This is a genomic window from Actinosynnema sp. NPDC049800 (assembly GCF_040656635.1).
Taxonomy (GTDB): Bacteria; Actinomycetota; Actinomycetes; order Mycobacteriales; family Pseudonocardiaceae; genus Actinosynnema.
On sequence record NZ_JBFAMT010000021.1, the window covers coordinates 55324 to 111893 of the forward strand.

The 56570-nt window shown below is 72.5% G+C and carries 55 protein-coding genes (2 of these 55 only partly in view); 20 read left to right on the forward strand and 35 right to left on the reverse strand.

Going from position 1 to position 56570, the window contains the following annotated elements; genetic code table 11:
- From AB0I91_RS23785 to AB0I91_RS23795, 3 genes are all read right to left on the reverse strand, one after another.
- Window positions 1-112, reverse strand: the 5' portion of a protein-coding gene (locus AB0I91_RS23785; RefSeq protein ID WP_498785870.1) for a hypothetical protein. 377 nt of this gene lie to the left of the window's left edge; only the first 112 of its 489 coding nucleotides appear in the window; it begins with the start codon at window positions 110-112; its stop codon lies off the left edge, out of view.
- 67 nt (window positions 113-179) lie between these two features.
- Window positions 180-638, reverse strand: coding sequence for a hypothetical protein (locus AB0I91_RS23790; protein WP_498785868.1), 459 nt, complete (start codon window positions 636-638; stop codon window positions 180-182).
- Window positions 639-693: 55 nt separating this feature from the next.
- Window positions 694-1962, reverse strand: coding sequence for a PucR family transcriptional regulator (locus tag AB0I91_RS23795; protein WP_498785866.1), 1269 nt, complete (start codon window positions 1960-1962; stop codon window positions 694-696).
- An 81-nt stretch (window positions 1963-2043) separates the two neighbouring features.
- On the opposite strand from AB0I91_RS23795, the gene AB0I91_RS23800 reads away from it, so the two are divergent.
- From AB0I91_RS23800 to AB0I91_RS23815, 4 genes are all read left to right on the forward strand, one after another.
- Window positions 2044-2478, forward strand: coding sequence for a hypothetical protein (locus AB0I91_RS23800; RefSeq protein WP_499613903.1), 435 nt, complete (start codon window positions 2044-2046; stop codon window positions 2476-2478).
- The gene (locus tag AB0I91_RS23805; protein WP_499613900.1) at window positions 2475-3905 is read left to right on the forward strand and encodes an aldehyde dehydrogenase family protein; all 1431 of its coding nucleotides are present in this window, start codon (window positions 2475-2477) and stop codon (window positions 3903-3905) included. The genes AB0I91_RS23800 and AB0I91_RS23805 overlap by 4 nt, the downstream gene beginning before the upstream one ends.
- A gap of 148 nt (window positions 3906-4053) precedes the next feature.
- Window positions 4054-4689: a hypothetical protein gene (locus AB0I91_RS23810; RefSeq protein WP_499613897.1), complete on the forward strand. Its 636-nt coding sequence runs from the start codon at window positions 4054-4056 to the stop codon at window positions 4687-4689.
- Window positions 4686-5588: a DUF4231 domain-containing protein gene (locus AB0I91_RS23815; RefSeq protein ID WP_498785858.1), complete on the forward strand. Its 903-nt coding sequence runs from the start codon at window positions 4686-4688 to the stop codon at window positions 5586-5588. Before AB0I91_RS23810 ends, AB0I91_RS23815 begins: the two co-directional genes overlap by 4 nt.
- Before the next feature lie 98 nt (window positions 5589-5686).
- Here the strand turns inward: AB0I91_RS23815 and AB0I91_RS23820 are convergent, their stop codons facing one another.
- From AB0I91_RS23820 to AB0I91_RS23830, 3 genes are all read right to left on the reverse strand, one after another.
- Entirely contained in the window at window positions 5687-6418 is a 732-nt protein-coding gene (locus tag AB0I91_RS23820; RefSeq protein ID WP_499638866.1) for a dienelactone hydrolase family protein, read from the reverse strand.
- Between the two features lie 169 nt (window positions 6419-6587).
- On the reverse strand, window positions 6588-7742 hold the full coding sequence (locus AB0I91_RS23825) for a response regulator (protein ID WP_499638868.1): 1155 nt from the start codon (window positions 7740-7742) through the stop codon (window positions 6588-6590).
- Window positions 7743-7894: 152 nt separating this feature from the next.
- Entirely contained in the window at window positions 7895-8029 is a 135-nt protein-coding gene (locus AB0I91_RS23830; RefSeq protein ID WP_498785852.1) for a hypothetical protein, read from the reverse strand.
- Window positions 8030-8403: 374 nt separating this feature from the next.
- On the opposite strand from AB0I91_RS23830, the gene AB0I91_RS23835 reads away from it, so the two are divergent.
- Complete coding sequence (locus AB0I91_RS23835; RefSeq protein WP_498785850.1) at window positions 8404-8643, forward strand: hypothetical protein; 240 nt, start codon at window positions 8404-8406, stop codon at window positions 8641-8643.
- Between the two features lie 429 nt (window positions 8644-9072).
- Here AB0I91_RS23835 and AB0I91_RS23840 read toward each other — a convergent pair whose 3' ends face one another.
- On the reverse strand, window positions 9073-11967 hold the full coding sequence (locus tag AB0I91_RS23840; protein WP_499638870.1) for an AfsR/SARP family transcriptional regulator: 2895 nt from the start codon (window positions 11965-11967) through the stop codon (window positions 9073-9075).
- 161 nt (window positions 11968-12128) lie between these two features.
- Here AB0I91_RS23840 and AB0I91_RS23845 point away from each other — a divergent pair, with 161 nt between their 5' ends.
- Complete coding sequence (locus tag AB0I91_RS23845; protein ID WP_498785845.1) at window positions 12129-12593, forward strand: hypothetical protein; 465 nt, start codon at window positions 12129-12131, stop codon at window positions 12591-12593.
- Between the two features lie 196 nt (window positions 12594-12789).
- Here AB0I91_RS23845 and AB0I91_RS23850 read toward each other — a convergent pair whose 3' ends face one another.
- Together AB0I91_RS23850 and AB0I91_RS23855 are read right to left on the reverse strand one after the other, a co-directional pair.
- On the reverse strand, window positions 12790-13236 hold the full coding sequence (locus AB0I91_RS23850) for a peptidase inhibitor family I36 protein (RefSeq protein WP_498785843.1): 447 nt from the start codon (window positions 13234-13236) through the stop codon (window positions 12790-12792).
- A 162-nt stretch (window positions 13237-13398) separates the two neighbouring features.
- Window positions 13399-14349, reverse strand: a complete 951-nt coding sequence (locus AB0I91_RS23855; protein ID WP_499638872.1) for a helix-turn-helix transcriptional regulator — start codon at window positions 14347-14349, stop codon at window positions 13399-13401.
- A 101-nt stretch (window positions 14350-14450) separates the two neighbouring features.
- Here AB0I91_RS23855 and AB0I91_RS23860 point away from each other — a divergent pair, with 101 nt between their 5' ends.
- Window positions 14451-15185: an alpha/beta fold hydrolase gene (locus AB0I91_RS23860; RefSeq protein ID WP_499638874.1), complete on the forward strand. Its 735-nt coding sequence runs from the start codon at window positions 14451-14453 to the stop codon at window positions 15183-15185.
- A 199-nt stretch (window positions 15186-15384) separates the two neighbouring features.
- Window positions 15385-15900 carry a lytic polysaccharide monooxygenase auxiliary activity family 9 protein gene (locus tag AB0I91_RS23865; RefSeq protein ID WP_498785837.1) on the forward strand — a complete coding sequence of 172 codons (516 nt, stop codon included), beginning with the start codon at window positions 15385-15387 and terminating at the stop codon, window positions 15898-15900.
- A gap of 118 nt (window positions 15901-16018) precedes the next feature.
- On the opposite strand, the gene AB0I91_RS23870 is transcribed toward AB0I91_RS23865, so the two are convergent.
- The 3 genes from AB0I91_RS23870 to AB0I91_RS23880 all read right to left on the reverse strand — a co-directional run bounded on the left by AB0I91_RS23870 (window position 16019) and on the right by AB0I91_RS23880 (window position 17898).
- Entirely contained in the window at window positions 16019-16747 is a 729-nt protein-coding gene (locus AB0I91_RS23870; RefSeq protein ID WP_498785835.1) for an SDR family NAD(P)-dependent oxidoreductase, read from the reverse strand.
- 346 nt (window positions 16748-17093) lie between these two features.
- Complete coding sequence (locus AB0I91_RS23875; protein WP_499638876.1) at window positions 17094-17732, reverse strand: UdgX family uracil-DNA binding protein; 639 nt, start codon at window positions 17730-17732, stop codon at window positions 17094-17096.
- On the reverse strand, window positions 17716-17898 hold the full coding sequence (locus AB0I91_RS23880; protein ID WP_053719160.1) for a CsbD family protein: 183 nt from the start codon (window positions 17896-17898) through the stop codon (window positions 17716-17718). The genes AB0I91_RS23875 and AB0I91_RS23880 overlap by 17 nt, the downstream gene beginning before the upstream one ends.
- A 73-nt stretch (window positions 17899-17971) precedes the next feature.
- On the opposite strand from AB0I91_RS23880, the gene AB0I91_RS23885 reads away from it, so the two are divergent.
- Window positions 17972-18331: a VOC family protein gene (locus AB0I91_RS23885; protein WP_499613873.1), complete on the forward strand. Its 360-nt coding sequence runs from the start codon at window positions 17972-17974 to the stop codon at window positions 18329-18331.
- Window positions 18332-18565: 234 nt separating this feature from the next.
- Complete coding sequence (locus AB0I91_RS23890; protein WP_499613870.1) at window positions 18566-19081, forward strand: ANTAR domain-containing protein; 516 nt, start codon at window positions 18566-18568, stop codon at window positions 19079-19081.
- On the opposite strand, the gene treZ is transcribed toward AB0I91_RS23890, so the two are convergent.
- From treZ to AB0I91_RS23920, 6 genes are all read right to left on the reverse strand, one after another.
- Window positions 19041-20786: a malto-oligosyltrehalose trehalohydrolase gene (treZ, locus tag AB0I91_RS23895; protein WP_498784193.1), complete on the reverse strand. Its 1746-nt coding sequence runs from the start codon at window positions 20784-20786 to the stop codon at window positions 19041-19043. The two genes, AB0I91_RS23890 and treZ, sit on opposite strands and share 41 nt — an antisense overlap.
- A gap of 77 nt (window positions 20787-20863) precedes the next feature.
- A complete protein-coding gene (treY, locus tag AB0I91_RS23900; RefSeq protein ID WP_499638898.1) occupies window positions 20864-23062 on the reverse strand; it encodes a malto-oligosyltrehalose synthase in 2199 nt (732 codons plus the stop codon).
- A 98-nt stretch (window positions 23063-23160) separates the two neighbouring features.
- The gene (glgX, locus tag AB0I91_RS23905; protein ID WP_498784195.1) at window positions 23161-25284 is read right to left on the reverse strand and encodes a glycogen debranching protein GlgX; all 2124 of its coding nucleotides are present in this window, start codon (window positions 25282-25284) and stop codon (window positions 23161-23163) included.
- Between the two features lie 49 nt (window positions 25285-25333).
- Window positions 25334-25672: a hypothetical protein gene (locus tag AB0I91_RS23910; protein WP_498784197.1), complete on the reverse strand. Its 339-nt coding sequence runs from the start codon at window positions 25670-25672 to the stop codon at window positions 25334-25336.
- Window positions 25673-25760: 88 nt separating this feature from the next.
- On the reverse strand, window positions 25761-27668 hold the full coding sequence (malQ, locus tag AB0I91_RS23915) for a 4-alpha-glucanotransferase (RefSeq protein ID WP_499638878.1): 1908 nt from the start codon (window positions 27666-27668) through the stop codon (window positions 25761-25763).
- A 121-nt stretch (window positions 27669-27789) separates the two neighbouring features.
- Entirely contained in the window at window positions 27790-28713 is a 924-nt protein-coding gene (locus AB0I91_RS23920) for a LacI family DNA-binding transcriptional regulator (RefSeq protein ID WP_499638900.1), read from the reverse strand.
- 109 nt (window positions 28714-28822) lie between these two features.
- On the opposite strand from AB0I91_RS23920, the gene AB0I91_RS23925 reads away from it, so the two are divergent.
- Complete coding sequence (locus AB0I91_RS23925) at window positions 28823-29287, forward strand: peroxiredoxin (RefSeq protein WP_499638880.1); 465 nt, start codon at window positions 28823-28825, stop codon at window positions 29285-29287.
- Window positions 29288-29296: 9 nt separating this feature from the next.
- Here AB0I91_RS23925 and AB0I91_RS23930 read toward each other — a convergent pair whose 3' ends face one another.
- The 7 genes from AB0I91_RS23930 to AB0I91_RS23960 form a co-directional block, all read right to left on the reverse strand.
- Window positions 29297-29878, reverse strand: a complete 582-nt coding sequence (locus AB0I91_RS23930; RefSeq protein ID WP_498784204.1) for a TetR/AcrR family transcriptional regulator — start codon at window positions 29876-29878, stop codon at window positions 29297-29299.
- A gap of 2 nt (window positions 29879-29880) precedes the next feature.
- On the reverse strand, window positions 29881-30831 hold the full coding sequence (locus AB0I91_RS23935; protein ID WP_499638882.1) for an LLM class F420-dependent oxidoreductase: 951 nt from the start codon (window positions 30829-30831) through the stop codon (window positions 29881-29883).
- Between the two features lie 276 nt (window positions 30832-31107).
- Window positions 31108-32049 carry a M23 family metallopeptidase gene (locus tag AB0I91_RS23940; RefSeq protein ID WP_499638884.1) on the reverse strand — a complete coding sequence of 314 codons (942 nt, stop codon included), beginning with the start codon at window positions 32047-32049 and terminating at the stop codon, window positions 31108-31110.
- A gap of 291 nt (window positions 32050-32340) precedes the next feature.
- Entirely contained in the window at window positions 32341-34455 is a 2115-nt protein-coding gene (locus AB0I91_RS23945) for a transglycosylase domain-containing protein (protein ID WP_498784210.1), read from the reverse strand.
- Window positions 34456-34886: 431 nt separating this feature from the next.
- Entirely contained in the window at window positions 34887-35960 is a 1074-nt protein-coding gene (locus AB0I91_RS23950; protein WP_499613856.1) for a PfkB family carbohydrate kinase, read from the reverse strand.
- 22 nt (window positions 35961-35982) lie between these two features.
- Entirely contained in the window at window positions 35983-36681 is a 699-nt protein-coding gene (gene shbA, locus AB0I91_RS23955) for an RNA polymerase sigma factor ShbA (RefSeq protein ID WP_498784214.1), read from the reverse strand.
- 178 nt (window positions 36682-36859) lie between these two features.
- A complete protein-coding gene (locus AB0I91_RS23960) occupies window positions 36860-38107 on the reverse strand; it encodes a class I SAM-dependent methyltransferase (protein ID WP_499613853.1) in 1248 nt (415 codons plus the stop codon).
- 221 nt (window positions 38108-38328) lie between these two features.
- Between AB0I91_RS23960 and AB0I91_RS23965 the strand changes: the two genes are divergently transcribed.
- From AB0I91_RS23965 to AB0I91_RS23975, 3 genes are read left to right on the forward strand one after another with little or no spacing between them, the layout of a single operon-like run.
- The gene (locus tag AB0I91_RS23965; protein WP_499638886.1) at window positions 38329-39174 is read left to right on the forward strand and encodes an alpha/beta fold hydrolase; all 846 of its coding nucleotides are present in this window, start codon (window positions 38329-38331) and stop codon (window positions 39172-39174) included.
- A gap of 37 nt (window positions 39175-39211) precedes the next feature.
- Window positions 39212-39397, forward strand: a complete 186-nt coding sequence (locus tag AB0I91_RS23970; RefSeq protein ID WP_498784218.1) for a helix-turn-helix domain-containing protein — start codon at window positions 39212-39214, stop codon at window positions 39395-39397.
- Between the two features lie 4 nt (window positions 39398-39401).
- Window positions 39402-39992 carry a nucleotidyltransferase family protein gene (locus tag AB0I91_RS23975; RefSeq protein ID WP_499638888.1) on the forward strand — a complete coding sequence of 197 codons (591 nt, stop codon included), beginning with the start codon at window positions 39402-39404 and terminating at the stop codon, window positions 39990-39992.
- A 73-nt stretch (window positions 39993-40065) separates the two neighbouring features.
- Here AB0I91_RS23975 and AB0I91_RS23980 read toward each other — a convergent pair whose 3' ends face one another.
- Both AB0I91_RS23980 and AB0I91_RS23985 read right to left on the reverse strand, forming a co-directional pair.
- Window positions 40066-40689, reverse strand: a complete 624-nt coding sequence (locus AB0I91_RS23980) for a hypothetical protein (protein WP_498784222.1) — start codon at window positions 40687-40689, stop codon at window positions 40066-40068.
- A 22-nt stretch (window positions 40690-40711) separates the two neighbouring features.
- Window positions 40712-41530 (reverse strand): lysozyme, encoded by an 819-nt coding sequence (locus AB0I91_RS23985; protein ID WP_499613848.1) that lies wholly within the window; start codon window positions 41528-41530, stop codon window positions 40712-40714.
- Window positions 41531-41833: 303 nt separating this feature from the next.
- Here AB0I91_RS23985 and AB0I91_RS23990 point away from each other — a divergent pair, with 303 nt between their 5' ends.
- Window positions 41834-42223, forward strand: coding sequence for a hypothetical protein (locus tag AB0I91_RS23990; protein ID WP_499613846.1), 390 nt, complete (start codon window positions 41834-41836; stop codon window positions 42221-42223).
- A 134-nt stretch (window positions 42224-42357) separates the two neighbouring features.
- Window positions 42358-44490: a transglycosylase domain-containing protein gene (locus AB0I91_RS23995; RefSeq protein WP_498784228.1), complete on the forward strand. Its 2133-nt coding sequence runs from the start codon at window positions 42358-42360 to the stop codon at window positions 44488-44490.
- Window positions 44491-45029: 539 nt separating this feature from the next.
- Here AB0I91_RS23995 and AB0I91_RS24000 read toward each other — a convergent pair.
- Complete coding sequence (locus AB0I91_RS24000) at window positions 45030-45794, reverse strand: DeoR/GlpR family DNA-binding transcription regulator (protein WP_498784230.1); 765 nt, start codon at window positions 45792-45794, stop codon at window positions 45030-45032.
- A 103-nt stretch (window positions 45795-45897) separates the two neighbouring features.
- Here AB0I91_RS24000 and AB0I91_RS24005 point away from each other — a divergent pair, with 103 nt between their 5' ends.
- Together AB0I91_RS24005 and AB0I91_RS24010 are read left to right on the forward strand one after the other, a co-directional pair.
- Complete coding sequence (locus AB0I91_RS24005; protein ID WP_498784232.1) at window positions 45898-46638, forward strand: SIS domain-containing protein; 741 nt, start codon at window positions 45898-45900, stop codon at window positions 46636-46638.
- A gap of 86 nt (window positions 46639-46724) precedes the next feature.
- The gene (locus AB0I91_RS24010) at window positions 46725-48269 is read left to right on the forward strand and encodes a penicillin-binding transpeptidase domain-containing protein (protein ID WP_498784234.1); all 1545 of its coding nucleotides are present in this window, start codon (window positions 46725-46727) and stop codon (window positions 48267-48269) included.
- A 37-nt stretch (window positions 48270-48306) separates the two neighbouring features.
- Here AB0I91_RS24010 and AB0I91_RS24015 read toward each other — a convergent pair whose 3' ends face one another.
- The 4 genes from AB0I91_RS24015 to AB0I91_RS24030 form a co-directional block, all read right to left on the reverse strand.
- Window positions 48307-50187 carry an ABC transporter ATP-binding protein gene (locus AB0I91_RS24015; protein WP_499638890.1) on the reverse strand — a complete coding sequence of 627 codons (1881 nt, stop codon included), beginning with the start codon at window positions 50185-50187 and terminating at the stop codon, window positions 48307-48309.
- A gap of 358 nt (window positions 50188-50545) precedes the next feature.
- Window positions 50546-51361 (reverse strand): enoyl-CoA hydratase/isomerase family protein, encoded by an 816-nt coding sequence (locus AB0I91_RS24020; RefSeq protein WP_498784237.1) that lies wholly within the window; start codon window positions 51359-51361, stop codon window positions 50546-50548.
- A 66-nt stretch (window positions 51362-51427) separates the two neighbouring features.
- Window positions 51428-51637 (reverse strand): helix-turn-helix domain-containing protein, encoded by a 210-nt coding sequence (locus tag AB0I91_RS24025; protein WP_015103570.1) that lies wholly within the window; start codon window positions 51635-51637, stop codon window positions 51428-51430.
- Window positions 51638-51814: 177 nt separating this feature from the next.
- Window positions 51815-53443, reverse strand: a complete 1629-nt coding sequence (locus AB0I91_RS24030) for an ABC-F family ATP-binding cassette domain-containing protein (RefSeq protein ID WP_498784239.1) — start codon at window positions 53441-53443, stop codon at window positions 51815-51817.
- 143 nt (window positions 53444-53586) lie between these two features.
- Here AB0I91_RS24030 and AB0I91_RS24035 point away from each other — a divergent pair, with 143 nt between their 5' ends.
- A complete protein-coding gene (locus tag AB0I91_RS24035; protein WP_498784241.1) occupies window positions 53587-54360 on the forward strand; it encodes an SDR family oxidoreductase in 774 nt (257 codons plus the stop codon).
- A 128-nt stretch (window positions 54361-54488) separates the two neighbouring features.
- Window positions 54489-54836: a hypothetical protein gene (locus tag AB0I91_RS24040; RefSeq protein ID WP_498784243.1), complete on the forward strand. Its 348-nt coding sequence runs from the start codon at window positions 54489-54491 to the stop codon at window positions 54834-54836.
- 111 nt (window positions 54837-54947) lie between these two features.
- Here the strand turns inward: AB0I91_RS24040 and AB0I91_RS24045 are convergent, their stop codons facing one another.
- The 3 genes in view from AB0I91_RS24045 to AB0I91_RS24055 are tightly spaced (at most 50 nt apart) and all read right to left on the reverse strand, a layout consistent with a single transcriptional unit that may run on beyond the window.
- Entirely contained in the window at window positions 54948-55463 is a 516-nt protein-coding gene (locus tag AB0I91_RS24045; RefSeq protein ID WP_498784245.1) for a SigE family RNA polymerase sigma factor, read from the reverse strand.
- A 4-nt stretch (window positions 55464-55467) separates the two neighbouring features.
- On the reverse strand, window positions 55468-55878 hold the full coding sequence (locus AB0I91_RS24050) for a hypothetical protein (protein ID WP_498784246.1): 411 nt from the start codon (window positions 55876-55878) through the stop codon (window positions 55468-55470).
- A 50-nt stretch (window positions 55879-55928) separates the two neighbouring features.
- On the reverse strand, window positions 55929-56570 hold the 3' portion of the coding sequence (locus AB0I91_RS24055) for an acVLRF1 family peptidyl-tRNA hydrolase (RefSeq protein WP_498784248.1). The gene runs 69 nt beyond the window's last position; the window shows 642 of its 711 coding nt (coding positions 70-711); the start codon falls outside the window, past its right edge; the stop codon is at window positions 55929-55931.

Consider the following 56570-nt stretch of genomic DNA (forward strand, 5'->3'; position numbering starts at 1 on the left):
TGCTGGGCAGGCAGCTGCACGCGCTGGCCGGACCGGTGAACACCGAGGTGAGCAGAGCGGCGGTGACGGTGACGACGCCGGCCGCGTGGGCCAGGAATCTCAAGCGCGGCACGGTTTCCCCCTGGTGGTCGAAGGAGAGCGCCCCGCGGCGCGATCTCCGGCGGGTGGACGGCGGGTGGTCACGGCGTGGCCGTCGTGCAGGTCGTCGTGGGCGGCGAGGTGCCGGACCACGGCGAGGTGGTGGTCGGCGGCCCGGCCGCGGCCGACCTGGTGCCGCTGCAGTACTCGGTCTCCACCCGGCGGTCGGACACGTCGCCCTTCGCGAACACGACGTACGCCGCATCGACGGTGAGCCGGATGCCGCAGGAGTGGTTCCGCGGCGACAGCACGTAGACCCGGTGCGGGACCTCACCCTTGTACTCGGTGTCGACCTCGACCGTGTACCGGTAGAAGTGCTCCTCCGCCTTCTCGTGGACCACCGTTCCGGAGAACACGTAGACGGCTTGCTGGTAGCGCAGGGCCTCGTTGGCCGGCATGCAGACGCAAGCGCCGGCGGGGTTGACGAACACGGCGGTGAGCAAGGCCGCGGTGACGGTGACGACCGCCGCCGCGTGGGCGAGTAATCGGAAGCGCGCCAAGGGATCCCCCTCGTGGACAAGGAGTGGACGGTGGCGGTGTCCGCCCAGCGTACGGTCAGGCGTGCAGGGCCAGCCACAGTTCGGCGCGCACGCCCGCGGATTCCAGCGAACGGCCGAGCAGCGCCTCCACCCGCTTGAGCCGGTTGCGCACGGTGTGCCGGTGCACGCCCAGCCGGGCGGCGGCCGGGTCGGCTTGGCCGTGGCACGCGAGCCACACCCGCAGCGTCTCGCGCAGCACGTCGTCCAGTGGAGCGAGCAGGGCGGCGGCGAACTCCGCCGCGTCCGGCGCGAGCAGGCCGGACCCGGCGACCTCCTCGAACGCGTCCACGCCCGCCTCCAACGCGCGCAACGCCTCCCGGTAGCCGCGCGCGACGCCGTTCACGTCCACCGGGCTGGACGCGGCGGCGGGCACGTCCACCTCGCGGGCCAGCACCACGACCCGGCCGTCCACCTCCGCCCAGAACCCCGCCGGCTCCGCCCGCTCGCGCAGCACGAACACCCGGAACGGCCCGTCCGGCACCCCGTCCACCGGCACGCCCGCCAGCACCAGCCGGAACCGCGCCTCCCGCAGCTCCCGCCGCACCGCGTCGACCTCGTCCGACCGGGCCAGGGCCACCGTCAGCAGGGACGCGGCGGTGTTGACCACGCCCGCGTCCAGCGGCGCGCCGGCCGCCACGGCCAGGTAGCCGCGCCGCCCCAGCACCTGCATGGCGACGTGCCGCCCGTCCGACTGCCACGCCGCGCCGGCCGGCCCGCCCGCCGCCGCGAGCCGCCGCAGGTGCCCGGCGAGGTCGGGCAGCGAGCCGACGACGTGCACCGGCGTGCCGTGCGGGTCGAGCAACGCCGCCGCGCCGTCGATGAGCCGGGCCAACCTCCGTACCACGCCCGTCGGCCCGTCGGCGACCGCGGCACGGGCCAGCGCCCGCTGCGCCGCGCCGGTGCGCGCCGGCGCCGCGTACTCGTCCGCCGCGACGGCCCGCGACACCGCCTTGGTGATCGCGATGAACGGCGTGGCCATCGGCACCTCCAGCAGGGCCAGCCCGGCGTCCCGCGCGGCCCGGACCAGGTCCGGCGGCACGTGGTCGTGGCTCAGCCCGGTGCCGAACCCGAGCCCCACGACGCCGGCCGCCACCAGCCGCCGCACGTACCCGTCGGGCGGCCCGAGCGCGATGCCGGTGGTCAGCAGCAGCTCACCGCCCTCCAGGAACGGCGTCGGGTCGGCCAGCTCGGTGCTGTGCACCCACGCCACGACCCGGTCCAGCCCCGCGTCCACGTGCACCGTCAACCCGACCTCGCGGGCCAACTGCCCGACCGTCAACGACATGGACACTGTGTACAGGCCACCGCCACCCCATCGCCACTGTGGATACTGTCGCCCGCCCCCGCGCCGGTCGATGCTGTACCCATGGCCCGACCGCGCGCGGAGATCACCGGACCCCGGTCACGCGGGCCGGCCGAACGCCGCCGGTCGCACCGCGTGCCGCCGGTCGCCGACCAGGTCCCGACCGGCTCCTGCCGCCCGGCCGGCGTCGTCCCGGACCTGGTGGCGGAGGGCCCCGCGGGCGAGCCGGTCGCCTACACCTCCTCGGCCGCCACCGACACCACGCGCGCGCCGGACCTCGACGCCGCTCGACGCACCGAGTCCACCGCCCTTCCCCACGCCCTGGCCGACGTGCGTGACGCGGTGCCCGCCGTCGAGCCGACCTCCCCCGAGGTCGCCGCCGGAGTCGTCGTACCGACGTACCCGTACCCGTGGGAACGTGATCTGCCTGCTGCCACCGCCCGTCATCCCCGACGGGCGGCCGAAGGCCTGGACGTGCTTGAAGGAGCCCTGCAGTGACGACGACGCCGTACTGGGTCGCGGGCGAGCCCGCGACGAGCGAGGACCTGGTCGAGATCCGCACACCGCACGACGGCGCGCTCGCCGGCGTGACGTCCAACGCGACCGCCGAGGACGTGGAGCGGGCCGTCGCCTCCGCGCACGCCGTGGCCGGCGACTTCGCCGACCTGCCCGCGCACGCCAGGGCTGCGGCGCTGGACCACGTGTCACGCCGGCTCGCCGAGCGCGCGGACGAGGTGGCCGCGCTGATCACCGCCGAGTCGGGCAAGCCGGTGAAGTGGTCGCGGATCGAGGTCGCCCGCGCGGTGTCGACGTTCCGCTGGGCCGCCGAGGAGGCGCGCCGCTTCTCCGGCGAGCTCCAGCGGCTGGACACCGACCCGGCGGCGAACGGCAGGCTGGCGCTGGTGCGGCGGGCGCCGCGCGGTCCCGTGCTGGGCATCGCGCCGTTCAACTTCCCGCTGAACCTGGTGGCGCACAAGGTCGCGCCCGCGTTGGCGGTGGGCGCGCCGATCGTGGTCAAGCCCGCGCCGTCGACACCGCTGGTGGCGCTGCTGCTGGGCGAACTGCTGGCCGAGACCGACCTGCCCGCCGGTTCGTGGTCGGTGCTGCCGGTGCCCAACGAGGTGGCGGGCGCGCTGGCCGAGGACCCCCGGCTGCCGGTGGTGTCGTTCACCGGTTCCGGCCCGGTCGGCTACTCCATTTTGGACCGGGTGCCGCGCAAGCACGTCGTGCTGGAGCTGGGCGGCAACGCGGCGGCCGTCGTCTGTCCGGATTGGACGGACCTCGACCGGGCGGCGCAGAGGATCGCCACGTTCTCGATGTACCAGGGCGGGCAGTCGTGCATCTCGGTGCAACGCGTGTACGCGCACGAGGACGTGTACCCGGCGTTGGCCGAAGCCGTGGTGTCGCACGTGCGCAAGCTCGGCACCGGCGACCCGACCGACCCGGCCACCGACGTCGGCCCGCTGATCAACGAGGCCGCCGCGCGGCGGGTCGAGGCGTGGGTGGACGAGGCCGTCGCGGCGGGTGCGCGCGTGCTGGCCGGCGGGCGGCGGTCGGGCGCGACCTACGAGCCGACCGTGCTGGCCGACGTGCCGCCGGGGTGCAAGGTCGTGGACGAGGAGGTGTTCGGGCCGGTGGTGGTGCTGGACTCCGTGCCGTCCGTCGACGAGGCCTTCAACCGGGTGAACGCCTCCCGGTTCGGGTTGCAGGCGGGCCTGTTCACGCACGACGTCCGGGTGGCTTTCCGCGCCGCCAAGCGACTGGCCGTCGGCGGGGTGATCGTGGGCGACGTCCCGAGCTTCCGCGCCGATCAGATGCCGTACGGCGGTATCAAGGAGTCGGGAACGGGCCGCGAGGGGGTGCACGCGGCCATGGAGGACCTGACCGAACAACGGGTCCTCGTCCTCACCGACCTGGAGTTGTAACGCTTGACACCAACCCACGCCGTCATCGCCGGCTACGACGAACGGCCCCGGCGGCGGCCGGTGCGATCGGGTCGGGCCGCGGCCGGGTGGGAGAGGCGTGGGGGTGAAACGAGGTGCGGTGGCGCGTGCGCCGGTACGGTCGCCGATCGTGGACAGGGTGCGGGTCGGGTCGAAGGCGGAGTTGGGTGGTGCCGGGTTGCCCGTCGGCCGGCCGGTGCTGGTGCTGGTCGGTGGCGCCGCCGGGATGGAGCGGGACGGGCTGGAGGCGTTGGGGGTGGTGCTGCGCGGGTTGGTGCCGCTGCTCGACGCGTGCGGCGCGGTGGTGGTGGACGGCGGCACGGACGTCGGCGTCATGCGGGCGGTCGGTCGGGCGCGTGCGGCGGCGGGTGGGCGGTTCCCGCTGATCGGGGTGGCCGCGGAGGTGGCGGTGGACCTGGACGCGTTCGAGCCGAACCACACCCACCTGGTGCTGGTGCCCGGTGGCGCGTGGGGTGACGAGTCGCCGTGGCTGGCCGAGGTGGCGGACGTGGTCGCCGGACCGGAGCCGTCGCTGACCGTGCTGGTCAACGGCGGGCCGATCACGTTCGACGACGCCGAGCACAGCCTGGGCCGCAACCGGCCGCTGGTCGTGCTGCGCGGCAGCGGTCGGACCGCGGACGCCATCGCCGAGGGCGCGGACGAGCGGTCCACCGCGATCGCCACCTCGCCGTTGACCACCGTGCTCGGCCCCGACGAGCTGCGCGCGCACGTCGAACGGGTCTTCCGACCGGAGGGGGAGCGATGACGGCGAAGGGCTTGGGCCACGACGACCTGCCCGGCTTGTTCGAGGCGGCGGACAGCGCGTCGCTGGACGGCCAGCACCGCTACGTCCGCGGGGTCCGGCTGCGGCTGCTGCTCGCGGTGGCCGCCGCCGCGACCGGCGCGGTGCCGTTCGTCCTCGGTCGGGTCGACGTGGCCGCGATCGGCACCGCGATCGCGTTGGCCGCGGTGTCGGTCACCGAGCTGAACCTGAAGGCCGCGCGCCCCGAGGACCGCTGGTACGACGGCCGGGCGCTGGCCGAGTCGGCGAAGAGCCTGGCGTGGAAGTTCAGCGTCGGCGGCCTGCCGTTCGACAAGGCGGGCGGCGAGGCGGGCGGCGAGGCCGAGACCGAGCGCCGGTTCATCCAGCAGATGCACAAGCTGCTGGAGGACGCGCCGACGACGAGCATCCGGCCGTCGCAGCGGCCCGTCGTCACCGAGGGGATGAGGGCGCTGCGGGCGGCGCCGTTCGCCGAGCGCAAGGTCGCCTACCTGGAGGCGCGCGTCGCCGACCAGCAGCGCTGGTACACGGCCAAGGCGGCGCGCAACGAGCGGCTGGCCGGGTGGTGGCGGGCCGGGTTGCTGTCGATCGAGGTGATCGGCATCTGCGCGGCGCTGGGCAAGGCGGTCGGCGCGGTGCGGTTCGACCTGGCGGGCGTGGTGGCGGCGGTGATCGCGGCGGGCACGGCGTGGATCAGCCTGCGCCAGCTGTCCACGCTGGCCCGCGCCTACACGTTCGCCGCCAACGAGCTCGCGATCGTGCGCAGCCGGTTGGAGCTGGTGGAGGACGAGCCGTCGTGGGCCAGCGAGGTGGCCGACGCGGAGGAAGCGGTGAGCCGGGAGCACACGATGTGGCGGGCTTCCCGGACCCGACCGTCCAGCTGACGGCGGCCAGGGCGGTTCCACGCCGGCACGATCACCGAGGCGGTCCCCGCCCTGGACCGCCCAGGCCCTTCGCCAGGAGAGCCCCTACCGCCCCGGCCTCACTTCAGGTGCCGGGCGAAGAACCGGTTCCCGTCGTCCCCCTCGAACCCGGGCACGCCGGTGTGCCCGCCCATGTTGGCGTGCAGCGTCTTCTCCGCGGAGCCGAAGGCGTCGAACAGGTCCAGGGCCTGCTGCCGGTCGTTGCCCTCGTCGTCCCACTGGAGCAGGACCTGCAGCGGGATGGAGATCTGCCGGGCCTCCTCGAACACCTTGCGGGGCACGTAACTCCCGGCGAACAGCAGCGCGGCCGCGAGGCGCGGCTCGACCACCGCCAGCCGGACGCCGATGGAGATCACCCCTCCCGAGTACCCGACCGGGCCGCCGATCCCGGGCAGCGGCAGGAGGGCGTCCAGCGCGGCCCGCCACTCCGGGACCGCCTGGTCGACCAGCGGGAGGACGAGCCGGTCGACGATCCCGTCGTCGACCGGCGTACCGGCCTCCAGCGCCCGGCGCAGGTCGGCGCGCGCTTCTTCGACGGCGGCGAAACGGGGCCGGTCACCGCCTCCGGGCAGCTCGATGGTGGCCGTGGCGAAGCCCTCCGCCGCGGCGTGCCGGGCCCGGGACACCAGTCGCGGGTACATCCGGGCCAGCCCGCCCGGGTGGCCGAGCAGGATCAACGGGGACGGTGCGGAGGCGGATCCGGGCGTCCACAGGATGCCGGGGATCCCGCCGAGGGTGAACTCGCGCTCGAGGACGCCGTCGGCGAAGCGCTGTTCGGACGTGAACCGCATGGTCGTGCCTTTCGGGAGTGCTCGCGGAACGGCGCTCCCGGACGACCTACCGCCCGACCGTGACCCCGGAGGGGAGCACCCATGTCGACTCGTTCACGGGTACCACCTCCTCGGTCTCTCGCACGGCCGCCGGCACGGTAGCAGTGGTCGCCGTGGCCCGCCAACGGGTTTAGTCGGGCACGTCCGGGCGCCCCGGCGGCTGCTTGTCCGGCGGGTTCAGGAGCCGCTCGGCGTGGCTGTAGCCGATCCGCGGGCCCGACGCCGGCCGCGCGGGCCGGTTCGGTGGTTGGTAGTAGTAACCGAGGCCGTGCGCGGTGACGATCGCGGTGGGGTCGAGGCCCGCGGCCGCGAGCTTCGAGCGCAGCATGGCCATCACGACCGCCAGGTTGCGCTTCAGGGGGACGGTCGCCCAGGAATCCCCCCACACGTGCGCGACGATCGCGTCGATCGACTGCACCGAGCCCGCCGACCGGACCAGGATCTCGAGCAGTCGGAGCTCGCGGGGCGAGCACGTCGCCTCGACGCCGCCGACGCGAACCTCCGGCAGCCTGAAGTCCACGCGGAGGACCCCGTCGTCGTAGACCTTCTCGGCCGGGGCGGCCCGCTGTCGCATGGCCCGGCGCATGCGGGCCACGAGCTCACCCAAGTCGTAGGGCTTGACGAGGTAGTCGTCGGCGCCGGTGTCGAGACCGAGGGCGATGTCGTCGACGTCGCCGCGTGCGGTCACGACGATCACCGGGATGTCGCTCGCGGCGCGGAGCTTGCGCAGCAACGTGATGCCGTCCATGTCGGGCAGGCCCAGGTCGAGCAGCACCACGTCGGGGCGCTGCGTGATCGCCTCGCGCAGCCCCGTCCGGCCGTCGCGGGCCGGCACGACCTCGTACCCCCTGCGTTGCAGGGCCCCGATCAGCGCCTCGGACACGCGGTCGTCGTCCTCGATGAGCAGCACCTTCCCCCGACCGGAGGGGTGGGGAGCGGTCCGCGCCGGTTCGGGGTTCGCGTCGGCGATGGGCCGGGTCTCCACCGCCGTCACGGAAGCGCCCTGGCCGACCAGGAAGGCCAGCGCGAGTTCCCGGCACGCGGGGCAGACCTTCAGCTGCCGCCCGTCCACCGCGAGCAGGAACGCCGCGGCCCGCTCGCACCGGTGCCCGGCGACCTCGACGTCGCACTGCCGGGCCAGGCGTGCGGTGGCTCGTTCGGTCTCGTGCTTGCGGGCGCGGTGGGCGCGCGAGCGGCACCGGTCCGAGCAGAACTTGCGCGGGCGGCCGGTCTCGGTCGAGGAGGACAGGGGCCCGCCGCAGACTTGGCAGGTCGGTGTCGTCACCGAGGAGTCCCCCTCCCGATTCGCCGGAACGAAACGACTTTCGTGTCGCCCTCACGGTAGTGACGCGAAGGCACGTCTTGGCTTGCGCCGATCGGTGCTGTTCCCTGTGAGGGAGGAGGTCCGGCCGCCTCGCGACGGCCGGACCCCGGGTTTCACGATCGCTCGTGCCTGCCAGCGTCGACGATCGCGTCACCCACCACGAGGAGCGCCCTCGCCGTGATGGCGAGGGCCGCTTCTCCCTTCAGCGGCGCCACGACGCCCTCCAGGACCAAGAGGGCGACGCGCACCACCTTCCAGATCCTCGGCGCCCGGTTGCGACGCCACCGCGCGACCCGGCGAAGCGCGGTGCGGACCCGAGCGGTGCGCACCAGCGGTTTCGACCGAGCCGTCCGCCTCGAAGGAACGACCACCTCGACGACCTCCTCTCAACAGCGGACGCGACCATCGCGGGCTGTCGCGACGAGCCCCGCGGCAGCGCTGCTGCGGGAGGAGACCGGCGGAGAGCGGCCACTCCCCCGTCACCGGAGGTGTGGTGGATCAACCGTCGCGCGCCCCGACCGGAGCGCGCAAGATCGCGAAACCAACATCACGAGCCGTCCCGCCGCGCCGGAGTCGCCGCGGGGGCCGAACGCGACGGCCGGGTGCGAGACTGGGCGCGGACGTGACGACTCGAGGGAGCGTCCTGGGCAAGAACTTCATCACCAAGTACGGCACCAAGCAGGGGATCATCGTGCTCGGCCGGGTGGCCCCGTTCGGCATCGGCGCGGTGATCGGCGGCGGTGCCAACGCCGCCCTCGCAGCCCTGGCCGTCCGAGCCGCCCGGCGCGCGTTCGGCCCGGCGCCGGAGTCGTGGCCGGAGCCCGAGCCGGAGTCGCACCCGGGATCGACGCGAACCGGCTGAGCCCCGGACCGGCAGGCCGCCACCACGATCAGGTGCCACCCGAGGCCGCGGCCAACGCAAGTGGACCGCGACCGCGTCACCCGCCAGGCACCATGGCCGCATGTCGGATCTTCACTGGGACGAGGTCTGGAGCTTCTTCGATCCCGACCTGATGGGGTCGCTTCCCGACGTGTTCGTCCTGGATGCGTCGGTGGAGGACTGGCAAGCGGTGTTCGACCTGGTCCAGGCGCGTGGTTGGCGGTGGGAGTTCGTCCAGGGCGGCACAGCGCTGCCGCTGCCCCCGGCCACCGAGGCACTCGCCCGCCCGGCCGGTGCGGAAGTGGTGGAACTGAAGGTCTGGCCGGTTCCGGGGGTGCTCGCGATCTCCCGTCCCACATCGGTGAGCTGCGCCTTGCGGCCGAGCCGCTGTGCCGTGGTGCGCTCTCGACCTCACGCGAACCGGATCCGCAGTTCGTCTCTGCCGGTCGCGCTGTCGGTGGAGCTCGACCGGTCGAGCTCGTCGAGTTGCTGCTGGACGCGGTCGGCGTCGGCGGTGCGGCCCTGTTGCCGGTAGAGCTCCAGGGCCTCCTGCCAGGACGCGCGGGCTTGTTCGCGCAGACCGACGGCGGTCTGGGGGTGGCCCAGGTTGTCGAGGTTGTGGGCGACCTCGGCGGTGTTGCCGAGCTCGCGGAAGAGCGGGATGGCCCGCTGGTAGTGGTCGATGGCCTCGTGGTGGTGGCCGGCGTGGTGCTCGATGTACCCCAAGGCGTCCTGGCTGTACGCCTCGCCCTCGGCGTTGTGGTGGCGCCGGTGCAGGTCGAGGGCGGTGCGGCAGTGCTCGCGAGCGGTGTCGTGGTCGCCCAGGCGGGCGGTGTACCACCCCACCGCGTTGAGCAGGAGGGCTTCGCGCAAGGACTCGCCGAGGTCCCGGTAGAGGGACAAGGCGCGGCAGGCGTGTTCCAAGGCTTCGTGAAGGTCTCCGCGTCGCTCTAGAGCGCGGGAGAGGACGTGGTGCGTGTGGGCCTGTTGGACGCGGTCGTGGTGGTGTTCGGCGAGGGTGAGTGCCCGGCGCAGGTGTGCGGCAGCGTGTTCGTGCCGATCGAGGTTGGCGTGGGCGAAGCCGAGCAGTCGGTGGGCGAGGATGCCCGCGGTGGGATCGGGCAGGTGGTCGGCGGCGTCGACGGCGGCCTGCCACGCGGTCAGGTCGTCATGGCGGTGCCCGCGCTGCCGGTAGAACTTGCTCGCGGCCCAGGCCAGGTGCCACACGGCACCGTGGTGGCCGAGGGAGGCGGCGGTTCGCTGGGCGGCCGACAGGTGTGGCCGGTGGGCGTCCAGCCAGGCCGTGGCCGCCGGGCGGTCCCGCAGCGGGCGGGGGTGGGAACCGGGTGCGGGCGGGTCGAGCCGGATCGGGAGGCGGTTGGTGTTCAGGAGCTGGGCGGCGGCGTGGGCGGTGTGCCGGTAGAAGTCCACGAGCCGTTCCAGGGCGGCCTGGCGCGCTCGCTCCGGTGATTCGTCACGGGCGGTGGAGGCCGCGTAGGCGCGGATCAGGTCGTGCATGGCGTAGCGGTCGCCGGGTGCGCGGGTGAGCAGGGACGCGTCGACGAGCGCGCGCAGCGCGGCGCGGGTGTCGCGGACGGGCAGTCCGGTCAGGGCCGCGGCGGCGGGCGGGTCGACGTCGGGGCCGAAGGCGGTGCCCAGCAGGCCGAAGGTGGTGCGCTGCCGTTCGGTGAGGTGGCGCAGGGACCAGGACAGGACGGCGGGGAGGCTGACCGCCGGGTCGTCGGAGTCCAGGGCGCCCGGACCCAGCTCGCGCAGCTCGGTGACGAGGTCGTCCAGCAGTTCGGGGTCGGTGCGGATGTGCGCGGCGACCAGGCCGAGCGCCAACGGGAACCCGCCGCACAGGCCGATCAGCTCGGTCACCGCCCGTTCGGTCGTGGCGCGGACGTCGCCGAGGGCGGCGTGGACCAGGGCGCGGGCCTCCGTCTCGGACAGCACGTCGAGCCGGACGGGACGGGCGCTGTGCCGGGTGAGCAGCGCGGGCAGCCGGTGCCGGCTCGTGACCAGGACGGTGCAGGCGCTCCCACCGGGCAGGAGGGGGACGACCTGCTCGGACGTGGCGGCGTTGTCCAGCAGGACGAGCAGGCGCTTGCCGGTGCTCCGGGTGCGGTAGAGCGCGGCGAGGGCGTCGAGGTCGCGCGGGTGGTGGTCGCGGTCCACACCCAGGGCGGTCAGGAAGTCCGCGAGGACGTCGGTCACCTGCTTGGGGTCACCGGGGCCGAAGCCGCCGAGGTCGACGTGCAGCTGCCCGTCGGGGAAGCGGTGCAGGTTTCGGTGGGCCCAGGTGAGGGCCAGCCAGGACTTGCCGATGCCGCCGGAGCCGCTGATCACGCAGGTCACGGCCGTCCCGAGGTCGGCGAGCGCGAGGTCGAGCTCGACCAGCTCGGCGGTGCGACCGGTGAACAGCGCGGGCGCGGCGGGGAGTTGGTGCGGTGTCTCCCGCGTCCCGCTGGTTCCCGCCGCTGTTCCGGACAGGGGCGGGCCGGACGGTGTGGGGCCGGGCGGGATTGGGCCGGGTAACGCAGGACCGGGTAAAGCGCCGGGTAACGCAGGACCGGGCAGCTCGGGGTCTGCGGCCAGGATCCGCAGGTGCAGACCCCGCAGCGGTGGTCCGGGGTCTGCACCCAACTCGGCGACCAGCCGCTCCCGCAGCAGCCGGTAGTGCTCCAAGGCGTCGGACGTGCGGCCCGCTTGGTGCAGGGCCAGCAGGTACTGGCCGGCGATCCGTTCGTCCAGCGGGTGTTCGGCGACGCGCGTGGTCAGCCCCGCCACCAAGTCGTCCCCGCGCCCGAGCCGCAGCAGCACGTCGGCCAGGTCGCACTCGGCGTCGAGGCGTTCCCGGTGCAGGCGGTCGCGTTCACCCTCGGACCAGTCGCCGACCAGACCGGTCATGGCGTCCCCGCGCCACAGCCCCAGGGCTTCCCCGAGCAGTTCCGCCGCCCGGCGGTCGTCCTCGGCGCGGGCGCGTGCGCGGAGGTCGCGGAAGCGGTGCAGGTCGACCGTCGACGGTGCGACCGCCAGGACGTAGCCGCCCGAGCGCCGCACGAGGGGCGCGGTGCTCGCGGCCAGCACCTGGCGCAACCTGGACACGTAGTTCACCAGCGTTTCGCGGGCCCGCAGCGGCGGCTGCTCGCCCCACACCCGGTGGATCAGCCGGTCGACCGAGACCACCTGGCCCGCGTCCACCGCCAGCGCCGCCAGCACGCACCGCTGTCGAGCCGGCCCGAGGTCGACCGGTTCGCCGTCCACGAGCGCGAACACCGCGCCAAGAAGGCGGAACTCCGCCATCCGCCGCTCCTCCCCCGTGCAACCGCTCGGCGGTGCATGGCTATCGCGCTGAGCAGCGCATTGTGGGGAATCACGGGCAATTCACCCGAACGGCCCCGCACGATCGCCGACGTGCCGTCCGGACCGCGGGCGACACGTCAGAGGACGAGGAGAGGGGCACGATGAGGAAGACGAACATCCTGGCGCGGGGCCTGGCGGTGCTGTTCCTGTCGGTGGTCGCCGCGATCTCACTGGTCGCACCCGCGAGCGCCGCGCCGACCGCCGACGCGGTGGACGCGGGCGGCCCGGTCCCGGCCGCCGGTTCCACCGTCGCGCCGCTGCAGTTGATCAGCTACATCAGCAACGAGACCTCCATCTCGATCGGGGTGTCGAAGGACAACGTCGCCGGTTCCTACCAGGCGCTCCTGCCGGCTCACCGGCGCACGGACGGCAGTCCGCTCTACTGGAGCCGCGCCCTGTCCTTCTACGTCGGCGCCGGCGGCTACTGCGCGGACGCGTGGTTCTACGACGCGGGCGCCTGGCACCCGTACGTGACGGTCAAGGGCCCCTTGGAGTACTTCGTCCCCCAGACCGTCATCGGTGAAAGCGTCGCGCGGTGGGCGGTGCGGAACCACCGGCGCTGCTGACGCCGCCGCTCCGGGGGTGCGGGTGGTCTTCCCGGTGGACGCCGGGAAGACCACCCGCCGCGCGATCGGCGGCCGGCTCGACATGGGTGCCGCTGTCCGCCCTGACCGTGCGGACTGGCAGATCGTCTACCTTCGACCCGAAAGCCGGTCCCGAACCGCGGTTCGCCGAACGGGCGACCTCCCGGATGGCGGTCGGTCAGCACGTTCCTGACGACGCCACGCTGTGCGACTGGTTCCGGTTGGCGTGGACGCCCAGATCCGGGACTTGCTGTCCCGGTTGGATGACCCACCGCTGCTCTCCCTCACAGCCCGGGAGGATGTAGAGGCGGACGGTTCCGGACCTGCGGTTCCAGGCCGACACCGCCTCCTGCTTGACGCACACGCCACTACCGGTGCCGGTGCCCTTGAACTCCCAACAGGTGGGCTGGCTGGAACCGTACTCCGGGATGGATGTGGTGTGGTCCGACACCGCCGAGCCCGTGGCCCAGCCATAGGAGAGGTAGTACAGGCAGAACTCGCCTACCTCGCACACCCCGTTGCGGGTGGGTGCCGCGTTCGCGACACCTGCCGGCGGGACCACCATCAGGGCTCCCATCACGACGGCGACCAGCGCGCGGGCGAGTCTCTTCCCCTTGCCACCCATGTCTCGTTCTCCCCTCTGCGATCCGGGCCCCCTGGCCCGGGCGCTCGATCGTCGTGCACGACCGGCGGGCAGGGCGGTCGAACGGGCCGCTGTCACTCGTACGCCGCGCGGACAGGACACCCGCTGTCCTGTGCGGTTGTCCCAGCGAGCGTTGGCGCCGAGTTACGGCTGCGGTTCTGCCGGTTCTCGTTGTGCTGCTTCGGCGAGCTGGTCAGCCAACGTCTTGAGAGCGTGCCGCAGCTCGTCGGGTTGGTGGATGGTGAAGGGCCATTGGAGGGAGGCGAGCAGGTGAGCCATGCCGTCCAGTCGTTCCGCTCGGGCGCGCATGAGGACGCCGGTGGTGTTCGCGGTGAGGGTTGCCGCCGAGCGAGGCAGTCGGCGGGCGATGGCGTCGATGGGTCCGTGGATGGTCACCTCGACTTGCCAGTGGTAGGGCACTTGCGCCAGGGCCGAGGCCAGGTGGGCGGCGGCGTCGAAGCTGTCCGGGGCGGTGAAGTCGCGGGCCTGGGGGGCGACGGACGTGATGCGGTCGATGCGGAAGGTTCGCAGGGTGCCTCGGAGGTGGTCGTGGCCGACGAGGTACCAGCGGCCGCTGTGGAAGACCACGCCGTAGGGGTCGACTTCGCGTTCGGTGTGCTGCCGGCGCCACGACTGGTAGCTGATGCTGACCGCGGTGCTGGTGCGGGTGGCTTGGGCCAGGGCGAGCAGGATGCCGGTGCCCGGAGCCTGCCCGATCACGGCGTTGGCGGTGAACGCGACGGATTCGCGGATCGCGTTGAGCGGTTCGCGCAGTGTCTGCGGCAGTACCCGCTCGATCTTCGCCAGCGCGCCTGTGGTGGCCACTGTGGTGCCGATGCCGACGCGTTCCGCGGCGACCAGGCCCAGGACGACGGCCAGTGCCTCGTCGTTGGTGAGGACCAGGGGTGGCATCCGGTATCCGCGGGCCAGTCGGTAGCCGCCGTGGCGGCCGCGTTCTGCTTCCACCGGGATACCGAGGTCCCGGAGGTGCGCGGTGTAGCGGCGCACTGTGCGGACATCGGTGCCGAGGCGGTCGGCCAGCTCGGTTCCGGTGAGTCGGACGTGGGACTGGAGGAGCTCCAGCAGCGTCAGCACGCGAGTGAGCGGATGCGACATGGATCACCGACCGTTTCAGGGCAGATTCTGTCCTGTATCGACCTTACGCTCCCGCGGACATCGCACTTCAGGGAGATCACATGGCTACTTTCGTATTGGTTCCCGGCGCCTGGCTCGGGGCGTGGGCTTGGGACGAGACTGCTCGCCTACTGCGGGAGCGCGGCCACACCGCGGTGGCGGTGACGCTGACGGGCCTGGCCGACCGGGCCGACCTGGGCGGTCCCCAGACGGATCTGGACACCCACATCGGCGACCTCACCGATCTTGTCGAAGGGCAGGACCTGCGCGACGTCACGCTGGTGGCCCACAGCTACGCGGCCGCCCCGGTCACCGGGGCCGCAGGACGTCTCGACGATCGGCTGGAGCGCGTGGCGTACGTCGACAGCGCCCCGTTCGCGGCGGGAATGTGCATGCTCGACCTCATGCCGCCGCAGGTCGCCGACCAGCTGCGCGAGCAGGTCACCGCCTTCGGGGACGGGTGGCGGCTGGCGATGCCGCCGATCGACGTTCTCGGCATGTCCAGCAGCCTCGACGGGCTCGACGAAGGCCGGCGGGAGCGCCTGCTCGGGTGCGCCACTCCTCAGCCGTTCGGCACCTTCACCCAGCGCCTCGGCGAGGCCGCCGACCCTGGTCCCCGAGTGGACCGCGTCCTGATCGCCTGCCACGACTTCAAGGCCCTGCTCGATGCCGGGATCCCGATGCTGGCCTTCCTGAACCAGCCGCCCTGGCGACGCTTCGACCTGCCCACAGGGCATTGGCCGATGCTCTCGGCACCCGCCGAACTCGCCGACGTCCTCGACTCGGCCGTCTCCTGACCCCACCGGATCCGACACAGCCGCATGTTCGCCCGGACAGGACAACCCGCCCAGTCCGTGCGCGGTTGACGGTTGTCATCGGGCAATCACAGAGAGTATGGTCTAGACCTGCCGCCGCGTTTGGGTGAACGCTCCACCCAGCGCACTCGGGTTGGCGTTCGCCACAAGCGTTTCCGCCCATCCGATCAGAGGAGTCCACATGTCACTCCGCCGAAGGATCGCCGCGGTGGCGGCAGGCGTGCTCGCCGCGCCCCTCGTGACGGTCGCCCTGCCCTCGGCGCCCGCGTACGCGCACGGGTACGTGTCGTCACCGGCCAGCCGTCAGGCGCAGTGCGCCCGAGGCGTCGTCTCGTGCGGCGACATCAAGTGGGAGCCGCAGAGCGTCGAAGGCCCGAAGGGCCTGCGCAGCTGCAACGGCGGCGTCGCCCGGTTCGCCGAGCTGAACGACAACAGCAAGGGCTGGCAGGTCGCGAACACCGGCCGGACCGTCACCTTCACCTGGACCTTCACCGCACGGCACCGCACCGCGAACTACGAGTACTACGTCAGCGGCAGGCGGGTCGGCTTCGTCGACGGCGGCATGCAGCAACCCCCGGCCACCGTGTCGCACACGGTGAACCTGGGCGCGTCCGGCCGTCAGACGGTGCTCGCCATCTGGAACATCGGCGACACCTCCAACGCGTTCTACGCCTGCATCGACGTGAACGCGAGCTAACGACCGCAGAAGTCCCGGCACGCGGGAGTCCTGCGTCCACGCACCCCGGGTTCGACGCCCGCCGACCCTGCGCCGAGCGTCGACTCCGGGGTGCGCCTGAACGCAGGACTCCCGGCTGTCAGACGGTGAAGCCGCCGTCGACGTGCAACTGCGCGCCCGTCACGTAACGCGCCTCCTCGGACGCGAGGAACGCCACCGCCGCCGCGATCTCCGACGGCTCCGCGTAACGCCCCACCGCCGTGAACCCGCGCACGACGTCGGAACCGGCGCCGTCCGCCGGGTTCGAGGCGGTGTCCGTCGCACCGGGGTGCACCAGGTTCACCGTGATCCCCCGCGGCCCCAACTCCCGCGCCAACGCCTTCGTCATCCCCACCAACGCCGCCTTCGACGCCGCGTACAGCGAGAACCCGGGGAACACCGCCCGCTCGGACACGTTGCTGCCGATGGCGATCACCCGACCGCCGTCGCCGAGGTGCGGCAGCGCCGCCTTGACCGCCACGAACGCCGCCCGCACGTTCACGTCGAACGTCCGGTCGAACTCGGCCACCCCCAGCTCCTCCACCGGCCCGACGATGAACTCGCCCGCGTTGTTCACCAGCACGTCCAACCGCCCCAGCACCGCGACGGTCTCCTCCACCGCCGCGACCACCGCGTCGGCGTCACCGCTGTCCGCCCGCACGGCCACTACCCGCCGCCCCAACTCCTTCACCCGGTCGACCACGTCACCCGGACTGGTCCGGTAGGTGATCGCGACGTCCGCGCCCAACTCCGCCAACCGCACCGCGGTCGCCGCGCCGATACCCCTGCTGCCGCCCGTGACCAGGGCGACCTTGCCTTCGAAGTTCATGCCACGATCGTGTCGCGCCGGCGCATTCCAGTCCGGCGGGAATCGGACGCCGCGCTGCACGCCCCGGCCGAGCCCGAATATCCGTTGCACGCGTCGCGCGCCCTCGCATAGGTTCGTGGCACACGAGGAAGGAGGTGGTCCGAAGTTGAATAGCTATAGGACTCGTCGTGAGGTGGCTGTCCGCTAGGACCGACCTTTCCCAGGTGGTCTGGGCGAATCCCAGGCAGCCACCCGGCCCCCGTGACCCCGAGCCCAGTCCAGCTCGGCCCGCACCTGGTGCGGGAAGCGGTCAGGGGGCCGTTTCACTTTCCCCGGCACGTCGGCACCGGCACGTCGGCACCGGCACTCAGCCCAGGTGGGCGCGCACGACCTTCAGGTCGGCGAGGAAGCCCCGGTACGCCTCGTCGCGGTCGGGGGCGCGGAGCACCGCCGACGGGTGCACGGTCGCGATCACGTCGTAGTCCTCGACCCGCTCGACCCGGCCACGGCGTTCGCTGACCTTGAACGCGCTGCCCAGCACCGCCTTGGCCGCCGTCGCGCCCAGGCACACCACCAACGTGGGCCGGACCTGCGCCAACTCGGCGTGCAGCCACGGCAGGCAGGCCACCACCTCGCCGCGCGACGGCGTCTTGTGGATGCGCCGCTTCCCGCGCTCGGCGGGCACGAACTTGAAGTGCTTCACCGCGTTGGTCAGGTAGACGCCCTCACGGGCCAGGTCGGCCTCGTCCAGCGCCTTGTCGAGCAGTCGGCCCGCCGGCCCGACGAACGGCTCGCCCCGCCGGTCCTCCACGTCGCCGGGCTGCTCGCCCACGAGCACCAACCCGGCGTCGCCCGGCCCCGCGCCGAACACGGTCTGCGTGGCCGGCTTGTACAGCTCGCAGCCGCGGCACCCGGCCGCGGCACGGCGCAGCGCCGCCAAGTCCGCGCCCTCGGGCACGAACTCGGCGGCGCTGGAGGCGCCGGTGCGACTAGCGGTCGTCGCCACGGAAGGCGTCCTTGACCTTCTCCCCCGCCTGCTTCAGCGAGCCCTTGGCCTTCTCGGCGCGGCCCTCGGCCTGCCACTGCTCGTTGTCGGTGGCGTCGCCGACCGCTTCCTTCGCCCGGCCCTTGAGTTCCTCGGCCTTGTTGCTGACCTTGTCGTCGGTCCCCATGACCGTTCCTCTCGTCGGGACTTCTCCGTCCCCCGACGGATACCCGTCGCCCGAACGGGGAAACTCCGACGGCATGACCGCACACATCCTCGCCATCGCCGTCGACTGCCCGTCCAAGCTGGTCAGCGTCGTGGAGGACTTCTGGTGCACGGCACTGGGGTACCGCGTCGAACGCCGCTGGAAAGACCCGAAAGGGGTCGAGTACACCGAGTTGAGGGGCGCCGGTCCGATGCTCGTGCTACAGCCCGTCACGGAGCCGAAGCAGGCCAAGAACCGGCTGCACCTCGACCTCGCCGCCGACGGCGACCGGGACGAGGAGGTGGCACGGCTCACCGGCCTCGGCGCGCGCGTGGTCGACGCCGACCCGGCACTGCCGTGGGTGGTGTGCGCCGACCCGGCGGGCAACGAGTTCTGCGTGCTGCCGCCGAGCTGAAACCCGCCGCGCGCCACGCGGAAAACCCCTGCCAGTTGCACCGCGCCACCCGTCCTCTACTACGGTGATCGTCTACGCGGTTGAAAAGCCAGCCGCAAGCCACCCGGCGCCCGCGAGGGCACCAGGGTCAGCGAGAGCTGTCGGGCTTGCCGGGTGCTGGCACCCGCGTGTCCGGACGCTCTCGCACCGCTGGCCTGGCTGACCGGTACCGACGTGCGAGAGAGGAGCCCGACCGTGGTCGGGGACAACGGGCGTGACGATTCGCTGACCGCGCGGATCGCCAGCCTCGAGGCCGAGATCGTGGGACTGCGCAAAGCGGTGCAGACGCGCACTGTGATCGGGCAGGCCACCGGCCTGATATCCGCGGTGCAGGGCTGCACGCCCCAGGAGGGGTTCCAGCTGCTCGTGCGGATGTCGCAGCACCACAACGTGAAGCTGCACACGATCGCGCTGAAGCTGCTCGACCTCTCCACCGAGCTCGGACCGCGGCAGGCCGTGCGCGCCGTCCACGCGTCCGCCGAGCCCGAACCCGAGCCCGGCGACGGCCAGGTCGCCGCCGCCGAGTGGCCCGGTGTCGAGGTGGTGAACGCGGCACGCGGGCTGGTCGCGGCCTACGACGCGGCCCAGCACTCCGGCGACGACCGGCCGGAGGTGCGAAGACAGCTGGCCGACCAGGTCGAGTCGGCCGGTCGGCTGTTGGCCGAGAAGCTCACCGAGGTCGGCTGGCTCGTCCCCGACCCGGGTGCGTGACCGACGCGCCGTCGACGACGGCGAAGGAGTCGGCGGGCAGGTGCACCGCCTGCCCGTCCACTTCCACCTCCGCCGACGCGAGCAGCACCTCGCCCGCCTCGACGTCGAGCCGCACCACGGCGTCCTCCCCGAGGTTGCACAGCACCCGCAGCGAACCCCGGTGCAGCACGAGCACCGAGCCCTCCTCGCGCACCGCGAACCGGTCCAGCCGCGGGTCCGCGAGCTCCGGGCGCGACCGGCGCAGCGCGATCAACGCCCGGTAGAGGTCGAGCAGCTCCCGGTGGCCGGGCTCTGACACCTCGTCCCAGCGCAGCGTCGACCGCCGCACGGTCTCCGGGTCGATCGGGTCGGGCACCTCGGACTCGCCCCACCCGTGCCGGCCGAACTCGCGCCGCCGCCCCGTGCGCACGGCCTCGGCCAGCTCCGGGTCCGGGAACGACGCGAAGAACTGCCAGGGCGTGCTCGCCGCCCACTCCTCGCCCATGAAGATCATCGGCGTGTACGGGGAGCAGAGCACGATCGCCGCGCCCACCGCCTGCCGCCGCCACGGCACCGTCGCCGACAGCCGGTCGCCGGTGGCGCGGTTGCCGACCTGGTCGTGGTTCTGCAGGTAGGCGAGGAACCGGTGGCCGGGCAGCCGGTCGCGGTCCACCGGACGGCCGTGGCGCCTGCCCCGGAACGACGACCACGTGCCCGCGTGGAGGAACACCTCGCGCAGCGTCCTGCCCAGCGCGCCCTCGAAGTCCGGGTAGTAGCCGAACGTCTCGCCGCTCAACGCCACGTGCAGCGCGTGGTGCAGGTCGTCGTCCCACTGGGCGTGCAGGCCGTAGCCGCCGCCTTCCCTCGCGGTGACGAGCTTGGCATCGTTCAGGTCCGACTCGGCGATCAACGTCAGCGGCCGGCGCACGGCGGCCGACAGGGCGTCCACCTCGACGGCCAGCTGTTCCAGCAGGTGCAGCGCGCTGCGGTCCACGAGGGCGTGCACGGCGTCCAGCCGCAGCCCGTCCACGTGGAAGTCGCGCAGCCACCCCACCGCGTTGTCGATCACGTAGCGGCGGACCTCGTCGGCGCCCTCGCCGTCGAGGTTCAGGCCGGGTCCCCAGTCGTTGCTGCCCGCGAAGTACGGCCCGAACCGGTCCAGGTACGCGCCGGAGGGCCCGAGGTGGTTGTAGACCACGTCCAGCAGCACGGCGAGGCCGCGCGCGTGGCAGGCGTCCACGAACCGCTTGAACCCGTCCGGCCCGCCGTACGGCTCGTGCGCCGCGCCCCACAGCACGCCGTCGTAGCCCCAGCCCGCCGTGCCGTCGAACGAGTTCACCGGCATCACCTCGACGTGCGTGACGCCGAGGTCGACCAGGTGGTCCAGCCGCCGCACCGCGCCGTCGAACGTGCCGGCGGACGTGAACGTGCCGATGTGCAGCTCGTAGACCACCGCGCCGGGCAACGCGCGCCCGGTCCACGCCTGGTCGGTCCACTCGAACGCCGCGTGGTCGTAGACCCGGGACGTCCCGTGCACGCCGTCCGGCTGCCACCGCGACCGCGGGTCGGGCAGCACGTCGTCGGAGTCGCCCAGGAGGAACCCGTAGTCGACCCCCTCGGCGTCCGAGTGCCACCACCCGCCGTCACCGGCCGTCATCTCGTGGTCCCGACCGTCGACCCGCACCCGGACGCGCTCGTGCGCCGGCGCCCACACCGCGAAACCCACAGCTCTCCTCAGTCCGTGCGCCGGCCCAGCCGACCCAGTCCGCTCGTCGGCCCAGCCGACTCGATCCGTCCGCCGGCTCAGTCCGCGACCAGCAGCGCCACCGGGTAGCGGTCCAGCAGGTCCGCCAGTCGAGGGGCGGCCGGGCGGGAGGTGAGCACGTCGGTCCACTCCCCCGGCGGCAGCGGCAGCACCGTGTCGCCCCAGCCACCCGCGTTCGCCAATCCCACCGGAAGCCGGGTGGCCACCGCGACCAGCCCGGTCCGCTCGAACGCGACTACGTGCGGTGCGGCCGGCCCCGACGCCGCCAGCGGCCGGTAGCCGCGGAACAGCTCGGGCCGTTCCCGGCGCAAGCGCAGCGCGCGCTGCACGACGAGCAGCTTGGCCGCGCCCGAGTCGTCCACGTCCGGCAGCCAGCCGTCCTCGATCCGCGCCAGCAGCCGTCGCCGCACCTCGTAGTCCACGGGTCGCCGGTTGTCCGGGTCGACTAGCGACAGGTCCCACAGCTCGGTGCCCTGGTAGACGTCGGGCACGCCGGGCGCGGTGAGCTGCACGAGCTTCTGCCCCAGCGCGTTGGACCAGCCCGGCGCGACGATCCGCTCCACGAACGACGCCACCTCGGCCGCCACCGGACCGGACAGCACCTGCTCCGGCCACGCCGCCACGGCCGCCTCGAACGCCTCGTCGTGGTCGACCCAGGTGGTGCGGACCTTCGACTCCTTGGCCGCCTTGTCCAGGTAGGCGCTCATCCGCTCGGCGGTGATGGGCCACGCGCCGACCAGCGACTGCCACGCCAGCATGTTCAACGACGGCTCGTCGATCGGGTGCGCGGCGGTCCACCGGCGCACGAGCTCGCCGAACTCCTGCGGCAGCTCGGCCAGCACCGCGAGCCGCGCCCGGACGTCCTCGGAGCGTTTCGTGTCGTGCGTCGACAACGCCGTCATCGCCGCGGGCGAGCCCGCTTCACGTGCCGCCGCACGCGCGTGGAACTCGGTGGGCGGCACCCCGAACCGGTCCGGCGCGCCGCCGACCTCGTTGAGCGCCACGAAGCGGGTGTACCGGTAGAACGCGGTGTCCTCGGTGCCCTTGGCGACGACCATGCCGGACGTCTGCTGGATGCGGGTGGCCAGCTCGCCCTGCGGCTCGGCCCGCACCTGCCGGTCCAGCGCCCGCACCGCCGGCGACGTCGCCGCGGTCACCGCCGCCGTCCACGCGTCCAGCCCTTCGGGCAGGTAGGAGCGGTAGACGGGGAAGTTGACCATGACCTCGGCGACGGCCCGTTCGGCCTCCGCCGGGTCGGCGTCGCGCACCAGCGCCGCGATCCGGCGGACCTCCGCGCGCAGGATCGTGCGGGTGACCAGCTCGCGGCACTCGTGCTCGACGGCGGCGAAGTCGGTGGGCACGCCGAACTCCTCGGCCAGCGCGGTGAACGCCGCCTCCCCCGCCGGGTCCACGAACAGCCCGCACACCTCGCGCAGCGCGTCATAGCCCGTGGTGCCGTCGACCGGCCAGCTCACGGGCAGCCGCTCGTCCGCGCCGAGGATCTTCTCCACCACCAGCCACACGCCGGCGCGCTCCCGGAGCCGCCGCGCGTACCCGCCGGGGTCGGCCAGGCCGTCGGGGTGGTCGACCCGCAGGCCGGTCACCTCGCCCGCCGCGACCCACCGCAGCACCTCGCCGTGGGTCGCGTCGAACACCTCGGGGTCCTCGACCCGCACCGCGGCCAACGTGGTGATGTCGAAGAACCGCCGGTAGTTCAGCTCGGTGTTGCCGCGCCGCCAGAACACCAGCCGGTAGTGCTCGTGCTCCTCCTCCGACGCCTCGTCGCCGGCGAACGGCAGCAGCAGCGGCCCGGAGTCCCAGTCGACGTCGAAGAACTTCGCGTACCGCGACCCCCGGCCGTGCCGGAGCACGTCCCACCACCACCGGTTGACGTCGTCGTGGCCTACCGCCATGTGGTTGGGCACGATGTCGAGCACGAACCCGAGCCCGGCCCGCCGGAGCGCCTTGTGCAGCGCCACCCGCCCCGACTCGCCGCCGAGCTCCTCGCGGGCCCGGGTCGGGTCGACCACGTCGTAGCCGTGCGTGGAGCCGGGCACGGCCTCCAGCACGGGCGAGGCGTACAGCGCGCCGACGCCCAGCGCGTCGAGGTAGTCGACCACGGCCTCCGCCTCGGCGAAGGTGAAGTCGGGCGTGAACTGGATCCGGTAGGTCGACGCCGGCGCCGCCCCGACCGCATCGCTGCGCAGACGTCCCCCCTGGGGGTCCCCTGCTTCGATTTTACCGGCGGGGTCCGACAATTCCGGCGGTTCCGGGCGGTCCGGGCGGTCCGACAGGTCCGTCGGCTCAGAGAGCTTCGGCGGTTCAGGCAGCTCCGTCACTCCTGCTCCAGCCGTTGCAGCACGACCAGCGACCGCGCGACCAGCGTGAGCGTGCCGCCACCGGCGACCACCTCGCCCTGCTCGGGCGGCGTCACCTCGCCCGTCGCCGTGTCGATCACGACCGTCCACCTCGCGCCGTAGCCCTCCTCGGGCAGGGTGACCTCGATGTCCTCGTGGTGCGCGTTGAACGCGAGCAGGAACGAGTCGTCCAGCACCCGCATCCCCCTCGGGTCGAGGTCGGGGATGCCTTCGCCGTTGAGGAACACCACGACGCAGCGGCCGAAGTCGTCGCCCCAGTTCTGCTCCGTCATCTCTTCACCCGAAGGTGTGAACCAGGCGATGTCGCGGAGCTCGTCGCCCTTGCGGATCGGCTTGCCCTGGAAGAACCGGCGCCGCCGCAGCACGGGGTGCTGCCGGCGGAACTCGGTCAACGCCGAGGTGAACTCGACCAGGTCCCGGTTCTTCTCCGCCAACGTCCAGTCCACCCAGGACAGCTCGTTGTCCTGGCAGTAGGCGTTGTTGTTGCCCTGCTGCGTCCGCCCCAGCTCGTCGCCGTGCAGCAGCATCGGCACGCCCTGCGAGAGCAGCGTCGTGGCCAGCAGGTTGCGCCGCTGCCTGGCCCTCAGCTCGTTCACCTCGGGGTCGTCGGTCGGCCCCTCGACCCCGCAGTTCCAGGACCGGTTGTCGTCCGCGCCGTCACGGCCGTCCTCACCGTTGGCCGCGTTGTGCTTCTCGTTGTACGAGACGAGGTCGTTGAGCGTGAACCCGTCGTGCGCGGTGACGAAGTTGACCGACGCGTACGGCCGCCGGCCGTCGTCCTGGTACAGGTCCGACGACCCGGTGATGCGGGAGGCGAACTCGCCCAGCGTGGCCGGCTCGCCGCGCCAGAAGTCGCGCACGGTGTCGCGGTACTTGCCGTTCCACTCCGTCCACAACGGCGGGAAGTTGCCGACCTGGTAACCACCCGGGCCGACGTCCCACGGCTCGGCGATCAGCTTCACCTGCGAGACCACCGGGTCCTGCTGCACCAGGTCGAAGAACGTCGACAGCCGGTCGACGTCGTAGAACTCGCGGGCCAGGGTGGCGGCCAGGTCGAACCGGAACCCGTCCACGCGCATCTCGGTCACCCAGTACCGCAGCGAGTCCATGATCAGCTGCAACGTGTGCGGGCTGCGCACGTTCAGCGAGTTCCCGGTGCCGGTGTAGTCGGTGTAGAACTGCGGCTCGTCGTCCACCAGCCGGTAGTACGCCTGGTTGTCGATGCCGCGCATGGACACCGTGGGACCGAGGTGGTTGCCCTCGGCGGTGTGGTTGTAGACCACGTCGAGGATGACCTCGATGCCCGCCTCGTGCAGGGCGCGCACCATGCCCTTGAACTCCTGCACCTGGTTCGCCGACTCCGGCATCGCCGCGTAACCGGAGTGCGGCGCGAAGAACCCGATCGTGTTGTAGCCCCAGTAGTTGCGGAGGCCTTTCTCCACCAGCCCGTGATCGGTGATGAAGTGGTGCACCGGCATGAGTTCGAGCGCCGTGACGCCGAGCCCCTTGAGGTGGTCGATCACCACGGGGTGCGCCAGGCCCGCGTACGTGCCGCGCAACCGTTGCGGCACCTCGGGGTGCTGCATGGTCAGGCCGCGCACGTGCGCCTCGTAGACGACCGACTCGTTGTACGGCGTCTTCGGCGGCCGGTCGTTCGCCCAGTCGAAGAACGGGTTGACCACGACCGACAGCGGCACGTGGCCCGCCGAGTCGAGGTCGTTGCGCGCGTCCGGGTCGCCGAACCGGTACCCGAACAGCGACTCGTCCCAGTCGACGTCGCCGGTGATCGCCTTGGCGTACGGGTCGATCAGCAGCTTGTTCGGGTTGCAGCGCAGGCCGCGCTCCGGGTCGTGCGGTCCGTGCACGCGGTAGCCGTACTTCTGCCCGGGGCCGACGCCGAGGAGGTAGCCGTGGTGCACGAAGCCGTCCACCTCGGGCAGCCGCACGCGCGTCTCGGCGCCGTCGTCGTCGAACAGGCACAGCTCGACGTAGTCCGCGACCTCCGAGAAGAGGGTGAAGTTGGTGCCGACGCCGTCGTAGGAGGCGCCGAGCGGGTAGGGGGTTCCGGGCCAGGGCCGCACAGGGTTTCCTCCGGACGAACTGGAACGAGCCGATCCCTACCGTTCTAGGTCACGTCCGGCCGGCGTGCGACCTGACGAGCTCGCCGCGCGCGGCGACGAGGAGCAGCCTCGCTTCCTGCAGCTCGCCGTAGCGAAGGTGCTCGCAGGCGGCCTCGGCGCAGGCCACCGCCTGGGTGAGCGCGTCGTCCGACCCGGCGTCGGTGCGCCTCAGGGCGTCCTTCAAGGACTCTTCGGCGGCCCGGACCCCGGCGAGCGGGTCGGCCAGGTTCGACGGCCGGACGTCCACCAGGACCTTCTCGACGGCCGCCTCCAGGACGCCCACCGGACTGCTCTGGGGAACCATCTGCTCGGGCACGAGCCCGGTGCGGGACATCAAGTCGGTGTTCACGGGTGACTGCCACCTCCAACCATGGCGCGGGTGACTGGCTGACGATACTCCGCGGCCGGGCCGCGCGCTGTGACGTGCACGTTGCGCTTCACCGCGCACCGGACCCGCCCGCCGCGGACGGGCGGGAGCCCGCCAGCGCGCCCGCCACCCGCCGCACGCCCGGGTCGTCGAACAGGTCGGCGAGCGCCAGGGGCAGCGGGATGCGCCAGTTCGGGTACTGGTCGGTGGTGCCCGGCAGGTTCGGCTGGCGCGTCTCGCCCAGCGCGTCCTGCGGCGATGTCAGCACGAGCACGGAACGGACCTTCGCGAGCAGAGCGTGGAACCCGGTAACCAAGTCATCGGCAGGCACACCTTCCTGCTTGAGGAGTTCGAGCAACTCGGCCCGCTCTCGCTCGGCTGCTTGATATTCCCCGTCCACCGGCCCGTCAAACTGCCCCAGCTCGGCTCGCACCCGAACGTGTTCGGCGGCGAGGAACCCGGCCACCGTCGGCAGGTCGTGGGTGGAGATGCTCGCCATCGCCGACGCGGTCCACTTCTCCGGCGGGATGAGCGGGTGGTCCGGCAGGTCGTACTCGCGCTGGAACCACAGCACGGCCGAGCTGAGCATCCCGTGCTCGTGCAACGCCTCGGTGACCTTCGGCTCCACCGTGCCCAGGTCCTCGCCCACGACGACGGCGCCCGCCCGGTGCGCCTCCAGCGTCAGCACGGCGAGCATCGCGTCCGGGTCGTAGTGGACGTACGTGCCGCGCCCGGGCGCCTCGCCCGGCGGGATCCACCACAGCCGCCACAGGCCCGCGACGTGGTCGATGCGGATGCCGTCCGCGTGCCGCAGCACGCTGCGCACCACGGCCCGGAACGGCTCGTAGCCCTGCTCGGCGAGCCGGTCGGGCCGCCACGGCGGCAGGCCCCAGTCCTGGCCGAGGCGGCTGAACGCGTCCGGCGGCGCGCCGACCGTGACGTCCGCGGCGAACGCGTCCCGCACCGCCCACGTGTCCGCGCCGCCGGGGTGCACGCCGACCGGCAGGTCGTGCACGACGCCGACGGGCATGCCCGCGTCGCGCGCGGCCCGGCGCGCGGCGGCAAGTTGCTGCTCGCACAGCTCCTGCAACCACGCGTGGAACGCCACCCGTTCGGGGTCGGCGGTGGCCGTGGCCGGGTCGCGCTGCGCCGGCGGCCACTCGCGCCAGTCGGGGCCGTGCGCCTCGGCCAGCGCGCAGAACCGGGCGAAGTCCAGCAGGTCGCCCTCGGGCGCGCGGTGCTCCTCGTGCCGCCAGAGCAGTTCGAGCGCCTTGGCCTTGGCGGTCCACACGGCGTCGTAGTCGATCAGTTCGGTGTCGTTGGGCGGGCGCAGCGCGTCGATCTCCGCGCGGGTCGCGGCGTCGGCGGCCCGGTAGGCCGGGATGTCGGAGATCCGCAGGTAGAGCGGGTTGGCGAAGCGGCGGCTCGACGGCGAGTACGGCGAGCGCTCCACCGGCAGGGTGGGGCTGATCGCCTGCACCGGGTTGACCAGCAGCACGCCCGCGCCGAGCTCGGCCGCGCTGCGCCGGGCCAGGGTCGCCAGGTCGGCGTAGTCGCCCATGCCCCACGACTGCGCCGAGCGCATCGCGTAGAGCTGGAGCATCCAACCCCACGCCCGGGGGACGGGCGGGAGCTTGCGCGGCGCGACGATCACGGTCCGCGCACCGAGCCGGTGGTAGCCGAGCGGCAGGGCGGCGGGCAGCTCGACCCGGCCGCCGTCCTCCAGCTCGACCGTGCGGGTTCCTTCCGGGCCGCTCTCGTCCAGCACCTCGCCCTCGCGCAGGACGACCGTGCTCGGGGGTGGTTTCGGCGCGGCGAGCGCGCGTCGCACCGCCTCCGGCGTCGAGGCGTCCACGTCCAGCTGCGCGAGCACCGCGACGACCACGTCGGGGTCGACGTCCGCTCGGCGTTGGTTGGCGTCCTCGTAGTGGGTGGCCACGCCGTGGGCCTCGGCCAGTGCCGCGAGCTCGTCGTCCACGTCGGACAGCTTCGCCTTCCCCGTCGGTTCGAATCCAGACCGGTGACAGGTGGTCACCCGAAGGTTGCAGGAGGTTGCCCGTGGTTGATAACCCAGCCGAGTGACGTCCAAACCTCGACGGTCACACTTCGCGTGCCGGACCGGTCGATTCGCGCACCACGAGCCGCACCGACGGCGGCTCGGTCTCGTCCCGCTCGCCGCGCAACCGGGTCAGCAGCACCTCGACGGCGTGCTCGCCGCGCTCGCGCCACGCGCCCTCCACCGCCGTCATGCCGACGGCGCGCGCCAGGTCCGTGCCCTCCAGGCTGACGATCGACACGTCGCCGGGCACGTCGCGCCCGTCACGGCGCAGCCGCAGGAACACGCCGAGCGCCACCTCGCCGCTCGTGCTGATCACCGCGGACGGCAGGCGCTCGCCGTCCAGCAGCGCGTCCACCACCTGCTCGCCGCCCGCCACCGTCGAGGACGACCACAGCGTCCACTCCGGACGGAGTGCCAGGCCCTGCTCGAGGAGCACCTCGTCGTAGGACTCGTCGATGTCGCCGGCGAGGACCAGCGCGACGTCCCGGTGGCCCGCCGCGGTGAGGTGGCCGACGGCCAGCCGCAGCGCCTCGCGCAGGTCGTCGTCCCACACCGCGACCACGGGCACGTCCAGGCCCGCCAGCGCGGCGTCCTCGGCGTCGGTGAGGTTGACCGCCAGCGCCAGCACGCCGTCGACCCGCCGGGCCAGCGGCAGCTCCTCGAAGAACCGCTCGCGCGCCTCGTCGTCGCGCAGCACGTAGAGCAGCACGTCGTACCCGGCCTGCCGCAACGCGCCCTCCGCGCCCGCGAGCAGGTCGCCGCGGCCGACGTCGGCCGTGAGCACCGCGACGGCGTACCGGCGCCCGCCCGCGAGGCTGGAGGCGTCCCGGGCGATCGCGTACCGCATGCGCTTGGCGACCTCGGTGACGTACCGGCGGGTCGCGTCGGACACGCCGGGCTCGCCGCGCAGCGCGCGCGACACCGTCGCCGCGGACACACCGGCGGCCCGCGCCACGTCGGACATGCTCGTCAACTCACACCTCCCGGCCTGGTACGAGATTAGCGAGAACCGTACGGTTGCCTCGTCGCGAGCACCCTGCGAGACGTGATCGACACCCTGCGGAAGGACTGCCATGAAGGCCGGCGACCAGGCACCCGACTTCACCCTGCCCGACCAGGACGGCACGTCGCGCGCGCTGTCCGACCTGCTCGCCGACGGGCCGGTGGTGCTGTTCTTCTACCCCGCCGCGATGACCTCCGGGTGCACCGCGGAGAGCTGCCACTTCCGCGACCTGGCGACCGAATTCGCCCAGGTCGGGGCGCAGCGGGTGGGCATCAGCCCGGACTCCGTGCAGCGGCAGAACCAGTTCGCCGCCCTGCACGACTTCGACTACCCGCTGCTGTCGGACGTCGACGGCGAGGTGGCCGCGGCGTTCGGCGTGAAGCGCCGCTTCGGCCCGCTGCCCGTGAAGCGGCACACGTTCGTCATCGACACCGACCGCACCGTGATCGAAGTCATCAAATCCGAGTTCGCCATGAACGCGCACGCCGACAAGGCGCTGACCGCGCTGCGCGAACGGGCCAACCGCGCGGGCTGACCCCCGCCGTCACGGCCGCAGCCCGGCGAGCACGAAGTCGGCGATCTCGGCGCCGAGCCGCGCCGGCGACTTGGGCCCGTCCGGCCGGTACCAGGTCGGCAGCTGGTTGACCACGCCCAGCGCGATCAGGACCACCGTGTCGGCGGGCACGGCCGAGCCGAACTCGCCGTCCCGCTGGGCCTGCTCGACCACCGACCGGAACGTCTCGTGGTAGCGCCGCCGCTCGGACCGGAAGGCGGCCATCCGGTCCGCGTCGAGCCGGTGCATCTCGCGCACGAACACCGCGGTCTCGTCCACGCTGTCGGCCGTCGTCTCGACCAGGCTGACCACGATCCGCCGCACCGTGGTGGCCGCGTCCAGCCCGGCCGCCACGATCGCGTCGAGGTCCGCCATCTGCCGCCCGATCAGGGAGCGGTAGATCTCGAACAGCAGGTCGTCCTTGGAGCCGAAGTAGTGGTAGAGCGCGCCCTTGGTGACCGAGGCGGCCTCGACGACCTCCTGCACGGTCGTCGCGTCGAACCCCTTGGCGGCGAACAACCGCACGGCCGCGCCCACGATCCGCTCGGGCGTCGCCCCGGTCCGCCGCGCCACGGTCAGGCCCCCGGCGCCAGCGCGCGCACCAGGTCGAACTGGTCCGCGCCGGTGGGCAGCAGGGCGATGACGGGCGTGTCGACGCCGTTGGACGCGTACTCGGCCACGCGCGCGCGGCACTCGTCCACGCTGCCGTGCACGATCAGCGCGTCCACCACCTCGTCCGGGATGAGCGCGGCGGCGCCACGCCGGTCGCCGGACGCCCACGCCTCGTGCATCGGGCGCAGCGCCTCGCCCCGGCCGAGCCAGTCGTGGAACGCCGCGTAGACGGGGACGGTCAGGTAGGTGCTGATCAGCATGCGGCCCAGCGCGCGGGCGGCGTCGGCGTCCTCGGTCGGGCACACGAAGATCCGGGCGGCCAGCTCGCCGCCGCTCATCTCGGCGCGCACCTTGGGCACGTCGTCGGCGGCGAGCCAGTTCGTGATGGCGCCGTCGGCCTCGCGGCCGGCCAGCCGCAGCATCCCGGGGCGCAGCGCGGCCAGCATGATCGGCACCGGCTGCTCGGGCGCGCGCTCCAGCTTGAAGCCGCGCACGGCGAACGTCTCGTACTCCTCGGACACCTTCTCGCCCGCCAGCGCGGCCTTGAGGAACCGCAGCGTGTCCCGGGTGCGCTTGAACGGCTCGCTGAACGGCACGCCGTTCCACCGCTCGACGATCGCGGGCGAGGACGACCCGATGCCCAGCACGAACCGCCCGCCGGACACCTCGGCCAGCGTCGCGGCGGTCATGGCCAGCGTCGCCGGCCCGCGCGTGTAGACGGGCGCGATGGCGGTGCCGAGCCGGACGCGGTCGGACCACTGCGCGGCGAGCGCCAGCGGCGTGAACGCGTCGGTGCCCGCGGTCTCGGCCGACCACACGTCGGTGTAGCCGAGCTCGGCGAGTTCGGCCACCAGCGCGCGGTGGTCGAGCACCGGCACGCCCGTCAGCGGCAGGGTGATTCCCCAACGACCCACGATCGCCTCCCTGAAGGTGTCCGGCCGCCACCGTACCTCAGGTACCGACCAGTCGGTATGCCATGGTCGCACGGCCGGGTGACGCAGCACACGTGCCACCCACCCCCGGGTCGGGTACCCGGACGGTGCGCAGACCGCCCCGAACGCCGTTCTGCCCCGCCGGAGTGAGCCCGGCGGGGCAGAACGTGGTACGCGCCGACAAGCCCGTCGTGCGTGGCCCAGGCGCGGGGTTCGCGCGTGTCTAGCGTCAGCGCGCTTGCCGCAGTGCGCGAGGTCTCAGAGGGAGATGCCGCGCTCGCCCAGCCAGCCGACCGGGTCGATCTTCTGCGAGCCGTTGATCCACACCTCGAAGTGCAGGTGGGGTCCGGTGGACTGGCCGCGGTTGCCCATGGTGGCGATCTGCTGGCCCGCGTGGACCTGCTGACCGGCCGACACGAGGGTCTCGTTGACGTGGCCGTAGACGGTGATGGTGCCGTCGTTGTGCTGCACGCGCACCCACAGGCCGAAGCCGGACGCCGGGCCCGCCTCGACCACGACGCCGTCCATCGCGGACAGGATCGGGGTGCCGATGGAGTTCGCGATGTCCACGCCGTAGTGCGTCGTGCCCCAGCGGGCGCCGAAGCCGGACGTGAACGAGCCCTCGGCGGGCTTGGCGACCGTCGGACGCCGTGCCGCGGCGGCAGCGGCCTCCTCGGCGGCCTTCTGCTCGGCCGCCCGGCCCTGCTCCTCGGCGATCCGGGCGTTCTCGGCGTCGACGCGGGCCTGCTCGGCCGCCGCGGCCTCCTGCTGCCGCTTCTGCTCGGCCTGCCGGGCGACGAAGCCCTCGGACGCGTGGCGGATCGCCTGGTCGACGTGCTGCCGGACGAGGAGCCCTTCGGAGCGCATCAGCTTCGCCGCCTCGAACGCGGGGTCGACGGCGTGCACCGTGCGGACGTCGGCCTGTCGGGGTGCCGAGCTGTGGACGAGCGCCGCCGCCAGGTCCGAGCTGGCGCCGACCGGGAGGAACCGGGTGTCGCCACCGTCGAACCCGCCGCCGGCGGCGCCCACGCCGGTGGCGAGGGCGCCTGCCGCGACCACTGCGGCCGCGACCCGGCCACTAACGGGCTTCCGATCGCACTCGGCGCGATGGGAGCGGTTGCGGGACGGGGTGCGGGGCGCGAGGAACGCGCGTCGACCGTCCGCTTTCGTGTGCCGTGCCAAGGTAGTGCCTTCCTGCATCGGGGAGCACGGCCCGGCCACAGGGACACCTGGCGGGGGATCCAGGCTGGCGGCGCTTTCGGGGAGCGACGCCGTGTCCCTATGGTGACCGAACCGTGACATGCGGCGGGGACCGTAACCCGATGTAACAAGAAAGGGCAAGCCTCAGCACTACGACTAGTGCTTTTTGGTGACACACCCCACTGATCGTCACACTACGTGTTCGAGTAACCGTAAGTTCCGTATCAGGCCGTTATAAAAGCCCAGGTCAGAGGCAACTTTGGGCGTGACGTAACCCGTGACGAAGGTCGACTACCGGTAGCGCGGGTTCACCGGCGGCAGGTCGGCCGGGGGCTTGCCCTCGTGGATCACCCGCATGGCGTTGAACCACGTCGGCGCAGCCACCTGACCACCGTAAACACCGCCGGCGTCGTTCGTGCCGCACAGCCTCGGCGGGGTGCCGTTGCAGATCACCTGCGGCGCCACCCCATCGGTGAACGTCATGACCGCCCCGGCGAACTGCGGAGTGGCGCCCATGAACGCCACGGACCAGTGGTTCTCGGTGGTGCCGGTCTTGCCGATCATCGGCCGGTTCCAGCCGGACGCCGCGCCCGCCGCCGTGCCGCCGGGCTTGGTGTCCGCGCTCATGCCGACGGCCAGCGCGTTCGCCACCTCGGGCGCGACGGCCTGGTCGCACGGCGCTTCCTTCAGCTGCACGGGCCGGCCGTTGCGGTCGACGACCTTCTCCACCGGCGTCGGCGGGCACCACTTGCCGCCGCTCACGATCGTCGCCGCGACGTTCGACAGCTCCAGCACGCTGGTCGGGCCCGCGCCGAGGGTGAACGAGCCGCTGTTGTCCCGCTTGTAGACGTCGCCCTGGGACGGGCCGTTGGAGCCGTCGGCCTTGAGCGGGTCGCCGCGCCAGTCGACGCCCTGCATCGACTCGCGCAACCCGAGCCGGTAGGCCATGTCGACCACGTTGTTCAGCCCGGCCTTCTCCTCCAGGATGATGAACGCGGTGTTGGGCGACTGGGCCAGCGCCTCGGTCAAGGTCATCTTTTCCTTGTAGTCGCCCGCGTTCTTGACCGTGTAGGGCTTGCTGCCGTCCTTGTAGACCTTCGAGGTGTAGGTCTTCGGCACGTCGATCTGCTTGTCGATGCCCGTGACGCCGCGCTCCAGCGCCGACGCGGCGGTGAACACCTTGTAGATCGAGCCCGCGCCGAACTTGGTCACCTCGGCGGGGATGGAGTAGGCGCTCTGCCCGGCGTCGGCGTTGTTGCCGAAGTCGCGGTTGGCGGCCAGCGCGCGCACCCGGTGCTTGTCCGCGCCCGGCTCCACCACGGCCATCGCGTTGGCGATGCCCGGCTGGGTCTTGGGCACCTGCGCCATGGCCGCGTCCTTGGCCGCGCGGGTCGCGACCGGGTCCATCGTGGTGGTGATCGTGTACCCGCCGCGCAGCAGCTCCTCGGTCGGGAGGCCCGCCTTCTCCAGGTAGTCGACCAGGTAGCGGCAGAAGAAGCCGTAGACCGGGCCGTCGCCCGCGCCGACGCAGCCGTTGGGCAGCAGCTTCAGGTCGGGGACGACGCCGATGTCGGTGGCCTTGTACTCGGCGGCCTTCTCGTCGGCGACCTTCGCGTCGGGGCCGAACGCGCCGTTGTCGCGCATCCGGTCGATCACGGTGTTGCGGCGCTTGATCGCGGCGTCCACGTCGGAGCCCGGGTTGAGCCTGCTCGGCTCGTTGACCAGGCCGGCGAGCATCGCGGCCTGCGGCACGGTCAGCTTGTCCGGGGTGGTGTCGAAGTAGGTGCGGGCGGCCGCGCCGACGCCGAACGCGCCGTTGCCGAACGGGACGACGTTGAGGTAGGCGGTGAGGATCTCGTCCTTGCTCATCTTCTGCTCGAGCTGGGTGGCGATCCGGGCCTCGCTGATCTTGCGGCCCAACGTCACCTCGGTCGCCTTCTCGTAAGCCTCCTCCGAGCCCTTGCCGACCACGAAGGCGAGGTAGTTCTTCACGTACTGCTGGGTCAGGGTCGAGGCGCCCTGGGTGGTCTCGCCGTCGACGCCCGCCTTGGCGGCGGCACGGGCGATGCCCTGCCAGTCCACGCCCTTGTGCTCGAAGAACCGCTTGTCCTCGATCGCGATGATCGCGGCCTTCATCGTGTCCGCGATGCCCTCGGACGGCACGGGCACCCGGTACTGGTCGTAGAGGTAGGCGATCGGCTGGCCGTGCATGTCCAGCACGGTCGTCACGAGGGGCAGCTCGGCCTTGGTCAACTCACCGGAGGTCTGGTCCACCGTGTCCGCGGCCCGGTTGGACGCCAGGCCGAGACCCCCGACCACCGGGAACAGCACCGCCGCGACGAGCACGCCCGCCATCAGGCACAACCCCACCAACTTGACCAGACCTGTCGCGCGCGCGGCGAACACCGACCAGCAACCCCTTCCACAACCCCGCGGGAACCCCCACTGACTAAGTCGCACGAAGAGCACCGCGGGTTGCTCCGCGAGGAGCACAAGTTTCGGGCGCGATCTTCGACGACGGTTGTCGAAGTTACTCCTGCCCACCGGAGCCCGTGGTCAAACCCCACTGGGCCGGACGGCGGAGCCCGCCAGGCACCGCGAGGTGATCAGCCTCACGCCCACCCGGCGGCACGCCCACCCCCGTCGGCGCTGGGTCCGATCGGTGCGGCGACAGGTCCATGATCGAACAGGTGTTCGCCGCCGACAAGATCACGATCGGGTGGTTCCGGCGGGCTTTCCGGCGTGTCGGCGGCGGTGCTCGGTCGGCGGTCCTCAGTCGGCAGCAGCAAGGCAGCGGCGGGCGGTCCGGCGGTGGCGGGCGGCGCGGGTGGTGGTGGTCAGTCGGAGGCGCGTAGGCGGATGGTTGCGCTGGCCCGGCGGACCTCGACCCCCGTGTGGTTCGGCAGCACGTCCTCCAGGAAGCCGTAGCCCTTGAGCTCCTCGTCCGGCCGCCGCGACACCGTCCGCCACCACGTGGCGATGTCCACCCACCCCGGCGCCGACAGCGACCCGCCGAAGTGCTGCACCGACAGCGCGGCGCACAGGTTCGCGAACCGCACCCGGTCTGCCAGCGGCCAGCCCGACAAGGTCCCGAGCACGAACCCGGCGCCGAACACGTCCCCCGCGCCGGTCGAGTCCAGCGGCGCGACGTTCAGCCCCGGCACGTCCACCACCTCCCCGGTGGCCGAGTCGACCGCCACCGCTCCCCCACCACCCCGCGTCACCACCACCACGGGCACGTGCTCGGCCAACGCCATCGCAGCGCGCTCAGGCGTGTCGCTGCGCGTGTACCGCTGGGCCTCGGCGTCGTTGGGCAGGAACACGTCGTAGTGCTCCAGCCGCCGCAGCAGCTCGGGCGCCCACAGCTCGGTCCGGTCCCACCCGATGTCGGCGAACAGCAGCGCACCCTGCTCCTTCGACTGGGTCACCCACCGCTCGTCCTCGGCGCCCACGTGCACGAAGCACGCCCGCGTCCGCGGCGGCGGGTTCAGGATCTCGTCGGCCGACACCGGCGGCCGGTGGCCGTGCGTCACCATCGACCGGTCGCGGTCCATCGCCATGGAGACGGTCACCGGCGAGTGCCAGCCGTAGTACCGGCGGCAGTAGGTGAGGTCGACGCCCTCCTGCTCGGCCAGCACCTCCCAGCAGAAGTCGCCGTAGGCGTCCTCGCCGAACGCGGCGGACAGCGCGGTCCGCAGTTGCAGCCTGCTCAGCGCCACGGCGAGGTTGGCGATGCCGCCCGGGCACGACCCGAGCCCCTCGGCCCAGACCTCCGTGCCCGGCGCGGGCGGCCGGGGCAGGCCGGTGAAGATGATGTCGAGGAACACCGTCCCGGACAGCAGCACGTCGAACACCGGTTCCGACGCGGGGGGTGAAGCCGACGGAGTCACGAGCGGAGGCGTGGCGGCCATGACCCAACGATGCCAGGCCGGGTCAGCCGTCGACAGCCGCGAACATCTCGCGCATTCGGGCCAGCGCACGGTGCTGCGCGACGCGCACCGCGCCCGCGGTCGAGCCGACGGCCGCCGCCGTCTCCTCCGCCGACAGCCCCACCGCGACCCTGAGCACCAGGATCTCCCGCTGCCGCTCCGGCAGCTTCTGCAGCAGCTGCGCGACGTGGCCGATCAGCTCACCCGTCATGGCCCGCTGCTCCGGCCCGGCCTCCAGGGTCGGCGTGTCCGGCAGCTCGGGCACGACTTCGGCCCGGCTGCGCACCGCGCGTCTTCGCGCGTCGGCCACCTTGTGCGCGGCGATCCCGTACACGAAGGCCAGGAACGAGCCCGGCTCGTAGCGGTACGTGCCCAGCGCCGACACCACGGCCAGGCAGACCTCCTGGGCGATGTCCTCCGCCGAGACGAGCGTGCGCTCCCTCGACCCGACCCTGGCCCGGCAGTAGCGCAGCACCAGCGGCTGGATGCGCGCCAGGAGCTGGCCGATCGCGCGCGGCTCCCCGAGCAGCGCCTCGTCGACCAGCTCGGACAGCTCGGCCTCCGCCAGCCACTGGGCGGTCACCTGTCGCGGGCCCTCGCCGACGACCAGCCTGACCTCGGGCCGACCGGGCACGTCAGCGGCGTAGCGGACCGCGCCGACCCCCACCTCGACGTCGGCCCGCACGGACGCTTGCTGCACCATCCGGCGACCTCCTCACCCTCTGTCGGACCTCCGGCCATCCCGGCTCACTGATGAGGAGCACGCAGCGGGGCTCCTGATACCGCACAGGCCAAAGCCGACCACGATCCGACGCAGCGTGGTCAGGACAGCACCCGACCGTGACGGCGGACGAGCCGTTCGGCCCAGTGACGGTGATCGGCTACTTCACCGCGGCGAACTGGCGGACACCCAGGTAGCCCACCCGGAAGCCCGCTTCGGAGTAGGCCAGGTAGAACTCCCACATCCGCCGGAACGTCTCGTCGAAGCCGAGCGAGGCCACCTCGTCCCACCGGGACAGGAACCGCTCCCGCCACCGGCGCAGGGTCTCGGCGTAGTCGCGGCCGAACTCGCGGCTGTCGACCACCCGCATCGAGGTGTGCTCGCGCACGGCGTCCTCGATCGCCCGGACGGACGGGATCAGGCCGCCGGGGAAGATGTACTTGTGCATCCAGGTGTAGCTGGACGCGCTCGCGAGCATCCGGTCGTGCGGCATGGTGATGGACTGCAGCCCGAACCGGCCGCCGGGGGCCAGCGCCCGGTCGACCGCGGCGAAGTAGGCGGGCCAGTGCTCCGCGCCCACGGCCTCGATCATCTCGACCGACACCACCGCGTCGTACCGGCCGCGTTCCTCCCGGTAGTCGCGCAGGTGGACGGTGACGCGGTCGCCGACACCGGCCTCCTCCGCCCGCCGCACGGCCAGCGCGCGCTGCTCGGCGGAGAGGGTCAGGGAGGTCACGGTCGCGCCGCGCCGCGCGGCCCGGATGGCCAGCGCGCCCCAGCCGGTGCCGATCTCCAGCACCCGGCTGCCCGCGCGCACGCCCGCGTAGTCCAGCACGCCGTCGATCTTGCGCAGCTGCGCGTCGGCCAGCGTGCCGCCGGAGCCGTCGAACCAGGCCGACGAGTAGGTCATCGTGTCGTCGAGGAACACCCGGAACAGGTCGTTGGACAGGTCGTAGTGCCGGTGGACGTTCCGCCGCGCGTTGACGACGTCGTTGCCGTCGGAGGCGGGGTGGCGGCGTTCGACCCAGCGGCGCAGCGGCTGCAGCCCCGGCGGGATCAGGGTGGTCAGCTTCGCCGCGAACGCGGTCAGCAGGTCGGCGAGCGCGGTGGACGTCCAGTCGCCGACCATGTACCCCTCGCCGAACCCGATCTTGACGTCCACGCCGAGCCGGCGGAAGAACGCCTCGGGCCGGTGCACGCGCAGGTCGGGCGCGCCCGGACCGCCCGCGCCGAGCACCTGCCCGCCGGGCAGCAGCACGCGCACCGGCAACGCGCGCACGGCGCGGCGGAACAGGACCTCGGCGATCCGCGCCCGCACGACGGACCGGGGCGGGCTCCACAGGCCGGGCCAGACGCCCTCGCCCGGGCGGGGCAGGTCGAGGGGACGCCGGCTGGTTCTGGGCATCATGTCGGCCACTCCTGGGGCTGCCGGCGCGCGGTGCCCACAACGCCGTGGATCGCCGGCGGCCGTCGGACGGGTGGTGGCGCCGGCCCACGCGTGGCCGGCGCCCTTTCATGGTGGCACCGCCGGTGGTGCGGGCAAGTCGGTGCCGGAGCGGCGGCCCGGCGCGACTTCGGCCCGCCACCGCGCGCGAGAATGCGCACCGGAACACGTGGACCGGTCGAGGGATGGGACTGAAGATCACCGTGATCGAACAGCTGAGCGTGCGGACCGACGAGGGCGACTTCGACGCGATCGCGGCAGGCCCCGAGGACGGCCGGCCGGTGTTGCTGCTGCACGGCTTCCCGGAGGCCGCCGTCGAGTGGGAGCACCAGGTGGCGGTGCTCGGCCGCGGGGGTTTCCGCGCGGTGGCGTTCGACCAGCGCGGCTACTCCCCCGGCGTGCGGCCGGAGCGGGCGGCCGAGTACGGCGTCGACGCGCTGGTCGGCGACGTGCTGGCGGTGGCGGACTCGTTCGGCTGGTCGACCTTCGACCTGGTCGGCCACGACTGGGGCGGCGCGGTGGCGTGGTGGACCGCGGCCGAGCACCCCGAACGGGTGCGGAAGCTCGCCGTGGTGTCCACGCCGCACCCCGGCGCGTTCGCCGAGGCCCTGCGCACCGACGAGGACCAGCACCTGCGGTCCGGGTACATGACCGACTGGCGCAACGGCGGCACCGAGCAGCGGATGCTGGCCGACGACGGCGCGGCGCTGCGGCAGATGTTCGAGTGGCGGGTGCCGCCGAGCCGGGTGGACGAGTACGTGCGGCGGCTGTCCGAGCCGGGCGCGCTGACGGCCGCGCTGAACTGGTACCGCGCCGGGCGTCCGGGCGGCAAGGCCGGGAAGGTGTCCGTGCCCACGATGTACGTGTGGAGCACCGAGGACGTGGCGTTCGGGTCGACGGCGGCGTTGAGCACCGGCGACTGGGTCACCGGCCCGTACCGGTTCGAGATGCTGGAGGACGTGTCGCACTGGGTGCCGGAAGAGGCGCCGGAGGCGTTGACGGCACTCCTTTTGGAGCATCTCGCGTCCTGATTGAACCGCTGCCGCGCTGCCGCACGTGTTCTCGCGTATGACGGAGTTGACCTACTCGGAGCGCAGGGTCGCGACCCTCGCCGCGTGTGGCCACAGCAACCGGGCGATCGCGATGCGGTTGCACATCACCGTGAGCACGGTGGAACAGCACCTGACCAGGGTCTACCGCAAGCTGGCGGTGGCCAGCCGGGCGGAGTTGAGGGGGCACGAGGCCCTAGTGTGACCGCATGCCGGTCGCGGGGTTGCTGCTCGCCGCGGGCGCCGGGCGGCGGTTCGGCGGGCCCAAGGCGCTGGTGTCGCACGGCGGCGTGCTGTGGGTCGACCGGGCGGCGGCGGTGCTGCGGGACGCCGGGTGCGCGCCGGTCGTCGTGGTGCTCGGCGCCTCGGCGTCGTCCGTGCGCGCGCGGGCCGCGCTGGACGGCTGCGTCGTGGTCGACAACCCCGACTGGGCCACTGGCATGGGTTCGTCGCTGCGCGCCGGGCTGGCCGCGCTGACCGGTGGCGAGGTCGGTGCGGTCGTCGACGCAGTGGTCGACGCGGTGGTCGTGCTGCCGGTGGACACGCCGGGCGTCACGGTGGCGGCGGTCGAGCGCTTGGGGGCGTTGGCGTCGCCGACGGCGCTGGCGCGTGCCTCGTACGGCGGCGCGCCCGGCCACCCCGTGCTGCTCGGCTCGGCGCACTGGGCGGCGGTGGCCGCGTCGGCGGTCGGTGACGCGGGCGCGCGGGACTACCTGCGGGCGCACGGTGCGCTGGACGTGCCGTGCGGCGACGTGGCCGACGGCGACGACGTGGACCACCCGCGCGACCTGCCCCGGTGAAGCGCGCCGCGCCCGGGTCGGCTTCTCCGTGCCGGGCCGCTCGCGGTGGCGGTCGGGCGCGGCGGCAGTTCCTTCAGGCCGACGTCGGGCGTTGCTCCTCGGCGTCCGGCTGCACGACGGGCAGCGGGCCGGAGATGATGCGCGGCATCGGCACGTCGAGCGGCGGCTCGGTGTCCGCGGTCCAGCGGTCCGGCCCGTCCACGTGGGTCGCGAGCAGGGCACGTGCCTCCGCGGTCGCCTCCTGCACGATCTCGCGGGCGCGCTGCTCGGCCTCGGCCAGCCGCCGTTGCGTCTCCTGCTCGGTCTCGTCGAGCAGCACGGCCTGCTGCCGCGCCACCTCCTCGGCCCGCTTGAGCATCTGCTCGCTGCGCTCCCGCGCGTCGGTCTCGAAGGCGTCCGCCTTCTGCCTGGCCACGTGCATCAGGTAGCGGATGCAGCCGGACACCGCGTTGTCCTTCGCGTAACCCGCGTGCAGCACCCGGTACTCGCCGAGCTCGCTGCGCGCGTCCTCCAGCTCCCGCATCAGGTCGTCGGCGGTGGCCACGGCGCCGTCCCGGTCCGTCCGCAGCACCTCCAGCTCCTCCCGCAGGCGGGCCAGCTCCCACCTGGTGCGGATCAGCTCCTCGTCCACTTGTCGCCGGTCGTAGCCGCGCCACCGCACGGGGAAGGGCGTGCCCTGGGACTTGTCGATGTGCATGGCTGCCGCCGTTCCGGACGACTCAGCCCCGGGCCAGCGCCACGAGGTCGTCCATGGTGCCGTTGAACAGGTTCTGGTCGATCGGGGTCGACGTGTGCTGCCAGATCGCGTGCGCCGACCAGCGGTGCGGCAGCGGGCCCACGCTGTCGGCGTAGCGGGCCACCCACACCGGGTTCGTCGCGGTGAAGTCACCGAGGCGGCCCGTGCACAGGTCCCACCACGTGGTGGACGTGTAGATCACCGGCCAGCGGCCGGTGCGGAAGTGGTAGGTGTCGCTGAACTGGCGGATCCAGGCCACCATCGCCTCGGGCGCGAGGCCGTAGCACTTGTCGTCGCCGTACGGGTTGTACTCGACGTCGAGGGCGCCGGGCAGCGTGCTGCCGTCGGCGGCCCAGCCGCCGCCGTGGTCGACGAAGTAGTTCGCCTGCGCCGCGCCGTCGGACTTGTCGGGCAGCGCGAAGTGGTACGCGCCGCGGACCATGCCCACCTGGTGCGAGCCGCCGTACTGCTGGCCGTAGTTCGGGTTGACGTAACCGGTGCCTTCGGTGGCCTTGACGTAGGCGAACCGCATCCCCTGGTTCCACCAGTGCGGCCAGTCGACGTCGCCCTGGTGGCTGCTCACGTCCATGCCCGGGACGGTCGGGCCGGTGAGCACGAGTTCGTCCGCGTCGACCGGGTTCGCGCCCTCGTGCTTGGCGATCTGCGAGCCCGCGGCGTGGTCGGCGGCGTCCTCCGCGCCCGGCTCCGCCCCGGTCGCCGGCACGTGCAGGGCGGCGAGGCAGGCGAGCACCACCGCCGACGCGGTCGCGAGGGACGGCCACTTGTGGGATCGCGCCGGCATTGGACTTCCTCCCCGTCACCCCGCCTCGGCGGAGCCGTGCTCGACTCGGCGACTCGCGGCGGCTCGGCGCCGGCTCGCGGCCGTGGCTTTCTGCTCGAACGGCTACCACCGCTGGTGCCCGGACAACCTGAAGAAGTCGTTTACACCTGAACGAATGACAGAAGCCGTCTTTCGCGGCACGCCACGTGATCGAATGGTGTGCGTGGGTGACGATCAATTCGTCGACCGCCGGGGAAAGCCGGCATGAAGTTCCACTTCCGGGGGCACTCACCCGGTGAGCGCGACGCACAGAAGGTGAGAACCATGACCTCGACCTCAGTGGATTGGGAGCCGTTCATCGAGTCACTGCACGAGGCGGCCGGCCTGTGGGACCGCGGCCTCGCGTGCCGGGCCAGTCGACAGCAGGTCGACGAGGACGTCGACGCCGACCCGCCGCGGGTCGTGCCGATCACCGAGGCCGAGGCGGAACGGCTGATGAGGGCCGTGGCGTTCCTCGCGCGGCGGCTCAGCGTGGCCGCCGAGTGCGTCGTCTACGTGACCGCCGAGTCGAGGCTGGAACCCACCGAGGGCGATCCGGGGGCGCAGGCCGACGCGCTGTCGCTGACCGCGCTGCACGCCGCCGCGATGCGGCACGCGGCCGACCTCGCCAGCGCCGCCTTCAACCGCTCCGACGCCCACTACGACGCGGCGTAGCACCACCGTGCGTAGAATCGTCCACGAACGGGTGAACAATGCGGTGTTAAACGTCGGACCGCGATTGTCCAGACGTTGCGGTGAACCCGACTCCGCGGTGTTTCCGCCGCCCGTCCGAGCGTAACTCCCCAGTCATGCGCACCGCCTCCCTCGCGAAACTCATGGGCCTCTGCCTCGTGGCCGGGTTGCTGCTCGCCGGGATGGCGATCCCGGTCGTCGGAGCCGCCGGCCTGGTGTCGAACCGGATGAGCGACCACGTCGCGGCCACCACGGTCAACATGCTGGACTCGCCGCCGCCGCTGATGACGACGATCACGGACAAGGACGGCGTCCCGTTCGCCTACCTCTACGACCAGTACCGCGTGCTCACGCCGCCGGACAAGGTCGCGCAGGTCATGAAGGACGCGCTGGTGTCCGCCGAGGACCGCCGGTTCTACGAGCACCACGGCGTCGACTGGCTGGCCACGCTGCGCGCCGCGATGCGCAACCAGTCCGAGGGCAGCACCACGCAGGGCGCGTCCACGATCACGCAGCAGTACGTCAAGAACCACCTCGTGCACGTGCTGGAGCGGGAGGACGTCAGCGGGCAGAAGAAGGCGCAGGAGCAGACGATCGCCCGCAAGCTGCGCGAGGCGCGCATCGCCGTGCACGTCGAGTCCCAGCTGAGCAAGGACGAGATCCTGTCGCGGTACCTGGACGTGGTGCCGTTCGGCGGCACGATCTACGGCATCGCGGCGGCGTCCCAGGCGTACTTCAACACCACGCCGGACGTGTTGACCGTGCCGCAGGCGGCGATGCTCGCCGGGATGGTGAACAGCCCGACGTTCCTCGACCCGGAGGCCCGGCCGGACAAGGCGGTCGAGCGGCGGAACATGGTCATCGACCTGATGGTGGAGAACGCCAAGCTGTCGCACGAGCAGGCCGAGGTGCACAAGCGCGCGCCGCTGGGTTTGGCCACGCCGGTCCGTCCACTGTCGACGGGGTGCGTCGGGTCCGGGGTGGAGTTCGGGTTCTACTGCTCGTTCGTGGTCAACCACCTGACCCGCAACGGTTACTCGTTGAACGAGTTGAAGATCGGCGGCTACACGATCCAGACCACCCTGGACCGCGACCTCACGCGGCAGGCCAAGCAGGCGGCCGAGGCGCAGGTGCCGAAGACGACGGAGGGCATCGCGAACACGGCGGCGGTCGTGCGGCCGGGCAAGGAGCGGCACGAGGTGGTGGCGCTGGCGGCCAACCGCGACTACGGGCTGCACAAGGACCAGTTCCAGACGCAGTTCGACCTGCCGAGCGCGGTGGAGAACAAGTTCGGTGCCGGGTCGGTGTACAAGGTGTTCACGGCCGCGGCGGCGTTGGAGAAGGGCGGGCTCGGGATCGAGAGCATCGTCGAGTCGCCCGGTTCGCACACCTCACGCGTGTTCCGCGGTGGCGCGCCGGGGTGTCCGGGCACCGGTGAGCCGTTCACGTACTGGTACTGCCTGCGCAACCACGACGGCAGCTACCCGCCCCGGATGCCGTTGAAGGAGGCGTTGGCGACCTCCCCCAACACGGCGTTCGTGATCCTGGAAGAGCGGGTCGGGTTGGACTCGGTGGTCGACATGGCGTACCGGCTGGGGATGCGGGACACGTTGGCGACGAACATCGCGGGCGTGCCGCCGGACCCGAAGTCGAAGCAGAAGGAGTTGCGGGTGACGCAGGCGGACTTCTACAAGGGGTCCGGGAACGCGTCGTTCACCCTCGGGCCGGCGCCGACCAGCACGCTGGAACTGGCGAACGTGGCGGCGACCCTGATGTCGGGCGGCGTGTGGTGCCCGCCGACGCCGATCATGAAGATCACCGACCGGCACGGGAAGGACACGGGGTACGCCGACCAGCCGTGCGAGCAGGCCGTGGAGGAGCCGTTGGCGAACGCGCTGGCGGTCGGGCTGAGCGAGGACGACCAGGGTCGCGGCACGGCCGCGGCGGCGGCGAAGGATTTCGGGTGGACCCGGCCGGCGCTCGGGAAGACCGGGACGACGGAGGAGTACAAGTCAGCCGCGTTCCTGGGTGCGACAGCCGACTACGCCGGGGCCGTGCAGGTGTTCAACGACAGCACGTCGCCACGGGGCATCTGCGTGAAGGCGGGCCCACCCCGCCTGTGCGGCGAGGGTGACATCTACGGCGGCACCCTGCCCGCGAAGACGTGGTTCGACTTCATGACCAAGGCCCACGCCAACCTGCCGGAGAAACCACTGCCCCCGGTAGAACCCCGCTACCGCCGCCCCTGACGGGCCGCCGACCACCACACCCGCCCCGGTCCCCACCCCCGGCACCCGCCACGCCCGACCCGTCACCCCGCCACGCCCGCCCCGGTCCACACCGGCACCCCTCATGCCCGTCCCGGTCCCCGCCCGTCACACCATCGAGTGATCATCGCCCGAAAATGTACGGAAACACTGTTACCGCCCCTCGGTTGATTATGCCGAGCGCCGAACCACCCCGCCGTCCCTCACCACCCCGACCCCACCCGACACACCGCCACGGCCCTACCACCACGCCGCCGCCCCACCGCCCACCGCCACGCCTCGCACCCGCCTCCCAGCCATCCCGGATCGACGCGACCCGGCCCGCACGTGCCTCCTGACGACGCCCGGCCCGCCCGGGTCGCCCCGGCGACCCGGGCCCGAGCGGATTGCCCCTTGCAGCGCACCCCGAGCGACTACCCGCCCGCAGCACGCGCACCCGGCCCACCCCGCACCCGGCCCACCCCGGTGCCGCCCGGCCCGTCGCGACCCGCGCGCGACGCGGCCCCACGCGCACCCCGGCGTCAGACAAGCCTCACCTCCACCCCTGCCTCACGAATCCGGCTCACCTCCTCCTCCGGCGCGTCCGAGTCGGTGACCAGCACGTCGATCTCCTCCACCGGGCACACCCGCCCGAACGCCGTGCGCCCGAACTTCGAGCTGTCGATCGCCGCGATCACCCGCGCCGACGCCTCGACCGCCGCCCGCTTCACCGCACCCTCGCCCAGGTCGTGCGCCGACACCCCGTTGCGCGCACTCAGCCCACAGCTGCCGAGCACCATCGTGTCGAACCGCATCACGCGGAACGCGTGCTCCGTCAACGGCCCCACGAACGCGAGCTCACCGGGCCGGATGTCGCCGCCCGGCAACACCATCCGCACCTGCTCCGCGCCCCGCAGCTCGTCCGCCGAGTGCAACGACAGCGGCAGGACGGTCAGCCGCCGGTCGACCAGCCACCGCGCCACCTCCACCGCGGTGCTGCCGCCGTCGAGCACCACGGTCTCGCCGTCGTCCAGCAGACCGGCGACCGCGCCACCGATCCGCCGCTTCGCCTCCAACCGCTGCCGCGCCCGCGCCGCGTAAGGCGTCTCCTCCCCCGTCAACATGCTCACCGCCGCACCGCGCACGCGCCGGAGCAGCCCTTCCCGCTCCAGCACGTCGAGATCGCGCCGCACCGTCATCTCCGAAGTGCCCACCAGGTCCGCCAGGACACCGACGGACACCCGCTCGCCGCCCCGCAAGCGGTGGAGGATTTTTTCGTGACGCCAGGACACATCCATGGCGTTCATTTGAACACCGACGATGTTCAAGGGTCAACACCCTGGCGAGTGATGGGACGATCCGGTAGGACTTGGCACCGGCACCGTTTGGTATAGACCACTGGAGGACCGCATGACGACCGAGCCCGTGACCGACACCGACTACGGCGACGTCGTGCGCACCCACCTCACCAGGGTGGAGCAGCAGAACGCGGCGGCCCTGGACGACGTGGCCGAACTGGTGCTGGCGAGCGTCCGCGCGGACGGCATGGTGCTCACGGCGGGCGCGGGCCACTCCCTCGCCGCCGTCGCCGAGACGTTCTACCGCGCCGGCGGCCTCGCCTGCGTCCGCCCGATCTACCACCCCGAACTGCTGCCCATGCACGGCGCGGTGAGCAGCACGTCCGCCGAACGCCGCTCCGGCCTCGCCGCCGAGGTGCTGCGCGAAGCGGGCCTGGCCGCGCACGACGTGCTGTTCGTCTTCTCCACCTCCGGCGTGAACCCGTACCCGGTGGAGCTGGCCGTGCTCGCGGCGGACGCGGGCTGCCCCGTGGTCGCGGTGACGTCGGTCGCGGCGAGCGCGCTCGCACCCCGCCGTGCGGGCACCACGCTCGCCGAGAACGCCACCGTGGTGCTGGACAACATGGTGCCGCCGGGCGACGCGACCTACCCGCTCGCGAACCCCGTCACCGCCGCCGTGTCCACGATCGCGACCGCGTTCCTGTGGAACCTGCTGATGGTGCGCCTGTTCGACAAGGCCGCCGAGGCGGGCGTGCCGCTGCCGCTGTGGCGCAGCGCGAACGTCGAGGGCGGCGACGCGGCCAACGCCGACCTGCTGCGCAAGTACCAGACTCGGGTGCCGCAGCTGGGCTGAGTCGGCTTTCACGAATTCTCCACACGTCCGGGTTAATCTCCGGACGCCAAGGGGGGAATTTCGTGAACAAGAGGATGAAACGCTGGGTGTTGGCAGGTGGGGGCGCCGCGGCGGTCACGGTGATCGTCGCGGGCGTGCTCGTGCTGTGGTCGGGCGACGAGCCCTCAGCCAAGAAGCCCGAACGGGTGGCTCCGGGCGTCGTCGCCCAGCAGTTCTTCACCGCCATGACGTCCGGTCAGGCGGGACAGGCGGCGGCGGTCACCGACGCGGCGGACGCGGCCGGCGCGGTGATCGCCCGCACCCGGCAGGGCATGCCGGGCGCGTCGTTCCAGGCGCAGCTCGGCCGGCTGCCGCAGGTCGCCGACGGCGTCACGACGGCCGAGGTGGACGCGAACGTCACATGGACGTTGCCGGGCGGCGTGCCGCTCGAGTACGCGACCAAGGTCGAGCTGCGGCTGGTGGACGACCGGTGGCTCGTGCACTGGTCGCCGTCCGTGCTGCACCCGCAGCTCGCGGAGGGCCAGAGCCTGGCCTACACCACGACGCCCGCGGACGGCCAGTTGTTCGACCGCACGGGTCGGCCGGTGCCGGCGGACTTCGCGCCCGTGGTGATGAACTCCGTGCGGCAGGCCGTCGGCACGTTGAAGGGCACGCCGGGGTGGCAGGTCGCCGTCGTGGACGCGGCGGGGACGGCGGTGGCCGTGCTCCAGGAGCAGAAGGCGCAGGCCGCGCGGTCGATGACGGTCACGCTGGACCCCAAGACGCAGGCCGCCGCGCAGGCCGCGGTCGACCAGGTCGGCGGTCAGCAGGCCATGCTGGTGGCGGTCCAGCCGTCGACCGGCGAGATCCTGGCGGTGGCGCAGAACGCGGCGGTCGGGAACGACCCGCTCGCGCTCTACGGCCACTACGAGCCGGGGTCGACGTTCAAGGTCGTCACGGCGACCGCGGCGTTGACCGGTGGCCTGGCCACGGCGGACACCCCGGTGGCGTGCCCGGGCAAGGCGACCATCGGCACCCGGCAGATCACCAACGACGACTCGTTCGAGCTGGGCACGGTGCCGCTGCACCGGGCGTTCGCGGCGTCGTGCAACACCAGCTTCAGCCGGCTCGCGGCGGACCTGCCCGCGACCGCGCTGCCCCAGGCCGCCGCCTACTTCGGGCTCGCGTCGGACTTCACGGTCGCGGGCATCACCACGAACACCGGCAAGATCCCGCCCGCCGAGTCCGTGCCGGCCAGGGTGGAGGCGGGCATCGGCCAAGGCGAGACGCAGGTGACGCCGTTCGGCATGGCGCTGGTCGCGGCCACGGTGGCCAACGGCCGCACGCCCGTGCCGCAGCTGATCCGGGAGATCCCGACCGAGGGCCAGGCGCCGGCGGCGTTGCCGGGTGGGGTGACGGGCGCGTTGCGCTCGATGATGGCCGAGGTCGTCACCGGCGGCACGGCGCGCGAACTGGCCGGGTACGGCGCGGTGCGCGGCAAGACCGGGACCGCCCAGTTCGGTGACGGCACGCGGTCGCACGGCTGGTTCATGGGCTACCGGGGTGACGTCGCGTTCGCCGTGCTGGTGGTGAACGGCGGCTCGTCCAAGGTCGCGGTGGCCGCCACCGGCACGTTCCTCGGCGCGCTCTAGCGGCACCTTCCGCGTGGCGCGCCCGGACGGCACGCGGTCAGACGGCCGACTCCAGGTCCGCGGCGGGCGCTTCGTCGAACTGCGTGCGGTACAGCTCGGCGTAGCGCCCCTCGGCCGCCAGGAGTTCGGCGTGCGTGCCGCGTTCCACCACGCGCCCGGCCTCCACGACCAGGATCTGGTCGGCCGCGCGGATCGTGGACAGCCGGTGCGCGATCACCACCGCCGTCCGACCGCGCAACGCCTCGGTCAGCGCGACCTGCACCGCGGCCTCCGACTCGGAGTCCAGGTGCGCGGTCGCCTCGTCCAGGATGACCACGCGCGGCCGGGCCAGGAGCAGCCGGGCGATGGTGAGCCGCTGCCGTTCGCCGCCGGAGAGCCGGTAGCCGCGTTCGCCGACCACGGTGTCGAGGCCGTCGGGCAGCGATTCGACGAGGTGGTCCAGGCGCGCGCGGCGCAACGCGTCCCACAGCTCGTCCTCGGTCGCCTCCGGTCGCGGGTAGGTCAGGTTCGCGCGGATCGTGTCGTGGAACAGGTGACCGTCCTGGGTGACGACGCCGACGGTCTGCCGGATCGAGTCGAACGCCAGCTCGCGCACGTCCACACCGGACAGCCGGACCGCGCCGGAGTCGGTGTCGTAGAGCCGCGGGACGAGTGAGGCGATGGTCGACTTGCCCGCGCCGGACGAGCCGACGAGCGCCACCATCCGACCGGGCTCGGCGCGGAAGCTGATGCCGTGCAACACCTCCTCGCCACCGCGTGTGTCCAATGTGGCCACTGATTCCAATGAGGCGAGTGAGACCTTGTCCGCCGCCGGGTAGGCGAAGCGGACGTCGTCGAACTCGACGGAGACCGGGCCGTCGGGCACGCGGCGCGGTTGGTCCGGTTCGGCGATCATCGGCTTGAGGTCGAGGACCTCGAAGACGCGTTCGAACGACACGAGCGCGGTCATCACGTCGACCCGCGCGTTGGCGAGGGCGGTGAGCGGCGAGTAGAGGCGGGTCAGCAGGAGGGCGAGCGAGACGACGGTGCCGGCGGCCAGGTCGCCGGTCAGCGCGAGGTAGCCGCCGAGGCCGTAGACCAGGGCTTGGGCGAGGGCGGAGACCAGGGTCAGGCCGGTCATGAACCAGCGGGTGGCCATCGCCGTGCGGACGCCGATGTCGCGGACGCGCGCGGCCCGTTCGCCGAACTCGGCGCTCTCGTCCTCCGGTCGGCCGAACAGCTTCACCAGCGTCGCGCCCGGTGCGGAGAACCGCTCGGTCATCTGGGTGGTCATGCCCGCGTTCAGGGTCGAGGCTTCGCGCTGGAGGTCCGCCATCCGGTTGCCCATGCGCCGCGCGGGGATCACGAAGACGGGCAGCAGCACCAGGGCGAGCGCGGTCACCTGCCACGAAAGGGTGAACATCACGCCCAGGGAGAGCCCCAGTTGGATGACATTGGTGACCACGCCGGAGAGCGTCGAGGTGAACGCCCGCTGCGCGCCGATCACGTCGTTGTTCAACCGGCTGACCAACGCGCCGGTGCGCGTTCGGGTGAAGAACGCGATGGGCATGCGCTGCACGTGCTCGTACACGGCGCGCCGCAGGTCGTGGATGAGGCCTTCCCCGATCCGCGCCGACTGCCACCGCTCGACCAACCCGAGCCCCGCGTCCACCACCGCGATGACCGCGATCACCACGGCCAGCCACACGACGACCGACACGTCCCGGCCGCCGACGATCGCGTCCACCACGCGTCCCGCCAACACCGGCGTGCTGACCGCGAGCACCGCCGACACGACCGTGAGCAGCAGGAACACGACCAACTTCGCCCGGTGCGGCCTGGCGAAAGCCAGCACTCGCCGGAACGTCCCACGCCGCACCGCCGTCGGCGCGTCCGACGCACGCATCGCGCTGCGCATCAATCCCCAGGATCCGTCCACGCCAGACGGTAACGCCACCGGCCCTCTCGACGTTCCCGCACCCGCCGGCGACACGCGGTCAGGGAAGCGTTTGCGTAGGGCTCCGGCTCCGGCTCCGGCCCCGGCCCCGGCTCGGGCTCCGGCTCGGGCTCCGGCTCCGGCTCCGGCTCCGGCTCGGGGTCGGGGTCGGGCTCCGGCTCGGCTGCGTGGGCGGGGTGGCGGTGGGCGGGGCGGGGTGGCGGCGGAGCGGGGTGGCGGTGGGGCGGGGTGGTTCGGGGTAGGCGGGGTGGTTCGGGGCTCGGTCATATCAACCGATGTACGGGAACAGTGTTTCCGTACATTTTTGGCCCGATCTCACCCGATCGTGTTCGGCCGCACGTCAGCCCTGACCGCCGAGCAGGGCGGTCAGCTCACCGAGCCTGCGCAGCTGGGCCTCGCGCTCGGCCCGCAGCTGCTCCTCCTCCGAAGCACCATCGGCCGCAGACGCCAGCAGCGCCAACGTCTCCCGCACGGCGCCGGGCATCGGCTGCAGCAACTGCCCGACGAACGCGTCGACCGCGCCGTCCAACCCGTCCACGGGCACGACGGAGTTCGCGAGGCCGATCCGCAACGCCTCCTCGGCGCCGACCCGCCGCCCCGTCAGGCAGATCTCGGCCGCGCGCGAGTACCCGACCAGGCGCACCAGGGGCAGCGTGCCGCCGAGGTCGGGCACCAGGCCGAGCGAGGTCTCGGCCATGCAGAACTTGGCGTCGTCGGCGGCCACGCGGAAGTCGCACGCCAGGGCGAGCTGGAAGCCCGCGCCGATCGCGTGCCCGCGCACCGCGGCGATCGTCACCCGAGCCGGGTCGCGCAGCCAGCGGAAGCCCTCTTGGAACTCCGCGATCAGCGCGGCGCCTGCTTCGGGTCCCCGTCGCGTGATCTCCGGCAGACCCGGTTCGCCCTCCACCGGGGCGCCCGTGAACATGCGCCGGTCGAGCCCGGCGGAGAAGGCGCGACCGGAACCCCGGACGACCACGACGCGGACGTCCGGGCCCAGCTGTTCACCGATCGTCCGCAACGCCACCCAGGTCGACGGCGTCTGTGCGTTGAGCACGTCGGGACGGTCGAGCGTGATCGTCGCGCGCGGTCCGTCCACGACGAGCCGCACGCCTCCGCGTTCCAGCAGGTCGGCGTCGATGGTGGTCGGTGCCGACATGCGTGAACCTCCGGGTTTCGTCAGGCGTCGTCTCTCCCCGACGCCATGTGGTTACCGGAGGGTAGCTTACTTCTTCTTCGTGCGGGTGGCGCCACCGCGACCGCGCAGCTGCACACCGGACTCGCTGAGAACCCGGTGCACGAAGCCGTAGGAGCGCCCGGTGGACTCGGCCAACGCCCGGATGCTCGCGCCCTTTTCGTACTTCTTCTTCAGGTCAGCGGCCAGCTTGTCCCGCGTGGCGCCGGTGATCCGGGCGCCCTTCTTCAGGTCAGCCACCTTGTCCCGCCTTCCGTAGACAGCAGGTCGGGCCTTCGAAAGCCCCTGTCGTCGCAATGATCGAACACGAAGACCAAGAACGCCAGGTGATCAAGCGAAATGATCTGCGAGCGGTCGTTTGATCACGCAGAGTCGATCAGTGCTCACGTTCGGGTGAGAGAGGCGAAACCCGTTGCCTCAGGCCAACTGCACGAGCTCCAGGTACTCCTGGGACCAGTGGTCCTCGGTGCCGTCGGGCAGCAGGATCACCCGCTCGGGCTCAAGCGCCTCCACCGCGCCCGGGTCGTGCGTGACGAGGACGACCGCCCCCTCGTACCGCCGCAACGCGTCGAGCACCTGCTCGCGGCTGGCCGGGTCGAGGTTGTTCGTCGGCTCGTCGAGCAGCAGCACGTTCGCCGCGCTCGACACCAGGCCGGCCAGCGCCAACCGGGTCTTCTCGCCGCCCGACAGGGTGCCGGCGGGCTGGTCGAGCTGCTCACCGCTGAACAGGAACGTGCCCAGCAGCGAGCGCAGCTGCTGCTCCGGCGTGTCCGGCGCGGCGTGGCGGATGTTCTGCCACACCGTGGCCTCGTGGTCGAGCGTCTCGTGCTCCTGGGCGAAGTACCCGAGCTTGAGGCCGTGACCGGCGATCACCTCGCCGCTGTCCGGGCGTTCCATGGAGCCGATCAGCCGCAGCAACGTGGTCTTGCCGGCGCCGTTCAGCCCGAGGATGACCACGCGTGATCCGCGGTCGATGGCCAGGTCGACGCCGCTGAAGACCTCCAGCGAGCCGTACGACTTGCTCAAACCCTCCGCGGTCAACGGCGTCCGGCCGCACGTGGCGGGCTGCGGGAAGCGGATCTTCGCGACCTTGTCCGCCTGGCGGGTGTCGTCCAGGCCGGACAGCAGCTTCTCGGCGCGGCGGGCCATGTTCTGCGCGGCGACCGCCTTGGTGGCCTTCGCGCGCATCTTGTCGGCCTGCGCCATGAGCGCGCCGGCCTTCTTCTCCGCGTTGGCGCGCTCGCGCCGGCGGCGCTTCTCGTCGGCGGCGCGCGCTTCGAGGTACTTCTTCCAGCCCATGTTGTAGATGTCGACCTCGCCGCGCGTCGCGTCGAGGAACCACACCTTGTTGACCACGTCGTCGAGCAGCTCGACGTCGTGGCTGATCACGACCAGGCCGCCCTCGTGCGACTTGAGGAACCCGCGCAGCCACGCGATCGAGTCGGCGTCGAGGTGGTTCGTCGGCTCGTCGATGAGCAGGATCGTGCTGGACTTCGCGCCGACACCGCCCTCGGAGGCGGCGAACAGGATGCGGGCCAGCTCGACGCGGCGGCGCTGACCGCCGGACAGCGTGCGCAGCGGCTGGGCGAGCACGCGGTCGGCCAGGCCGAGGTTGGCGCAGATGCGGGCGGCTTCGCTCTCGGCCGCGTACCCGCCGAGGGCGGCGAACCGCTCTTCGAGGCGGCCGTACTTGCGCACGGCGGCCTGCAGCTCGGCGTCGTCGACCAGCTCGGCCATCGTGGACTGCATCTTCTCCAGGTCGCGGAGCAGCTGGTCCAGGCCCCGTGCGGACAGCACGCGGTCCTTGGCGATGACCGACAGGTCGCCCTCGCGCGGGTCCTGCGGCAGGTAGCCGAGCTCGCCGCTGCGGCGGATGTCGCCCGCGTACGGCTGGCCCTCGCCCGCGAGGACGCGCAGCGACGTGGTCTTGCCCGCGCCGTTGCGGCCGACGAGGCCGATGCGGTCGCCGGCCTGGACGCGGAGGGTGGCGTCGGACAGCAGGATGCGCGAGCCCGCGCGCAACTCGAGATCGGTTGCGGTGATCAAGTTCTACTCCGGGTGTGTGGTCATGCGAGGTCAACGGCGCGGCCGGCGCGGGACCTACTCGATGAGGATGACCACGAGCCCCAGTCTACGGGGTGGGCGCCACTGGATTAGCAGTGTGTGTCCACCGGCATACATTGCGCGGTATGACTTCGGACTTCACGGGCAGGGCGGCCCTGGTCACGGGCGCCAGTCGGGGTATCGGGCACGGCATCGCGCTGGAGCTGCTGTCGCGCGGCGCGTCGGTGGCGATCACGTCGCGCAAGGCGGAGGCGGTCACGGCGGCGGCCGAGTCGCTGGCGGTCACGGCCGGCGTTTCACCTGATCGTGTGCTTGCGGTGCCGGGCAACGCGGGCAACGCCGACGACCGGGCGCAGGCCGTCGAGTCGACCCTGGAGCGGTTCGGGCGGCTGGACGTGCTCGTGAACAACACCGGCATCAACCCCGTGTTCGGCGCTCTGATGGACGCCGACCTCGACGCGGTGCGGAAGATCTTCGACGTCAACGTGGTCGCCGCGCTCGGGTTCGTGCAGCTGGCGTGGAAGGCGTGGATGAGCGAGCACGGCGGCGCGGTGGTGAACGTCGCGTCGGTGGGAGGGATCCGGTCGACCGGGGTGATCGGGGCGTACGGGGCGAGCAAGGCGGCGCTGATCCGGTTGACGGAGGAGCTGGCGTGGCAGCTCGGGCCGAAGGTGCGGGTGAACGCGGTCGCGCCGGCGGTGGTGAAGACCCGGTTCGCCGAGGCCCTGTACACGGGACGGGAGGAGGAGGCGGCGGGCGGATACCCGATGAAGCGGCTCGGGACGCCGGAGGACGTGGCGCGGCTGGTCGCGTTCCTGGCTTCGGACGCCGCCGAGTGGATCACCGGGGAGACCGTGCGCGTGGACGGCGGGCTGCTCGCCACGGGAACGTTGGCGTAGGTCGGCCTCGCGGCGGGGCGACGGCGGGGCTCCTCACGGACGAGTCCCGCCGCTGGTGCCAGTGCGTGGCGAGGGCGGGCCGCACGTTGCGGGCGGTGCCGGCAGGTCGTGGGGCCGGTGGTCAGCGGGTGGTGGTTCGCAGGGGTTCGGTGCCGGTGGACTGGGCGGTGGTGCCGGGGCTCGTGGTCCTCACGGTCGTGGTGGTCGTCGTCGAGGTGGAACTGGGGCTGGTCGTGGTCCCGGTGCGGCCGGGTCTGGTCGTGGTGGTGGGGGTCGTGGACGCCGGGATCTCCGCCGACGACGAGACGCCGGGGTCCGTGGTCGTGGGAGAAGGGCTGGACTGGGTCGAACTGCTCGTGGTGGGGATCGGCGGGCCCGCCGGGCTGTTGTCGTCCTGCCTCGGGGGCTGGTTCAGGGCGAAGGCGACCACCACCGCGACCACGGCGGTGCCGGTGCCGGTCGCGGCCACGGCGTAGGTGCGCCGGCGGCGTTTGACGGCGGCGCCGCGGTGGACGATGTCCACGGCCCCGAACGTGCGTGGCTGCGGCTTGATGTTCAGTTGTTCGAACGTCTTCTTCAGCTCGTCCTCAAGCACCGCGCGACACCTCCTGCCACAACTCGCCGAACTCCGGTCCCAGCCTCTGCCGCAACGCCTTGAGGCCGCGGCTCGTGTTGCTCTTCACCGTGCCCACGGAGCAACCGAGGGCCGCGGCCGTCTCCTCCACCCCCAGGTCGTGCCAGTACCGCAGCACGAGCGTCGCCCGCTGCTTCGCGGGCACGGCGCCCAACGCCTGCCACACCACCAGCCGGTCCTCGCTCAGCACCCCGGGCTCGGGCACCTCCGGCATCGCGTCGGTGAGCTTCTCCCGTTTCCACCGCACGCGGCGGCGCTCGGCCAGGAACGTGCGCACCACGATCTGCCGGAGGTAGCCGTCGAGCCCGTCACGCCGCACCAGCTTCGGCCCGGCCAGGTAGAGCTTGAGGAACGCGGACTGCACCACGTCTTCGGCCTCGTGGTGGTTGCCGCACAACAAGAACGCGGTGAAGCGCATCGAGTCGGCACACCGGTCGAAGTAGTGGGTGAACTCCGCGTCCCAGCTCACGCCGTCAGCGCCTCGTGGTGACGGTCGTGGTCGGCAGCGGCGGCCTGGTGGTCGTGGTCGTCGCCGGGAACGACGCGCCCGGCGACGTGGTCACCGTGGTCGTGGTCGCCGGCGGCTGGGACGAGGTCGGCTCCGGGCGCAGGGTGGTCGTCGTCGGCCACGGCCCGGGGCTGGTGCTGATCGGCGGCTCGGTGACCGTCGACTGCGGCGTGGTCTCGATCGGCGCGGTGGTCGGCGGCGAGGTGGCGATCGGCGACGTGGTGATCGGCGACGTGGTGACCGAGGTGACGGGAGGCGTGGTCGTGGTCGACGCGGGCGCTTCGTCGCCACCGCCGGACGCCAGCGCGGTCCCGGCCACGGCGATGCCGCCGAGCACGACGGCCCCGGCCGCCAGCGCGAGTCGTTTGCGCAGCAAGACTGCTCCTCGGGTTCGCGGGGCCACCGCGGTTCGGCGCCCCCTCACCCTTATGAATGCGGTCGGGTGCGGCGGGGGTTGTCACGAGTTCCGGGAGTTTCCCGGACGACGATCTCCACCGCCCGGGCCCGGACGGCGGCCTCGTCCAGCACCGCCCGCCGAGGCTCCGGCACATCCAACACGCGCGGCGACGCCAACGCGAACACGTCGCTCAGCCGTGGGTCACCCCGCAGGGCGTCCAACGCCTGACGGTCACCACCGAGCACGACCGCGTCCAGCTCACCGAGCCGTGGCGCCAACACCCTCGCCGCGTCGTCCGCCGCCGCCTGGAGCGCGACCCGCGCCTGCCCCTCCCGACGCCGCGCGAACCGCTGCTGCGACCACCCGCCCGCCTTGTTGCGCCCGTGCACCTGACGACTGTCCGTGGTCGACACCAGCACGACGCCGTCCTGCGCCACGCCGATGCTGTGCCCGCCGAGCCGCACCAGCAGCAGCCCGATCCGGCGCGGCGCGAGCGCGTACGCCAGCAACGCGTCCAGCACCAGACCTTCAGCCTCACCTTGAGGGGTGAATTCACCGAACGCGGCCGACACCGAGGCCGTGGCCCCGTCCACCGCCGTGACCAGGCAACGACCAGGCGTCACCGACGTCGAGACCACCCCGCCGTGCCGCGCGGCGAACCGCGAGAACCA

What these genes read in the sequence shown, in the direction of transcription:
- AB0I91_RS23795 (WP_498785866.1), bottom strand. Translation starts at nt 1,962, where the DNA reads ATGTCGTTGACGGTCGGGCAGTTGGCCCGCGAGGTCGGGTTGACGGTG.
- AB0I91_RS23800 (WP_499613903.1), top strand. Translation starts at nt 2,044, where the DNA reads ATGGCCCGACCGCGCGCGGAGATCACCGGACCCCGGTCACGCGGGCCG.
- AB0I91_RS23815 (WP_498785858.1), top strand. Translation starts at nt 4,686, where the DNA reads ATGACGGCGAAGGGCTTGGGCCACGACGACCTGCCCGGCTTGTTCGAG.
- AB0I91_RS23820 (WP_499638866.1), bottom strand. Translation starts at nt 6,418, where the DNA reads ATGCGGTTCACGTCCGAACAGCGCTTCGCCGACGGCGTCCTCGAGCGC.
- AB0I91_RS23840 (WP_499638870.1), bottom strand. Translation starts at nt 11,967, where the DNA reads ATGGCGGAGTTCCGCCTTCTTGGCGCGGTGTTCGCGCTCGTGGACGGC.
- AB0I91_RS23845 (WP_498785845.1), top strand. Translation starts at nt 12,129, where the DNA reads ATGAGGAAGACGAACATCCTGGCGCGGGGCCTGGCGGTGCTGTTCCTG.
- AB0I91_RS23850 (WP_498785843.1), bottom strand. Translation starts at nt 13,236, where the DNA reads ATGGGTGGCAAGGGGAAGAGACTCGCCCGCGCGCTGGTCGCCGTCGTG.
- AB0I91_RS23860 (WP_499638874.1), top strand. Translation starts at nt 14,451, where the DNA reads ATGGCTACTTTCGTATTGGTTCCCGGCGCCTGGCTCGGGGCGTGGGCT.
- AB0I91_RS23865 (WP_498785837.1), top strand. Translation starts at nt 15,385, where the DNA reads ATGTCACTCCGCCGAAGGATCGCCGCGGTGGCGGCAGGCGTGCTCGCC.
- AB0I91_RS23870 (WP_498785835.1), bottom strand. Translation starts at nt 16,747, where the DNA reads ATGAACTTCGAAGGCAAGGTCGCCCTGGTCACGGGCGGCAGCAGGGGT.
- AB0I91_RS23880 (WP_053719160.1), bottom strand. Translation starts at nt 17,898, where the DNA reads ATGGGGACCGACGACAAGGTCAGCAACAAGGCCGAGGAACTCAAGGGC.
- AB0I91_RS23885 (WP_499613873.1), top strand. Translation starts at nt 17,972, where the DNA reads ATGACCGCACACATCCTCGCCATCGCCGTCGACTGCCCGTCCAAGCTG.
- AB0I91_RS23920 (WP_499638900.1), bottom strand. Translation starts at nt 28,713, where the DNA reads ATGTCCGACGTGGCGCGGGCCGCCGGTGTGTCCGCGGCGACGGTGTCG.
- AB0I91_RS23925 (WP_499638880.1), top strand. Translation starts at nt 28,823, where the DNA reads ATGAAGGCCGGCGACCAGGCACCCGACTTCACCCTGCCCGACCAGGAC.
- AB0I91_RS23940 (WP_499638884.1), bottom strand. Translation starts at nt 32,049, where the DNA reads ATGCAGGAAGGCACTACCTTGGCACGGCACACGAAAGCGGACGGTCGA.
- AB0I91_RS23950 (WP_499613856.1), bottom strand. Translation starts at nt 35,960, where the DNA reads ATGGCCGCCACGCCTCCGCTCGTGACTCCGTCGGCTTCACCCCCCGCG.
- shbA (WP_498784214.1), bottom strand. Translation starts at nt 36,681, where the DNA reads ATGGTGCAGCAAGCGTCCGTGCGGGCCGACGTCGAGGTGGGGGTCGGC.
- AB0I91_RS23960 (WP_499613853.1), bottom strand. Translation starts at nt 38,107, where the DNA reads ATGATGCCCAGAACCAGCCGGCGTCCCCTCGACCTGCCCCGCCCGGGC.
- AB0I91_RS23965 (WP_499638886.1), top strand. Translation starts at nt 38,329, where the DNA reads ATGGGACTGAAGATCACCGTGATCGAACAGCTGAGCGTGCGGACCGAC.
- AB0I91_RS23970 (WP_498784218.1), top strand. Translation starts at nt 39,212, where the DNA reads ATGACGGAGTTGACCTACTCGGAGCGCAGGGTCGCGACCCTCGCCGCG.
- AB0I91_RS23975 (WP_499638888.1), top strand. Translation starts at nt 39,402, where the DNA reads ATGCCGGTCGCGGGGTTGCTGCTCGCCGCGGGCGCCGGGCGGCGGTTC.
- AB0I91_RS23980 (WP_498784222.1), bottom strand. Translation starts at nt 40,689, where the DNA reads ATGCACATCGACAAGTCCCAGGGCACGCCCTTCCCCGTGCGGTGGCGC.
- AB0I91_RS23985 (WP_499613848.1), bottom strand. Translation starts at nt 41,530, where the DNA reads ATGCCGGCGCGATCCCACAAGTGGCCGTCCCTCGCGACCGCGTCGGCG.
- AB0I91_RS23990 (WP_499613846.1), top strand. Translation starts at nt 41,834, where the DNA reads ATGACCTCGACCTCAGTGGATTGGGAGCCGTTCATCGAGTCACTGCAC.
- AB0I91_RS23995 (WP_498784228.1), top strand. Translation starts at nt 42,358, where the DNA reads ATGCGCACCGCCTCCCTCGCGAAACTCATGGGCCTCTGCCTCGTGGCC.
- AB0I91_RS24000 (WP_498784230.1), bottom strand. Translation starts at nt 45,794, where the DNA reads ATGAACGCCATGGATGTGTCCTGGCGTCACGAAAAAATCCTCCACCGC.
- AB0I91_RS24005 (WP_498784232.1), top strand. Translation starts at nt 45,898, where the DNA reads ATGACGACCGAGCCCGTGACCGACACCGACTACGGCGACGTCGTGCGC.
- AB0I91_RS24020 (WP_498784237.1), bottom strand. Translation starts at nt 51,361, where the DNA reads ATGTCGGCACCGACCACCATCGACGCCGACCTGCTGGAACGCGGAGGC.
- AB0I91_RS24035 (WP_498784241.1), top strand. Translation starts at nt 53,587, where the DNA reads ATGACTTCGGACTTCACGGGCAGGGCGGCCCTGGTCACGGGCGCCAGT.